Below are 57,671 nucleotides of genomic sequence, written 5' to 3' on the forward strand. Positions count from 1 at the left end.
TCGTAGACGAGGTAGAGGCAGGTGGCCAGTTCGATCCCGGCCTCCCGGGCGCAGGCGTCGAGTTCGGCGAGCAGCTCGCCGGGGTCCGCGTGGTGCCGGGCCAGTGCCTTGGCGGTGATGCGCAGCCTGCCCATGGCCGCGGCCGCCTTCACCCCGTGCCCCATCACGTCGCCGACGACGAGGGCCACCCGGTCGCCGGGCAGGCTGATCACGTCGTACCAGTCGCCGCCCACCTCGGTGACGTGGCCGGCGGGCAGGTAGCGGTGGGCGACGCGCACGTACGGGCCGGCGCCCGTGGCGCTGGGGAGCAGGGCCCGCTGGAGGGTGAGCGCGATCTCCCGGACCCGGTCGTAGAGGCGCGCGTTGTCCAGGCAGAGCGCGGCGCGGGAGGCCAGCTCCCCGGCCAGCCCGAGGTCCTCCTCGGAGAAGGCCGGGCGGTTCGCGGCCCTGCCGAACATGGTGATGCCCTGGACGGTTCCCCTGGCGATGAGCGGGGCGATCAGGATGTCCGCCAGCCCGCTGGCGAGCAGCAGCCGGGCGCGCTCCTGGTGGATGACGGTGCGGGTCGCGAACTCCTCGTTGACGGGGACGCACACGGGACGTCCCGTGCTCAGCGTGGCGTGGATGCTGGAGCCCGGCGGGTAGGTGATGTGCTCCAGCCCGCTGACCAGCTCGTCCGCGGGCGGGGGCAGGATGGTCCCGGAGGCGATGCGGCGGGTGACGAGCGGCAGCTCGGGGTCGAACACCTCGGGATCGTCGGGTGCGCGTTCGACGAGTTCCACGACGGCGCCGTCGCAGAATTCGGGGACCACGGTGTCGATCAGTTCCCGTGCGGTGACGTGCAGGTCGAGGGTGGTGCCGATGCGGGCGCCGGCCCGGTCCAGCAGGGCGAGGCGCCCGCGGGCCGCCGTCGCCTCCAGGATGGCGTGTTCCCGGTCGGTCACGTCCACCAGGAGCCCGCCCACCCCGGGGCGGGTGTCGCCGGCCTGGCTGAGCGCGAAGAGGCTCACGGACCGCACCTGGTCGCGGTCGGGACGGCCCGCCGTGCGCAGGCCCACGAGGGCGCCGACCACGGGGCGTCCTTCCGCGGCCACGGCCCGTAGCGTGCGCTCGTACTCGCCCCCGTCGGAGGTGAGCATGACCTCGGTCATGCGGCGTCCGAGGTGTTCCGCGATGGGCATGCCGTCCATGTCGGCCAGTGCCTGGTTGAGGTGGACGTACCGCAGCTCCTCGTCGAGCATGACCAGGCCGATGGGGCAGGTCTCGAAGAGGGCGTCGAGGAACGCCAGGTTCGTCTTGACCCGGTCGAGGTCCTCGCCCCTGCTGGCCAGGCCCATGACCACGGAGCTGCCGCCGGGGCCGGTGACGGGGAAGACCCGGAACCCGCAGTCGAAGACCGTCCCGTCGCGGTGCGCGGCGGGCATGCGGACCCGCCAGTAACCCAGGGTCCGGCCGCGCTCCGCCAGCTGCGCGGCCGCGCCGGGGCGGCCCGGGGGCGGGGCGGGGAACAGGACGTCGGCCGATCCGGAGAGCACTGCTTCGGCCGGGTGTCCGAAGAGGGTCTGGGCGCCCGGTCCCCAGTAGCGGATGCGGCCCTCGTCGTCGAGACCGAACACCGCCACGGCAACGTGCTCCAGCAGCGTGCCGGGCTCCGACCTCAGGAGGCCAGGGGACTGCTCGCGCGCGCCCCCCGACGGATCCGTCGGCACCAGACGCCCCCTTTCGGGCTTCCCGGCTTCCCGGCTTTCCCGTCAATTCTGCCCCTTCCCCGTCCCTCGGACCCACTTGCGCCAGTTGAGCGCTCGGGTGCGCGAGCCGACGGCCGCGCGTCCGCCATCCGCTGCCGACCGACTCGAGGAACGACATGCTCCTGCCCCTGAACCGACGGCTGGCCCTGGGCGCCGCCCTGCTGGCCGTGCTGGCCGGCGTGGCGCCGGCCACCGCCGCCCACGCCTCCGAGGCGCCCGCCGATCTCCAGGCCCTGGTGCAGGCCCTGCGCCAGACGACCGAAGCCGGGGCGCCCGGGGCGATGGCCCGGATCACCGGCCCCGACGGCGTCCGGTCCAGGGCGGTGGGCGTGCGCGACAGGACCACGGGCGCCGCCATGGACGCCCGCTCCCGCTTCCGCATCGGCAGCGTCACGAAGACGTTCTCCGCCGTGGTGCTGCTGCAGCTCGTGTCCGAGAAGAAGATCCGGCTGGACGCCCCGGTCAACCAGTACCTGCCCGGTCTGCTGCCCGACGACCGGATCACCGTGCGCCATCTGCTGAGCCACCGCAGTGGGCTGGCCGACTACACGGACGCCATGTTCGCCCGGACCGTTCCCGGTTTCGAGGCCGTGCGCACGAGGGTGTTCGGCTACCGGGAGCTCGTCGGCCTCTCGCTGAAGGAGCCGAGGACGACCGAACCGGGCGCGGCGTACGCGTACTCGAACACCAACTTCGTCGTCGTCGGCATGCTCATCGAGAAGGTCACCGGGCACCGGGTGGGCGAGGAGTACGAACGCCGCGTCATCAGGCCGCTGCACCTGCGGAACACCTCGTACGTGCACCCCGGCACCCGGATCGAGGGGCGGCACGCACGCGGCTACCTCCACCCGGACGAGGCGGGCGCGCCGCTGGTCGACTCCACCGAGCAGACCGTGTCCTGGGCGCAGTCCGCCGGGGCGGTGATCTCCGACCCGGCCGATCTGAACACCTTCACCTCCGCGCTGCTCGGCGGCAGGCTGCTGCCCGCGCCGATGCTGGACGCCATGCTGGAGATGACCCCGACCGACGCCGCCCGCACCCGCTTCTACGGGCTGGGCCTGCGCCGGTACGACCTGACGTGCGGTACGTCTGTGTACGGCCACACGGGGACCGTGCAGGGCTTCTACACCTACGCGTTCGCCACCCGTGACGGCCGCCGCAGCCTGACCGCGATGGCGAACACCTCGAACCGGGGCGCCGCGAACACGGCCCTGGGCGGGACCCTGGAAGCCGCCTTCTGCGGCAAGCGGGCCGCGTCGGCCTCCGCGCGCGGCTTCGCCGTCGCCCCGGCCGAGGTGGATCTGCCGGAGCACCACGCGCGCTGAGCGCCCTCCCCGGCGCCCCGTCCGGGGGGTAGCCCCCGGACGGGGCGCCGGGGATCATGAGGGAACGCCTGCCCACCGGGCCTCGCGCCCGGCCATCGAGCCCTGGAGATACGTGTGTCCTCCGCGTCGAGTTATGCGTCCGGTGTCTGCGACGTGCCGCTGCTGGGCGACACCATCGGCGAGAACCTGGACCGCACCGTGCGGCGGTTCCCCGGGCACGACGCCCTGATCGACCGGGCCACCGGGCGCCGTTGGACGTACGCGGAGCTGGCGGCCGATGTCGACACCCTCGCGCTCGGCCTGCTCGGCCTCGGCATCGTCAAGGGTGACCGGGTCGGTATCTGGGCACCGAACCGCGCCGAGTGGACGCTGGTGCAGTACGCCACCGCCAGGATCGGGGCGGTGCTCGTCACCGTGAACCCCGCCTACCGCTCGCACGAACTGGAGTACGTCCTGCGGCAGTCCGGGATCCGGCTGCTGGTCGCGGCGGACCGGTTCAAGGGCTCCGACTACGCGGGCATGATCGCGGAGGTCCGGCCGCGCTGTCCGGAGCTGGAGTTCACCGTCCTGCTGGAGGGGCCCCTGTGGACGGCCCTGCTGGAGCGCGGACGGCAGGGCGACCGGGCCGACCTGGCCCGGGCGCAGGCCGCGCTCAGTCCGGACGACCCCATCAACATCCAGTACACCTCGGGGACCACGGGCTTCCCCAAGGGGGCGACCCTCTCGCACCACAACATCCTCAACAACGCCTTCTTCGTCGGCGAGTTGTGTCATTACACCGAACGGGACCGGGTCTGCATCCCGGTGCCCTTCTACCACTGCTTCGGCATGGTGATGGGCAACCTGGCGTGCACCAGCCACGGTGCGGCCATGGTGATCCCCGCGCCCTCGTTCGACCCGGCGGCCACCCTGGCCGCGGTCGAGGCGGAATCGTGCACCTCGCTCTACGGGGTCCCCACCATGTTCATCGCCGAGCTGGCGGACCCCGGGTTCGAGGGCTACGACCTGTCCAGCCTGCGGACGGGAATCATGGCGGGCTCGCCCTGCCCGGTCGAGGTGATGAAGGAGGTCATCGACCGGATGGGCATGGCCGAGGTGTCCATCTGCTACGGGATGACGGAGACCTCGCCGGTGTCGACGCAGACCCGCGCGGACGATTCCGTCGAGCGCCGGGTGTCGACCGTGGGCCGGGTCGGCCCGCACCTGGAGGTGAAGGTGGTCGATCCGCAGTCCGGCCGTACGGTGCCCCGCGGAGAGCCGGGCGAGCTGTGCACCCGCGGCTACTCGGTGATGCTCGGCTACTGGGGCGAGCCGGAGCGGACCGCCGAGGCCGTCGACTCGGCGCGCTGGATGCACACGGGCGACCTGGCGGTCATGGACGACGAGGGCTATCTGAGCATCACCGGCCGCATCAAGGACATGGTGATCCGCGGCGGGGAGAACCTCTACCCGCGCGAGATCGAGGAGTTCCTCCACACCCACCCGGACGTCCTGGACGTCCAGGTCATCGGCGTACCCGACCCGAAGTACGGGGAGGAGCTGATGGCGTGGGTGCGGATGCGCGAGGGAGCCGAGTCGCTGACCGCCGCGGACGTGCGCGCGTTCTGCGACGGCCGGCTCGCCCGCTTCAAGATCCCGCGGTACGTGCACGTCGTGGAGGAGTTCCCCATGACGGTCACCGGGAAGATCCGCAAGATCGAGATGCGCGAGGCGGCGGCCCGCCTGCTGGACCTTCCGTCCGACAGGCTCTGAGGGCCGCCGCGCCCGCTCCGGTGGATCAGTTCTTGCCGAGGAGCCCGTTCATCGTGGCGATCTCGGCGGTCTGGGAGCTGATGATGGCCCCGGCCATCGTCTTGGCCTCGGGGAAGACGCCGTCGGCCTGCTCCGTCTTCGCCATGGCGACGGCGCCCTCGTGGTGCTTGATCATGAGCTCCATGAAGGCGGTGTCGAACGCCTTGCCGGAGGCCTTGCCCAGCTGGTCCATCTCGTCGGCGGTCATCATCCCGCCGCCGGCGCCGTGACCGGAGTGGCCGGCGGCGCCCGCGGCGGGCACCTGCTCGCCCCACGAGGTCAGCCACCCGGACAGGGTCTTGATCTCCGGGTCCTGGGCCTTCTTGATCGCCTCGGCGAGCTGCTTCACCTCGGCCGAGCCGGCCCGGGAGGGGGCCAGGTCCGCCATCTCCACGGCCTGGCGGTGATGCGGGATCATCCCCGTGGCGAACGCTACGTCGGCGGCGTTGTGCTGCCCCTGCGCGGCGGACGACGAGGCCGACGCCGACGGGGACTGCGCGGTGTGGCCGCCGTGCCCGGCGGCGGCGCCGTCGTCCGCCGCACCGCAAGCGGCGAGGACGAACGAGGCCGCGGCGGCGGCCGCGACGGCGGTGGTACGGCGGATCGGGGAACGGTTCTTGCTCATGGTGCTACGACTCCTTGACGCGTGAGGACATGGCGGAGCGCGGCAGCCCGGGGACGGGCGCCGTGCGGGCCGCTCTAGATGCGCAGGAGTTGCAGTTCCGCCAGGTCGGGCGAGGCGCGCCCGCTCTCGGCCGGCGCCGACGCGCGGGTGGCGAACACCGCGGCCGCGGGCGTGCCCGGGAGAGCGGCCGCGAGCGCGGGCGGCGCGTAGGCGGTGGTGATCCCGGTCGCGGCGCAGGTGGCGTCCGCGTGGTGCACGTGGCCCTGGCCGTCGGCGCTGTGCGAGCAGTCCTCACCCGTCTGGTGGTGACCGGACTCGTACCCGGCGGCGGCGACCGCGTGCGCCCGTACGGGCATTCCCCCGGTCCCGAGCCCGTGCATGGCCAGTACACCGGCCAGTACGGCGAGCACCAGCAGCAGGCGGCCGGGCCCGGCGGGGCGGCGGCGCGGCGACTGCGGGGCGGGGATCATGCGGTCATCCTACGATCCCGCTCCGCCCGCGCCTCGTCGGGAGTACCCCGTCGGCGCGTCCCCGTCGGCGCCGACGGGGCGTTCCGGCCAACGGCGGCGCCGCGCGATCGGGCCTTGCGACAATGTCCGAATCAACGCCGTCGATCACGGCAAGCGGACGCTACGATCACAACATGATCACAGCCGATCCGCGTCACACCTCGCGAGTCGGACTGTTCGCCGGGATCCTGAGCGCGCTGCTCTTCGCGGTCCTGCACTGCTCCTCCCCTCTTCCCGGCGACGGGCTCCCGCCGTCCGGCACCGCCTCCGTCGGCGCGGCTGCCGCCGAGACCGCCTCTCAGCACCCTGCGCACCCGGCCCATCCGGCCCACCACATCGACTGCCTCTCCCCCGGCCTGGCCCCCCAGGCGCAGAACGAGCCCCGCCACTCGGCGGACGCGGAGCCCGCGCTCCCCCTCACCCCCGTCGCCGATCCGCCGTCGGCGGACCCGGCCGCGCCCCCCGGCGCCGCACGGATGGCCCGGACCGGCCGCTCCACGCTGACCAGCGTGTGCCGATGGCGCATCTAGACCGCTCCCGTACCGCATGAGCGACTTCCTGACGCATCATCGAACGAGAGCGGACCAATGGATTCCTCACCCACCCACGTGACACCCCCTGCCCGCACGGCCCTGTCCGGGCTGGTCGGCAACACTCCCCTACTGCGCGTGTCCGAGCCGCTGACCCCGGCGGGAAGCGGCTTCTGGGCGAAGCTGGAGGGCTTCAACCCCGGCGGCATCAAGGACCGCCCCGGCCTGCACATGGTCGAGCGGGCCCGCGCCCGGGGCGAGCTGAAGCCGGGCGCCCGGATCATCGAGTCCACCAGCGGCACCCTCGGCCTGGGACTCGCCCTGGCCGGCATGGTCTACGGACACCCGGTCACCCTGGTCACCGACCCCGGCCTGGAAGGGTCGATGAACCGGCTGCTGACCGCCTACGGAGCACGGGTCAACGTCGTCGGCGAACCGCACCCCACCGGCGGCTGGCAGCAGGCCCGCCGGGACCGCGTCACACAGCTCATGGCGCAGCACCCCGGCTCGTGGTGCCCCGACCAGTACAACAACCCCGACAACACCACCGCGTACACCCCGCTGGCCCTGGAACTGGCCGGCGAGCTGGGCCACATCGACGTCCTGGTGTGCAGCGTCGGCACCGGTGGACACTCCGCGGGGGTCTCGCGCGTCCTGCGCCGGCTCTGCCCCGGCCTCGCCCTGGTGGGCGTGGACACCGTCGGCTCCACCATCTTCGGCCAGCCCGCCCGCACCCGGCTGATGCGCGGCCTCGGTTCGAGCATCTACCCCCGCAACGTCGCCTACGACCAGTTCTCCGAGGTCCACTGGGTCGCCCCGGCGGAGGCCGTGTGGGCCTGCCGCCAACTCGCGACCTCCCACTACGCCAGCGGCGGGTGGAGCGTCGGAGCGGTCGCCCTGGTGGCCGGGTGGCTGTCCCGCACCCTGCCCAGGGACACCCGAATCGCCGCGATCTTCCCCGACGGGCCGCAGCGCTACCTAGGCACCGTGTACGACGACGACTACTGCGCGGCGCACGGCCTGCTCGACGCACCTCCGGCCCCCGAGCCCGACGTGATCGGCCGGCTCGACGAGAAGGAGGTCACGCGCTGGACCCGCTGCGCCTCCGTCGTCGACCCGCTCACGCTCGGCGAGCCCGGCGCACGGGAGGGGACGCGGTGAAGGCGACCCTCGCGCAGGTCCGTTCGTACGAGCGCAGTGTCCAGCTGCTGATGGTGAACCAGTTCACCATCAACCTCGGCTTCTACATGCTCATGCCCTACCTGGCCACGCACCTGGCCGGGCCGCTGGGCCTCGCCGGCTGGACGGTCGGGCTGATCCTCGGCGTGCGCAACTTCAGCCAGCAGGGCATGTTCCTCATCGGCGGGACGCTGGCCGACCGCCTCGGGTACAAACCGATGATCATCGCCGGGATGGTGCTGCGCGTCATCGGCTTCGCGACGCTCGGCCTGGCCGGCTCCGTACCCGCGCTCATCGCCGCCTCCGCGGCGACCGGACTGGCCGGGGCGCTGTTCAACCCGGCCACCCGGGCCTACCTGGCCGCGGACGCGGGGGAACGCCGGATCGAGGCCTTCGCCCTGTTCAACGTCTTCTACCAAGCCGGGATCCTGCTGGGCCCGCTGGTGGGCATGGTGCTGACCGGGGTCGACTTCCGACTCACCTGCCTGGTCGCGGCCGCGATCTTCGCCGTGCTCGGCGCCGTGCAGATCCGGGCGCTGCCCGCCCGCCGGGGGAACGACGCCCCGGACCGGGAGGCGGCCCCGCGCGAGGGCGTGTTCGCCCAGTGGCGCGGCATCCTGGCCAACCGCCCGTTCCTGCTCTTCTCCGGCGCCATGGTCGGTTCGTACGTGATGACCTTCCAGGTCTATCTGGCGCTCCCGCTGGAAGTCCGGCGGCTGGTCGGCGAAGGCTCCTCCGGCACGGCCGCGGTGGCCCTGCTCTTCGCCGTGTCGGGGCTGAGCACCGTCCTCTTCCAGACCCGGGTCACCGCTTGGTGCAAGGCCCGGATGGAGCCGGGGCCCGCCCTCACCCGGGGGCTGCTGGTCATGGCCGCGGCCTTCCTGCCCCTGGCGGCCGCCGCGGCGCTGCCGGTACCGGACGGCGGCATCGGGCGGTGGCTGCTGGCCGCGGTCCCTCCCGCGCTCTCCGCGTTGCTGCTGGCCCTGGGCACGATGATCGCCTACCCGTTCGAAATGGACACCATCGTCCGCCTCTCCGGCGACCGGCTGGTGGCCACGCACTACGGGCTGTACAACACGGTCTGCGGTGTCGGCATCGCGCTCGGGAACCTGCTCACCGGTGCGGCGCTGGACGCGGCCCGGGCGGCCGGAATCTCCGCTCTCCCGTGGCTGGGGCTCGCCGTCCTCGGCGTGGGCTGCGCGGCCGCCCTGCACGCGCTGCACCTCTCCGGCCGCCTCACGTCCGCCCCGCGTGGGGCACCCGCCGAAACCACGGCCGCCTGACGGCCTGACCGTCCGTCGTTCGGTCCGAGCGGCAGCACGGTGCGGGGGCGGCCACCCACTCCCGGCCGCCCCCGCACCGTGCCCGTACCCGCGCCCGCGCCCGCGCCCTTGCCCTTGCCCTTGCCCGCATCCTGAGACCGTCCCGCTCCCATCCGGCCTGCTCCCGCGCGGATCGCGCCATTGCGTCCGACGGGCCAACTCCTTTGCCCACAAGGCGGGTTACGGTCCCGCCATGAATTCGAACACGCGGAGACCAGCCGCCCTCCAGCCCAGTCGCCGCACCCTCCTGCGTTCCGCCGTGGCGGGCACGGCGGCCGCCGGGGCGGGGCTGGCCCTCGGTCCGGCGTTCCCCGCCGCCGCCGCAACGCCGGAGGCCGAGAGCACGGACCGCCCGGTCACTCCCGCACAGGCACTGCGCCGGCTGGCGGCCGGAAACGAGCGCTGGCGCAGGCAACTGCAGGAGCACCCGCACGAGTCCACCGCCCTGCGCCGCCGACTGGTCCTGGCACAGCACCCGTTCGCGATCGTGCTGGGCTGCGTGGATTCGCGGGTGCCCCCGGAGCTCGTGTTCGACCAGGGGCTGGGCGACCTCCTGACGGTCCGCTCCGCGGGCGAGGTGCTCGACGAGGCGGTGCTGGGCAGCATCGCCTACGGTGTCCTGGAACTGCACGTACCCCTGGTCCTCGTCCTGGCCCACCAGTCGTGCGGAGCCGTCGCCGCCGCGGTCCACGCCGACGAGACCGGTGAGCCGCTCCCCGCCCACATCCAGTACCTGGCCGACCAGATACGGCCGTCCATCGACCACGGCCAGCACGGCGAAGCCCGCGTCGACGCCACGGTCAACGCACACGTACGGCGGGTACGCGGCCGCCTGGCGGCCGAACCGGACCTCGCCGGCAAGGTCGCCTCCGGCGAACTGGCCGTGGTGGCGGCCCGCTACGAACTGCGCGACCAGCGGGTGCGCACCCTGTCCTAGGCCACGGTGTCGCCGGTGAACGGAACGAGCCCCTCCCCCGGAGGGGCCCTTCGGCGGTTGAAGTAGCGTTCGGTGGATGACCACTCCGCCGCCCCAGCAGCCCCCCGGCCCGTACGGGCCCCCGCAACACCAGCAGCCGTACCCGCAGCAATACCCGCAGCCTCAGCCTCAGCAGTACCCGTATCCGTACCCGGGGCAGCCGCCCTACCCGCCGCCGCGCAAGAACCGGACCGGCATGGTGATCGGGATCATCGCGGCCTCGCTGGCCGGGCTCGGCCTCATCGCCTTCGGAGTGGGCCGGCTGGGCGAGGCCAGGTCCCAGGCCGGCGGATCCGGCTTCCCCGAGGCCGAGTACCGGCTCACCGTGCCGAAGGCCCTGCTGGACGGCGAGTACGAGCTGGTCCAGGACCTGTCGCAGACCGAGGGCAAGAAGGCGCTGGACGGCGCCTACGACCCGAAGATCCGCAACCCCGAGCCGGTGGTCGCCCAGTACACCTCCGAGTCCCGGAAGGGAGTCGGCGCCCTCGTCATCTCGGGGATGTACGGCCAGTTCAAGGACCCCGCGACGGCCCGTAGGAAGATGCTGTCCGGCGCCGCGGACGCGAAGGGCGCGACCCTGGCGGTCCCCGCCCGGGAGATCACCCCCGCCGGTTCCGGGATCACCGTGTCCTGTCAGGTGCTGACCTCGGCCCAGGACGGCACCAGGACCACCGTGCCGATGTGCGCCTGGGCGGACGAGAACACGGGCGCGTCGGTCGGTGTCATCACCCCGGAGAGCGCGCAGCAGGACCCGAAGTCCGTCGACCTGGCCAAGGTCGCCGAGAGCACGCTCAAGGTGCGCGAGGAGGCCCGGCAGCCGATCCGGTGACGCCGGGCATGCGTGTGCCGCCCCGCTGAGCTGCGGGGCGGCGTACGCATGGCGGGGCCGGTCGGGGCTACGAGGTCCGGCGCGGCGCTGCGAAGCTCGTGAACGCACTCCGTTTGGGCAGCCGGTAGGCCTCGCGGCCGGTGATCGCGTTCAGGATCGTGGCGTTGCGCACCGCCCCGATGTCCAGGTTGGGCGAGGAGACGCCGTGGCTGTGGGTCTCGGCGTTGGCCACGAACACGCGGCCGGTGATCCCTTCCACGAGTTCGACGGAGTGGTCAAGGCGCACCCGGTGACGGCCTCGGCCGTCCCGCAGCAGCAGGTCCTCGATGGGTTCGAGGAACGCGGGCGGGCGGTTGCGGTAGCCGGTCGCGGCCACCACCAGGTCGGTGGTGTGCTCGAAGGTCTGACCGGTGTCGCGGTGCCGGCAGGTCAGCACCGCCCGCCCCGCGGCGTCCGTGGCGGCGGACTCCACCGTGACGCCGAACCGCAGTTCCACCTCGGCCAGTCCGTGCTCCAGCTGGCGGCGGTAGAGCAGTTCGTGGATCTCCTCGAGGGTGTCGGTGGAGATCCCCTTGTAGAACTGCCACTGCTCGCGGGTCAGCCGGTCGCGTACCTCCTCGGGCAGGGAGTGGAAGTACTGCATGTACGCCGGAGTGGTCATCTCCAGCACCATCTTGGTGTAGTCGAGCGGGGCGAACGACGCGGTGCGGGTCAGCCAGCTCACCGCGGGCCCGAACTCGACGTTCCGGCCCAGCAGGTCCGCCGTGACCTCGGCCCCGGACTGGCCCGAACCGATCACGGTGACCTTCGCGGCCCCGTCCACGTCGGACGCCCGGTAGAGGTAGTCGGCGGTGTGCAGCAGCGTCGACGGGGGCAGTCCGGCGAGGGCGTCGGGTACGTACGGCGCCGTGCCGATGCCCAGGACGAGGTTGCGGGCGTGCATCCGCAGGGGCGTGCCGTCGCCGCGTACGGCGTGCACGGTGAAGCGATCGCGCGCGGCGTCCCAGTGGACCTCCTCGACGCGGTGCGAGAAGTGCACCGAGGGGAGTTTCGCGGCCGCCCAGCGCAGGTAGTCCTCGTACTCGCGGCGGGAGGGGAAGAAGTTCTCGCGCACGGTGAAGGTGTAGAGCCGGTCCATGTCGTGGAGGTAGGTGAGGAACGACAGGGGATGACCGGGTGCGACGAGGGTGACGAGGTCGGCGAGGAAGTTCACCTGCATCGAGGCGTCGCCGAACATCATCCCGCGGTGCCAGGTGAGTTCGGGCTGCTCCTCCAGTACGACGAGGTCGAGGCCGTCCACGGTCGAGGCGAGTGCGGCGAGTCCGAGGTTGAAGGGACCGCAGCCGACGGCCACCACGTCGTGCTCGCTCACGAGTTCGCTGACGCGTTCGCTGTCGAGTCCGCTCATCGGGGGAGGTCCTCCTCGCGGCGCGGGTGGATGAGCAGGGCGGCGGTCTTGTCCGGGAAGACGACCTCCCCGACGTGCCGGAATCCGGCGGCGGCGAACGCCGTGAGGGAGGGCGCGTTGTTCACGTCCGGCTCGGCGGCCACCCGGGTGCACGCGGGGTCGGCGGCCAGCAGGCCCTCGGCGAGCGCGCGCAGCAGGGTCCGGCCCAGGCCCTTGCCGGTGCGGCTCTCCTCGCCGATGGCGATGTGCAGGCCGAGGTCGTGGGGCAGGTGCGGGTACTGGCCGGCGAGGCGGTCGCGCAGCACCCGGTAGACCTCGATGTACGCGAACGGCCGGCCGTCGAGCCCGATCAGGACGGGCAGGATGGCGTCCCCGGCGAGGTGTCCGGAGATCTCCTCGGCCCAGCGCTCGCGCGGCCATGCCTGGTGCCAGAAGGCGTCGATGTGCGGGGACTGCATCCAGCCGTGCACAAGGTCCAGGTCGGCCCCCTCGGCCCGGGCGACACGTGCCGACCAGGGTCCGCCCAGCTGCGGGAGCGGGGGGCCGGGGACGGTGGCGGCGAGCCGGGTTCCGTCGTGGTGTAACCGCTGCACCGGGCTCATGCCGCGGCCTCCTGGAGGGGGTTGGGGGCGTCGAGGTAGACGGACTGGGCGTCGAGGGGGGCGAGGACTTCGTCGATCCCGTGCAGCCGGGTGAGCAGGTTGCCCTTGCAGGGCAGGGTGTCGGCCTCCAGCCAGCGGCGGGCGAGCCGGTCTCCGTCGGGGCCGGCGGCGGCGAGGGCGGGCAGGGCGGCGCGCAGCCGGCCGGCGAGTACGGCGAGCAGGTCGCGCTCGTCCGCGAGGCCGTCGACGGCGAGCCGGCCGATGACCGACAGGGCCTGGTTGCGCAGCAGGTAGTACGAGAGCCGGTCGTCGACGAGGGTGTCGGCGACGACGGCCAGCGTGGAGGAGCCGGCGCCGAGCCGCCCGAGCAGACCGGGGAGGTGCGAAGCGGCCAGGTAGTAGCCCTGGTTGTCGCGGAAGGTGCCGCCGGTGACCCGGCCCCGCTCGTCCAGCCGGACCAGGGTGTTCTGCTGGTGGGCCTCCAGGCCGATGCCGGTGGCGGCGTACAGGTGCAGCATCGGGACGAGCACCTTGTCGGTGTAGTCGGCCGTCCACTGCTCGGCGGCTCCGGCGCCGAGGCCCGCCACCAGGTCCCCGAGCGCACTGCGGCCGAGGCCGGGGCGCGGCGCCACCAGGCCCACCAGGCAGCGCAGATCGGCGATGCCCTGCGGGACTTCGCGTACGGCGACGTCGAGGCCGGTGACCTCCGGGCCTTCCGGGCGCCCCGGTTCGTCCACCGCGAGCCAGGCGGGGTCGCGGGTGATGGCGAAGCCGGGGTGGGCCCCGAAGGTGGAGTCCGCGTACCCGGCGTCGAGGAGCCGGTTGATCTCCAGGCCGCGGCGCAGCTCCGTACGGGTGGATTCGCGGCGGGAGTTGGTCAGCCGCAGGCCGAGCGAGAGCTTCAGCATCACGTCGGCGTCCGGCCGGTACACGGTGCGCACGCTGGAGGTCGGCCACCACTCGGGGCCCAGCTCGCCGAGCGGTTCGAGGGCGCCGGAGTCGATCAGGGCGGCGATGCGCGGGCGGTGGAGCAGGTCGCGGGCCTGCCAGGGGTGCGCGGGAACCAGGACCCGGCCGTCGTGCAGTCGGCGTCCGGCGAGTTCGGCGAGGAGGGCGACGGTGTCCTGTCCGGCGAGGGACGGGGCCTTGTCCACGGCGTCGTGCGAGACCACCGACTCGTCGGCGGCGAACCAGTGCAGCCGGAAGGAGCCGCGCAGTTCGGGTGAGAAGGCGGCCGCGTCGTTGTCCGAGATGCCGTCCCGGCTCTTGGGCGCGGGATGGTTCAAGTGGCCCAGTATCAGGGCTTGTTCGGCGTCGAGGAAGCCGTCCACCTCGGGCGGCGCCGCCGGGTGGGTGCGGCGGTCGGAGATGAAGGAGGCGACGCGGCGTACGGACTCGGCGGTGCGCTCCACCAGGTCGGCGACCTCGCCCGCCGGAACGCCGCCGGGGCGGCTGCCGCCGCGTACGGCGGCCTCGGTGGAGAGCAGCGCGACGGCGGTCACGGGGTCGGCGCTCGCGCCGAGCGGACCGCCGGGTCCCTCCAGGCGGGCGGGGGCGAACCGGTGCAGGCCGGTCGGCGAGCGGTGGGTCACCTCGGTGACGAGTGCCAGCCCGGCGGTGGGGAGTTCGATCCGCAGCGGGCCGGGCGCGACGGGCGTGCCGGTCTCGAGCAGCCAGCAGCGCAACAGCGCCTCGATGTGGGCGTGTTCGGCGGAGCCCCGGGCGTCGAGGGCGTGCAGCGGGTCGGCGCCGGCGGCCTGGTCCTGGGCAGGGGCCGGGGTGGGGGTCGGGGTGGAAGCCGCGGCGGTGGTGCTCATGCGGCGCTCTCCTCTACGAGTCGTTCACAGGTGCGGCCGGCGTCGAGGACGATGTCCACGAGGCCGTCGATGTCTTCCGGTGTGGCGGTCGGGTTGAGCAGGGTGAACTTCAGGCACACCCGGGCCGGGGAACCGGCTCCGGCGGTGCGGACCTCCGTACGTCCGATGAGGGCGGCGCCTGATTCCAGGAGCCGCCTGCGCAGGGCGCCATTGAGCTCGTCGGCGGCGCTCGGATCGGCGCCCCGGTAACGGAACACCACGGTGGTCAGGGCGGCCGGCGAGACGAGTTCGAGCTCCGGTTCGGCGAGGATGCGGCGCTCGGCGTGCCGGGCCAGGCCGTGGCAGGCATCGACCATGCGGCCCATCCCGCTGCGGCCGTACGTCAGCAGGGTGGCGGCGGCCTTCACTGCGTCGGGGCGCCGGGTGGTCTGCAGGCTGCGGCCGAGCAGGCCGTCGTAGCCGGCTTCGGAGTCGTCGGCCGGGTTGAGGTAGGCGACCTCCCGGTCGAGGGCGGTGAAGGCGGTCGTGTCGGACACCAGCAGCACACTCGTGGCGGCGGGCTGCCAGCCGATCTTGTGCAGGTCGAGGGTGACGGAGTCGGCCAGTTCCAGTCCGGCGAGCCGGCCGGCCAGCCGCTCGGAGAACAGGGCGCCGAATCCGTACGCGGCGTCCACGTGCATCCAGATGCCGTGACCGGCGGCGATCTCGGCGATCTGCGGGAGCGGGTCGATGGAGCCGAAGTCCGTGGTCCCTGCGGTGGCGACGACGGCGAGCGGGGTCCGGCCGGGGCCGAGCCCGTCCAGGGCTGCGGTCAGGGCCTCCGGCCGCATCCGCCACCGCTCGTCGGTGGGCACGAGGTGGACGGCCGACTCGCCGAGTCCGAGGGCGGCGCAGGCCCGTTGCACCGAGAAGTGGGCGAGTTCCGAGCAGAAGACGACCGGTCCGGGCAGGGCGGCCACCCCGTCCTGGCGGGCGTCGACCCCGAGGCGCAGGGCCGCGGCGTCCCTGGCCAGCAGCAGGCCGAGCAGATTGGACAGCGAGCCGCCGGGGGTGAGAACGCCGTCGGCGCGCTCCCCCAGTCCCGCCAGGCGGGTCAGTACGCCGATGAGCCAGCGTTCGACGGCGATGGCCGAGGGGCCGGAATCGTATGTGTCCAGCGAGGCGTTGGTCATGCTCGCGAGGGTGTCCGCGGCGACGGCGACCGCCAGCGGTGGCGGCTGGAGGTGGGCGGCGGCCCGGGGGTGGGACAGGTCGATGCCGTGTTCGACCAGGAGGCTGGCGAGGAGCTGGAGCGCGGCCTTGGCGCCGAGCCCCTCCGCGGGGAGCAGGGCCGGTCCCAGTGCCTGGGCGGCCGACGCGAGGACGGCGGAGGGGGCGCCGACCGGTAACGGTCCCGCCGGGCGGCGGGCGTTCAGCGCGGCGTCGATCGCCTCGCCCAGGGCGGCGTAGACCTCGGTGAGTCCCTCGCGGGAGCCCGCCAGCAGGGACGGCGGGAACAGTGGTGCCTCGGTGAGCGGTATCACGCCCTGGCCTCCTCAGGCTTCTGCCAGCGGGTTGGGGTGAGTGCCGTTCGGATACAGCGCGTGGCGCAGGGCGCGGTCGCCGTACCGGGTGACGACTATCCGGTCGCGGTTCAGGCCGTACCGGGGGATCTGGGGGGTGAGCAGGTCGTACTCGGCGAACCGTTCGGACAGTTCGGGGAAGCGCTGCTGGAAGTCGAGGATGGTCCGGCGGACCATGCGCCAGAACGTCTTCTCCGGTACGCCGAGCTGTTCGGCGCACAGCGGGGCCAGGTAGCGGAAGTGGCCGACGAAGACCTGGTCGACCACGTGCTGACGGATGATCGAGGGGTGCTTGCGGGGCAGGACGTGGTCGTGGCCGTCCGGCTCCGGGCCGCGCTCGGGCACGTCGGTGAAGGACACGCACACGTCGTCGACGAAGTCCTTCAGGTACAGGCGGGTCGGTACGTCGTTCTCGTCGTAGCCGATCAGGGTGTTCTGTCCGTGCGGGTTGAAGGTGACCCCGTAGCGGTAGAGCACGTGCATCAACGGGACGAGCAGGGTGTCGAAGAGCCGCCGCAGCCATTCCTGCGGGTCGAGGCCGGAAGCGCGAACGAGTTCGGCCACGAACGCGTCGCCGGTGTGGTCGACGTGGAGCAGCGAGGCGAAGGTGCGGACCCGCTCGCCGGGGTCCTTGCGGGCGGTGACGGAGTCCCGCCAGATGCAGCCCAGGGCCTCGAGGTGCTGGTAGGGCGCGTCCTCCAGCTTGGAGAGGTAGGGGTGGCGCACGGTGACGGAGGCGACCTCGCCGAGGAACACCGTCCGGCACTCCTCGGTCAGGAACGCGTCGCGCTCCACCAGTCCGCGCAGCCACTGGGTGACGACGGGCGCGCCCATCGTGCAGTGCGGCGGGATGCCGCGCCAGACGAGGGTGTTGAGGATCTTCAGCGGCAGTTTGACGTCGTGGCGGTCGGGGACCGTGACGTTGGCCATCGTGCGGATGGACTGCCCGGGCAGGTACGCGTCCGGGCTGTCGCCCAGCGGGATGATGCGGCGCTGCGCCACGTCGGCCGCGTGCAGGATCTGGACGGCGTGGTCCCACTGCCAGGGGTGCACGGGCATCCACACGTAGCCCTGCGGGTCGACTCCGGCCGCTTCCAGTACCTGCGTGAAGCGGTTCCGGGTCGACTCGTCCAGCTCCCGGGCCAGGATGTCCTGTTCGGACAGTTCCGAGGTGCCGCGGAATTCGGCGAGGCCGCGGTGCACGGCCACCCACTGGAGCCGGAGCGACTGGGCCGACTCGGGGGCGTAGTTGCGCACGTCGGTGGCCGAGAAGCCGATGCGGCCCTTGTTGGCGACGAGCAGGTTGTGACCCGTCATCCGGCACTCGAGCTCCGTGTGGCCGAGGGTGCGGAGCTCGGCCACCGTCTCGCCGCCGTGCGTGATGCGTGCCGCGTCGACGGCGAGCGTGGCGGACAGCTCGGTGAAGTAGGTGGCGATCGTCGACGCGTCGCTGCCGAGGGTCGAGGCCGCTTCGAGGAGGAACTGCTGGGCGTCCCAGGCGGGTTCGGCCACCGCGTTGCCGAGCATGCTGGTGGCGGTGCGGGTGATCGACCGCGGGTCGACCCGCAGCCATCCGAAGGCGCCGGGCTCCGCGTTGAAAGCGTAGGTCGTACCGCTGTCGAGATCGACGCGGTAGTTGCCTTCTCCGGTTTCCGCCGCCTTGAGCATGTCCTCGAAACACCACTCGCCCAACGCCTTGGCGAGAAGCCGGCGGTTGGCCTCCCGCCAGGCCGCGGGGGCCACTTCGGGGAGGGTGGGGACGGGATGTTCGGGGGGGATGGACATCAAACGGCTCCGTGGTCGCTGGATCGGCTCACCTGGGCAAACCGGCCCAGGCAGTGGTCAGATTAGGTAAGGCTCACCTAACCGACAAGGTCGGCTTCCAGCCATAGGGTCGACATGACACACCATCAACAATCGCCTTAGGTTAGGCTAACCAAACCATCATTCTTCCCGGATTCCCGTTCGAGGTGATCAGTGGTGCCTTCCTGCCGTCGCACTCCCCGATGGACCTTTGCCCTGGTCAGTGCGGGTGGCGTGGTGATGACCCTGGACGTGACCGTGGTCAATGTCGCCCTCTCGGACATCGCCCGAGACTTGGATGCCGGGCTCGGCCGGGTGCAGTGGACCGTGTCCGCGTACTCGCTGGCCTTCGGCGCGCTGCTGCTCACCGCGGGGGCGCTCTCCGACCGCATCGGGAGGCGAGCGGTGTTCACCGCCGGGATGGCGCTGTTCACCCTCGCCTCCGCCGGATGCGGACTGGCCCCCGACGCCGGCACCCTCATCGCCGCCCGGGCGGCCCAGGGCATCGGCGGCGCCATGGTGTTCGCGCCCACGCTCGCCCTGCTGGCCGCCGCGTACGAGGGCGCCCGCCGCCAGGCGGCGATAGCGGCCTTCGCGGCCATCGCCTCCGCCGCGGGAGCACTGGGGCCGGTGGTCGGCGGCCTGTTCGTCCAGGGGCTCGGCTGGCGGTGGATCTTCCTCGTCAACGTGCCGATCGGTGTCCTGGTCGTGGCCGGTGCGCTGGCCCGCATGCCGGAATCCGCCGCCCCGGCCGAAACGCACCGGCGCATCGATCTCCTGGGCGCGGCACTCGGCGTGGGCACCCTTCTGGCCCTGCACTATCCGCTGGTCACCGGCCCGGAGGCCGGCTGGACGGCGCCGGAGGTACTCGGCTCCGCGGTCCTGGGCGTCCTGCTCGGCGTGGCCCTGGTGGCCGGCCAGCGGCGGGGCGGCGGCCTGATCGACATGGCGCTCCTGCGGGTGCGCGCCTTCTCCGGCGCCGCCGTCCTGGGGTTCCTCGCCCGGATGTCGAGCCTGGGCGTCCTCGCCTTCACCACGCTCTGGCTGCAGAGCGCTCACGCGTTCTCGGCGCTCGAAGTCGGCCTGTACCTGCTGCCGCTGACGGGCAGTCTGCTCGTGGTGGGCCTGTTCGTCTCGCGGCTGCAGAGGGTCTTCACTCCTGACGTCCTGGTCGCCGCCGGTTTCGCCCTCCAGGGGCTGGGCCTCCTCGCACTCGCCGCCGCCGCGGGGGTGCACGCCGGGCAGGCCGCCACCGTCGGCGGACTCGTGCTCCTCGGCGCGGGGGGCGCCGTGATCTTCCCGCCGTTGATGGGTGTGGCGGTGAGCGCGGTGCCCGCCGAGCGGGCCGGGATGGCCTCCGGGCTGACCAACGCCTGCTTCCCGCTCGGCACCGCGGCCGGTGTGGCCGTGTTCGGGGCGCTGTTCTCCGGCCGGGTGGAGGCCGGGCTGGAGGCGAGTCTGCACGCGGGGCCGAATCCCGGGCCGGACGGCCTCGTACCGGCCCGGACGGCTGTGGAGACCGGGCGGTTCGAGCTCCTCGAACCCGCCCTGCGGCCCCTGGCCCGGTCGGCCTTCTCTGATGGCTTCACCGCCGTCTGCCTGGCCTCGGCCCTCGTCTGCCTGCTGGGCGTGTTCGCCGCCCGCACGCTCAGGGCCGAGGCGCGGACCGTCGGCGGCGGCGCCGCGAAGCGCCGCCGGTCCTCGGTCGCTCAGACCTCCTGAGTCCGGCGCAGCAGCCACACCAGGTACGGGGCCCCGACCAGGGCCGTGACGATGCCCACCGGAATCTCGGTCGGGGCGAGCAGCCAGCGGCCCAGGGCGTCCGAGGAGACCACCAGGACCGCGCCCAGCACCGCGGCCATGGGCACCATCCGCGCCGTGCTGTTGCCGACGATGCGCCGGGCCAGGTGCGGGGCGACCAGTCCGACGAAGCCGACCGCGCCCACCGCCGCGGCCGTACCGGACGCCAGCACGGCGCCCGCGCCCAGTACGAGCAGCCGGGCCCGGCCCAGGTCCAGGCCCAGGGCGCGCGGCAGTTCGTCGCCCAGGGCCATCAGGTTCACCGGCCTCGCCGCGATCACCAGCACCATCGCGATGAGCGCCGGCAGGGTGAGCCAGCCGAGCGCGGTGAAGTCGCGGGCGTACGTACTTCCGGCGAGCCAGCTCAGCGCCGCCGAGATGTTCATCTGCGCGCCGACCACCATGATGTTGACCAGGGCCATGGACGTGGCGGCGGCGCCGAGGCCGACCAGCACCACCCGGGTCGGATCCAGGCCCGCGCGGCCGCTCTCCTTGCTCCCCCGGGCCACGAAGACCACGAGGGCGAGCATCAGCACGCCCCCGATGCCCGCGGCGGCCGGGAGGGCGGCGAGCGGCGCCGCGGGCACGACGAGGATGACCAGGACGGCGCCGAGGGACGCACCGCCGGTCACCCCGACCAGCCCCGGTTCCGCGAGGGGGTTGCGGACGACCGCCTGCACGGCGGCGCCCGCCACGGCCAGGCAGGCACCGGCCAGGGCGGCCACCAGGATCCGCGGCAGCCGGTACGACACCACCGCCTCGGTGATCTGCTCGGCGGAGCCGAAGAGCGCCGCGCCGAGCTGGCTCCAGCCGATGTGCACGTCGCCGACCCGCAGGGACAGCACCATGGCGACGGCCAGTGCGAGGAGCCCGCCCCCGATCGCCAGCGCGTACGCGGGAGTCCGGCGGCCGTCCGAGACCGTGACCGCCGCGCCCGTGTCGGCGTCGCCCGTGCTCACCCGGCGGGCGAGCAGCATGAAGACCGGGCCGCCGATCAGCGCGGTCACCACGCCGACCGGGATCTCCGAGGTGTAGACGGCGGACGGCGGCACGGCCAGCTGGGCGGCGGCGTCCGCCGCCAGCAGCACCGTGGCGGCCAGCACCGCCGACATCGGGATGAGCAGCGCGTGCTTGCGGATCCCCAACTGCCGCACCATGACGGGTGCGATGAGACCGACGAAGCCGATCGGGCCGGCCAGCGACACCGCCGAGGCGGACAGCAGGACGGCGATCAGGAAGGCGGCGGGACGGATCCGCTCCACGCGGACACCCATCGCCTCGGCCGTCTCGTCGCCCAGTGCCAGCAGATCCAGCGGGCGCGCCAGCAGCGGCGCGGCCAGCGCGCCCAGGGCGACGACCCCGCCGAGCGTCAGGGGGCGTTCCAGCCCGGACTGCATCAGGGTGCCGTTGCCCCAGAAGAACAGCCCGCGGGTGGCCTGGAGGTCGAGCATCTGCAGGAACTCGGCGGCCGCCGTGCCGGCGAGGGCGACGGTCGCCCCGGCGAGCAGGACCCGGCCGGGTGTGAGTACGCCCCTGCTGCTGAGCAGGTAGACCAGGGCGATGGCGAGGATGCCGCCGACGAAGGCCGCGCCCCCGGCGGGCAGCGGGCCCAGGCTCACGCCGGTGAACGCCACCAGCACCACGGCGAAGTAGGCACCGGCGTTGACACCCAGGGTGTCGGGAGCGGCCAGCGGGTTGCGGGTCGCGCCCTGTACGAGGACTCCGGAGACGCCGAGCGCGACGCCGACGACCAGACCGGTCAGCGTGCGCGGCAGTCGGCTGCCGACCAGGATGTCGCGGGTGTGCGGGTCGCCGTGGCCGGCGAGCAGCGCCGCGAAGTCGCCGATGTCCACGCCGGAGGCCCCGAGGCCGAGGTGGACCACGGTGACCAGGCACAGGACGAGGGAGAGGGCGCCGCCCACGAGCAGGGCTCGCGGGCGGCGGCCGGACAGCCGGCCGGGGCCGGACAGTCGGCCGGATAAACGGCCGGACAGGCGGGCGGGCAGACGGGCGGACAGGCGGGCGGGCAGACGGGCGGAGAGCGTCATCAGACCTTCAGGGCCTTGCCGGTCTCGTCGAGGATGTGCAGCGCCGAGAGCGGGCCGCCGAAGAGCCAGGTGCCGGGGTCGAGCGGGATGACGCGGTCGTTCTTCACGAACTCCAGCCCCTTCCACACCGCGTTGGAGGCGAGGTCGCCGGTGAACGGGTTGTCCTTCACGCTGGCGACGTAGAGGAAGGTCGCGTCCTGCTCGGTCTTGGTCAGGCCCTCGACGCCGACCGTGGTCATGCCCCAGGCGTCGGGTTCGCCCTTCCAGCCGTTCTTCAGCCCCGCGAGGTTCAGCACCTGGGGGGCGATGGCGTCATCGGTGAGCATCCGGATCGACGCGGTGCCGTTGGCGGTGAAGCCCTGTGCGACGGCGTACTTCAGCCCGCCCTTGCCCGCCTTGTCCAGCCGCCCCTTGAGGTCGGCGGCCTTGGTCTCGATCTGCCGGTTGACCTCGGCCGCCTTGTCCTGCTTGCCCACCGCCTTCGCGAGCTCGGTGAAGTTCTTCTTCATCGTCTCGAGTTGGGGCTTGGTGGTGTACTTGAACGACACGACCGGGGCGATGCCCTGGAGTGCCTTGAGGTTGGCCTTCGACCGGTCGTCGTCGATCACGATGAGGTCCGGCTGCAGGGCCCGGATCTTCTCCAGGCTCGGCTCGTTGCGGCTGCCGACGTCCGTGGTGCCTTCCGCGAGGCCCGCACCCTTCGCCGTGATCCAGGTGCCGTAGCCCTTGTTGTCGGCGTTGCCCACCGGGGTGATGCCGAGGGCCACCAGTTCCTCGGTGTACGTCCACTCCAGCGTCACCACCTTCGCGGCGGGCTTGTCCAGGGTGACCTGGCCCTGCGCGGTGTCCACGGTGATCTTGCCGGTCGCGCCCTTGTCCGCGGCCGGCTTGTCGGCGGCGGGCTTGCCGCCCGCCGCGTCCCCGGCCGTTCCGGAACCGCAGCCGACGGCGGACAGCGCGAGTGCCGCGGCGGTTCCGGTCGTAGCGAGGGCGCGCAGAATCCTCTGCATGGCGAACTCTCCTTGTGTGCGGGGTGGTTCTGGTTCAGGAAGTGGCGGCGGACTCTGCGGCCGCGTCGGAGCGCCGGGGGAAGCAGGCGAGGTATCCGCTGTGCGGATCGCGGACGACGGTGACCTGCAGGCCGAACGCGTCGTGGATGACGTCCGGGGTCAGTACCTCGTCCGGTGCCCCGGAGGCCGCGACGGCGCCGTCGGCGACGACGACCACCTCGTCGGCGTACGCCGCCGCCTGCATCAGGTCGTGCAGCACCACGCCGCAGGCGATGCCGTGCTCGCCGGCCAGCCGGCGCACGACGTCGAGCACCTCGAACTGGTGGCGCATGTCGAGGTAGGTGGTGGGCTCGTCCAGCAGCAGGACACCCGCCCGCTGCGCCAGCACCATGGCCAGCCACGCCCGTTGGCGCTCGCCGCCGGACAGTTCGTCGAGCCGGCGGTCCACGAGCGGAGCCGCGTCGGTGACCTCGAGCGCCCACTCGATGGATTCGGTGTCCTCGCCGGTGTGCCGGGCGAGCGCGCCCCGATGGGCGTACCGGCCGTGGCGTACGAGCTCACGTACGGTCACCCCGGCCGGGGCGTGGGAGGTCTGGGGAAGGAACGCCAGACGCTGGGACAGCGCGCGACGGGCCAGCTGACGAAGCGGTACGCCGTCGATGCGCACCTCGCCGCCAATGGGCGGGAGGAGGCCGGCCACGGTCCGCAACAGGGTGGATTTGCCACAGCCGTTGGGACCGACCAATACGGTGATCGCGCCGGCCCGCAGCGACAGATCCACCTGTTTGAGCACCGGGCGACCCGCGTGCCCGACGTCGAGAGCGTCCGCCACCAGACGGACGTCACCTAAGGACACCACATGCCTCCCCATCACCGACCTGTCGGCGTCACCCTACAACTTAGGTAAGGCACACCTAAAGGAACGGCCAGGGTTCGCGCGGCTTGTGATCAGGTCGAGATCATTTGCACCACCGCGCGCCCCCTGTTCACGCTCACTCCCCCTTGCGGAGATCAGATCTGATCATCCGTCACATACCGGGGTGACGCCGGTGATCAGGCGAAGAGTCCGGTGATGCGCTGGAGCGGGACGAACTTGAAGTTCTGGTTCCCGCTGCTGCCCGGGGCTCCGTTGGAGCCGTCCTGGCAGATGAACACGCCCTGCGGGAAGGCCGGGCCGAGGTTGGCCGCCGTGGCGTCGATGCCGTCGGTGTCCTCGCAGTCGTCGGCCGCGGTGCCGTTCGCGACGGAGAAGCGGCCGAGGTAGGCGCGGGTGGTGCGGTCGTAGACGGTGAAGTCGTTGCTGCCCTGGGAGGAGACGTAGATCCGGTTGCCGGCGGCGGTGATGCCCTCGGCGTCGGCGGTGATGTGGCCGCCGGAGCCGGTCGAGTCGAGCTTGGTGCGCGCGGTGCCGGCGGTGGGTTCGGCCCCGTACACCCAGACGCCGACGTCCTCCTCGCCGAGGTACAGCTTGCCGGTGGTCTCGTCCGCGTAGCAGCCCTCGACGGCGGAGCCCGCGTCCCACAGGCGCACGGAGGTCGCGGTCACGGAGTCGCCGCTGACGGCCAGCTCCCACTGCTCGACGCGGCCCGAGGTGGAGTTGGGGAAGGCGTACAGCTTCCCGGAGGCCGGGGAGGTGTAGAGGCAGATGCCGTGGGCGGTGACCTCGGTGGGCACGTCCTTCAGCCACTTGAGCTGCCGGGTCACGGGGTCGATGCGGTAGATGTGCATCGCGCCGTTGCCGCCGGCGGCCTCGTCGTCCGCGGAGACGACGATGTTGCCGCGCAGGTCGACGTTGTTGCCGTAGTCGCCGCTGATCCGCTGGATCCGGGTGCCGGACAGATCGTAGACCTCCAGTGCGCCCTTCTTGTCCGTGGCGACGACCACGGATTTGGCGGGGTCCGTCGGGTGGACCCAGATCGCCGGATCGTCGGCGGCGTCCCCGCTGTGCGAGACCGGCGCGGTCTCCACGCTCGCGGTGACGGAGACGGAGGCCGCCTGCGCGGGCGCGGCCGGTATGGCCAGGGCGGCCAACGCGGCGGCGGGCAGGACGGCCGTACGGACAGAAACGGTGAAGGACACCGGGTTTCCCTTCCACTCTGCGTGCAGGACACAGGGAGGTTAGGGAGGCCCGGCAAGCGGGGCGTGAACGCCAGTTGAACCGGCGTCAGATCGCCGTGTCAGGTCACCGGCTGCTGTCGTGGGCCTGCGCGCATCACGGCGCAGTGGGCCGGGGGCGTCTTGTCCCGGTGATCGGGGATCGCTAGCCTCGCGCCCCAGACGTCGCCTAGGCAGGGAAAGCGGGACGCATGCCCTCCGGAGTCACTCTTGCCGTCGTCGGTGCCGGGGACCGCGGAACCGGTCACGCGGGCTGGGCCCTCGCCCATCCGGAGCGGGCCACGGTCGTCGCGGTGGCCGAGCCGCGCACGCTGCGCCGGGACCGGTTCGCGGCCGCTCACGGTCTGGATGCCGGGGCGGCGGTGGACGACTGGCGGGTGCTGGCCGCCCGTGGCCGCGTCGCGGACGCGGTGCTGATCTGCACGCTGGACCGTGAACACCTGGAGCCGGTGCTGGCGTTCGCCGCGCTCGGCTACCACATCATGCTCGAGAAGCCGATGGCGCTGACCGAGGAGGAGTGCCGGCGCATCGTGGCCGCGGTGGAGGAGGCCGGGGTGATCCTCTCCGTCGGCCACGTCCTGCGGTACACCCCCTACACGCAGGCGCTCAAACGCGTCCTCGACTCCGGCCGGATCGGAGACGTCGTCAGCGTCCAGCACCTGGAACCGGTCGGGTTCTGGCACCAGGCCCACTCCTTCGTGCGCGGCAACTGGCGCCGCGAGGACGAGGCCACCTCCATGCTGATGGCGAAGTCCTGCCACGACCTGGACTGGCTGCAGTACGTGCTCGGCCGGCCGCCCGTACGCGTCTCCAGCTTCGGCCGCCTCTCCCACTTCCGGCCCGAGGGCAGGCCCGCTGGCGCCGCCGACCGGTGTCTGGACTGCGCGGTGGAGAGCACCTGCCCGTACTCCGCCACGCGCGACTACGGCGACCGGCTCGCCGCGGGCCGTCACGGCTGGCCGCTGAGCGTGGTGATCGACGAGTTCACCCCGCACGCCCTGGAGACCGCGCTGCGTGAAGGCCCGTACGGGCGCTGCGTGTACGCCTGCGACAACGACGTGGTCGACCACCAGGTGGTCGCCATGGAGTTCGCCTCCGGGGCCACGGCCACCTTCACCATGACCGCCTTCACCGAGCACGCGGACCGCCAGACCCGGATCTTCGGCACGCGCGGGGAACTGCGGGGCGACGGCAGGCAGTTGCGGGTCTACGACTTCCTGTCCCGCACCGAGGAGGCCATCGGGCTCGGCTCCGAAGGGGCGATGGACGCCGCCGGTGGTCACGGAGGCGGCGACGCGGGCCTGATGGACGCTTTCGTCTCCGCCGTCGCCACCGGGGATCCCGGCCTGGTGAAATCCGGCCCGTACGAGTCCCTCATCAGTCACCTGACCGTGCTGGCCGCCGAACGCGCCCGGCGCAACAACACCGTCGTGGACATCCGAGTGTGAGCGTCTGGAGCGATCGATCCGAAGTGATCTGAATTGATCTGATCGTTTGAACGATCGATCTTTACGCACCTCTTGAACGTTATTTCGCGCACGTGCTACAAACCGGTCAGCGGGCGCCCCCTCCCACCCCGCTTCCACGCGTGTCACCGCCTCACCGCCGAGCGGTCGTCTCCTGCTGCGCGCACACGCGCGCACGGCGCGCCCCGCCGTCCGGCGAGCCGGCCGCGCCCCAGTTCTGGAGGCTCCATGTCCAGCCCATGGTCCCGCCGTTCCTTCCTCCACCTCTCCGGCAACGCCGCCCTGCTGGCCGGGATGTCCTCGGTCGGCGCCCTGGCCCCGACCGGCACCGCATCCGCCGCGGGCGACGAGTACGACACCCTGCGTCTCAGGTGGCGCGGGATGGTGCTGGGCAGCGGATTCGACCCGGCGGCCGAGCCGTTCGCGGGGAAGCTGGCACTGCTGGGCACGCAGGCCGCCGAACACCGCTCGACCATGGCGGCCGTCAGCGGGTCGCTCTGGCCGGACCTGCCCCTGACCATCTCCAGCTCGATCACCGGCAGTTACGCCCGGCTGGCCACCATGGCCCAGGCCTACGCCCAGCCCGGCACGGGTCTGACCGGCGGCGCCGCGCTCGCCGCCGAGATCAAGACCGGTCTCGACCACCTCTACCAGCAGGTCTACAACCCGGCGAAGAGCCAGTTCGGCAACTGGTGGGACTTCCAGATCGGTTCCCCGCAGATCCTGCTGGACATCAGCGTGATCCTCCACGACCAGCTCTCCGCCGCCCAGCTCGCCAACCACCTCGCTGCCGTCGACCGCTTCGTCCCGGACTCCTCGGTGGCCCAGTACACCGGCACCAGCACGGGCGCGAACCGGGTGGACCTGTGCCGCTCGCTGGCCCTGCGCGGCATCCTCGGCAAGAACGCCGCCAAGGTGGCGCTGGCCCGCGACGCCCTCTCCCCCGTGTTCCCCCTCGTCACCAGCGGGGACGGCTTCTACCCCGACGGCTCCTTCGTCCAGCACACCTACCTCTCCTACACCGGCTCCTACGGTGCGGTGCTGCTCGGCGGCCTGGCCGGTCTCTTCTCCTTGCTCAGCGGCTCGACCTGGGCGGTCACCGAGCCCAAGCGGCAGCTCGTCCTCGACTCGGTGGAGAAGTCCTACGCGCCGTTCCTGTACAACGGCCTGATGATGGACGCGGTGTCCGGGCGCGCCACCAGCCGGGGCAACCCGCGGATCACTTCCTACGGTTTTCAGGGCGGCGACCACGGCCGTGGCCACGGCGTCCTCGCCTCCATCGCCCTGCTGGGCGGTGCCGCGAGCAGCGCGGAGAACCAGCGCTGGCGCGGGCTGGTGAAGGGCTGGATGCAGCGGGACTACTACAGCCCCGTGCTCGCCGACACCGACCTGAGCGTCGCGGCGCTGGCCAGGCTCAAGGCCGTACAGGACGACAACGCTGTCACCGCCCTCGGCGAGCCCACGGGACACCGGCTCTTCCCCAGCATGGACCGGGCCGTCCACCGCCGGCCCGGCTGGGCCGCTTCGATCAGCATGGCCTCGAAGCGGATGGGCTTCTACGAGACGGGCAACGGGGAGAACCTCCGCGGCTGGCACGCCGGGGCCGGCATGCTCCAGTGGTGGGGGGACACGTACGCCAACGGCCAGTACACCGACGCCTTCTGGCCGACCGTGGACCCGTACCGGCTGCCGGGGATCACCGTCTCCCGCAAGGTGCTCGCCGATGCCGAGGGCGGTGCCTGGGGGCTGCCGAGGCCGGACGTCAACTGGGTCGGCGGCGCCACGGACGGGGAGTACGCCGCGATAGGCCAGTTCGTCCGCGGGCTGGCCGGCACGCTGTACGCCAAGAAGTCCTGGTTCTGTCTGGCCGACTCGGTCGTCTGTCTGGCGGGCGCCGTCCGGAGCGCCGACGGAACCACGGTCGAGACCGTGGTCGACAACCGCAACCTCGGGGCCACCGGCACCCAGGGCCTCACGGTGAACGGAGCCGCGCAGTCCACCGCCCTTGGCTGGTCGGCGTCCCTCACCGGTGCCGGCTGGGCACAGATCGCGGGGCACGGCGGGTACGTGTTCCCCGGCGGGGCCACGGTCAAGGCGCGGCGCGAGGCCCGGACCGGTTCCTGGCACGACATCAACACCGGCGGCACCACGGACCCGATCACCCGCCGGTACCTGACGCTCTGGTTCGACCACGGCGTCGACCCCGTGGATGCCGCCTGCTCCTACATCCTGATGCCGGGCGCCGGGACGGCCGCCACCGCCGCCCGGGCCGCCGACACCGGCTGGCTGACGGTCCTGGCCAACGACAACGACCAGCAGGGCGTCAGGGTCGCCTCGCTCGGCGTCACCGCCGTCAACTTCTGGTTCGCCGGGACCGTCGGCACGCTCAGCGCCGACAAGCCCGCCTGCGTGCTCGTACGGGAGCACGGCGACGGCACGGCCACCCTCTGCGTCAGCGACCCGATGCGGATGCAGACCGGCCTCACCGTGACATGGAACCGCCCGGTGGCGTCCGTGCTCTCCAAGCCGGCCACGGTCGCCTCGGCCACCACCGGCTCCGCGCTCACCCTCACCTTCACGGACCTCACGGGGCAGGCCGGAGCCACCCAGACGATCACCGTCCGGCTCGGCTGAACCGCGGACCGGTAAGAGGCGGCGCGGGGGTACTACCAGGACGACTTGGTGACTCCGGGGAGGAATCCGGCGTGCGCCTGCTCGCGCATCCGGACCCGGGAGAGCCCGAACTTCCGCAGGTGGCCGCGCGGGCGGCCGTCCACGCCGTCACGGTTGCGCACCCGGGTCGCGCTGGCATCGCGGGGCTGCCCGCGCAGCTCGGTCAGCGCGGCGCGGCGCTCGGCCTCCGTCGAGGAGGGCCGGCGTACGAGCGCTTTCAGCTCGGCTCGCCGGGCGGCATGGCGCTCGACGATCGCCTTGCGCTTCTCGTTCTGCGCGATCTTGCTCTTCTTCGCCATCAGACCTTCACCCCTCGGGCCCGGATCCGGGCCACGGCCGCCTCGACGCCGATCACGTCGACGGTCTTGATCGCCTTCGCGCTGAGGGTGAGACGGACGTACCGGCCTTCGCTCGGCAGCCAGTAGCGCTTGCGCTGGATGTTGGGGTCGAAGCGGCGCGATGTGCGCCGGTGCGAGTGGGAGATGGTGTTGCCGAAGCCCGGCTGGGCGCCGGTCAGCTGGCAGTGGGCGGACACGGTGTTACCTGCCTCTCTCTGGAGCGGAAGAGTCATCGAAGGTTATTGGAAATGATTTCCATTCCCGTATAGTAGCGGCATGGCACGCAACGAAGTACGCCCGATCGTCAAGCTCCGCACCACCGCGGGCACCGGCTACACCTACGTCACGCGCAAGAACCGGCGGAACGACCCGGACCGCATGGTGCTGCGCAAGTTCGACCCGGTGGTCCGCCGGCACGTCGACTTCCGCGAAGAGCGCTGAACCCACCCCACCCCGCAGAAGGACACCGCCATGAAGCCCGGAATCCACCCCGCCCACGGCCGGGAGCACGGCGTGCGCCTGCCCGTCGTCATCGTCGGCGGGCTGCACTCCGACGCCCGCCGCACCACCGTGGAACGGCTGCTCGCCACCGTCCCCGGCAGCGTGGCCCTGCACCACGACCTCTCCACGGCGGCCGGCGGAACCGTCCGGCGCACCGTGCGCGACGCCTCCGGAACACTCGGGTCCGGTGAGGCGCCGCTCGTCAACGACTGCGCCTGCTGCGCCTTGCGCGAGGACCTGGTCCCCGAACTGTGGCGGCTCGCCGACGGCGGGCTGACCCGGCTCGCGGTCGTCGAGTTGTGGGACTCCGTCGAGCCCCGGGCGATGGCCGAGGTCGTCGAAGCGCACGGCGGCGAGCGCTTGGAACTCGCCAATGTGATCACCGCCGTCGACCCGGCCCTCGTCCTGCCGTACCTGTCCAACGGGGACGACCTCGCGGAGGCGGGGCTCGCGGCGGCGGCCTCCGACCGGCGGACGGTCGGCGACACCTGGGCCCGGCAGCTCGAGTACGCACCCGTGCTCGCCCTCCTGGACAGCCCCGAAGCGGACGAGGAGGACCGGGCCCTGCTGGAGCAGCTCCACCCGACCGCTCGCCGGGTGGAGACCGGTTCCCCTGATCTGGCGCGGCTCGCCTTCGCCGGATTCGACACCGAGGCCGCTGCCGCCGCGCAGCACCCGGCCTGTGCGCTGCTTCCGCAGGAGGCCGACGAAGCCGGGGTCGCCACCCTCGTCTGGCACCGCCACCGGCCGTTCCACCCGGAGCGGTTGTACGAGGCGCTGGAGGACCTGGCCTGCGCGGCCGCCCGCAGCCGCGGCCGGTTCTGGCTCGCCGACCGCCCCGACACCCTGCTCGCCTGGGACGCCGCGGGCGGCGCGCTCTGCGTGGAGAACGGCGGCCCCTGGCTGGCCTCGCTCCCGGACGCCGCCTGGGAGATGGTGCCGCCGGTGCGCCGGGCGGCCGCCGCGCTGGGCTGGCACCCCGAACACGGCGACTGCTGCCAGCACCTGGTGTTCACCTCGCCCGGCCTCGACCGCGACGGGCTGGAGCGGCTGCTCGACTCCTGCCTGCTGACCGACGCCGAGTTCACCGCCGGGCGCGAGGGGTGGAAACGCCTCCCCGCCGCCTTCGACGCCCTGCTCGACCCCGTCTCGTAAGACCCGTACGACACCTCACTCCAAGGACTCCCCATGGCCCGACGCGTCACCCCGCGCAAGCCCGTCTCCTCCCGCCCCAACCCGCTGGACGCGGCGAAGATCACCTACATCGACTACAAGGACACCGATCTGCTGCGGAAGTTCATCTCCGACCGTGGCAAGATCCGCAGCCGCCGCGTCACCCGCGTCACGGCTCAGCAGCAGCGACGGCTCGCCGCCGCGATCAAGAACGCCCGCGAGATGGCCCTGCTCCCCTACGTCGGCAAGTAGGGCCCGGGCAGCACGACGACGTCGCTCCCGTGGCCGGCCCTCCCCCAGATTCCGTCCGGGGGGACCCCCAGCGTCCACGGGCCCGGCGTCCGTCCCGGCTCCCGGCCGCCCCGACCGTCCCGATTCGGCCGTCGGGCGTCACGAAGCAGTCCCTCCCCCGCCGGGCCGGACCCAAAGAGGCCCGATCGGGTTACGGTCGTATGACCGTTTGCCGAAACCGGTACGTATTCCTCGTCGGGGAGGAACAGCTGGGATGAGCAACGCACCTCTGTACCTGGAACCGCGGCTGGCACCGCGGCTGACGTCCTTGCTGGATGCGGCCTCCTTCCTGCATGCACTCGTGGACGGGCTCGGATCACCCCTGAACCTCGTACTTCCGCAGCAGTTCGCGGAGAACGTGGCGCGATTCCGCACCGTCCTGCGCCGGCACCACCTCGGCGGCCGGGTCTGCTTCGCGCACAAGGCCAACCGCTCCAGCGCCCTGGTCCGGCACCTCAGCACGACCGACGCCGCCCTCGACGCCGCCTCGCTCGGCGAGTTGAGGCACGCGCTCGCCTCGGGATTCACCGGGGACCGGATCGTGGTGACCGGCCCCAAGGACCCCGAGGCGCTCTGGCTCGCCGCGCGCTGCGGGGCCGTCGTCAACGCGGACGGGGCGGCCGAGCTGGAGGACGCGGCCCGGATCGTCGGCGCGTTCGGCCTGCCCCGCCTGCGCGTGATCCTGCGGCTGTCCGAGTTCGAGACCTCCGGCACCAGAGTCCTGTCCCGCCGCAGCCGCTTCGGCACCGCGGTGAAGTCGCTGAACGACCTGCTCGACGTACTCGAACGCCACCAGGACGCGCTGGAGCCGATCGGGGTGGGCTACCACCTCGACACCACGAGCCTGGACGAGAAGGCGACGGCGCTCGAAGGGTGTCTGCGGGCGATGGAGGAGCTCCAGATACGGGGGTTCCGGCCGGGCGTCATCGACGTGGGCGGCGGCTTCGGCGTCAACTACCTGGCGCACGCCGCGCAGTGGGACCGCTACACCACCGAGCTCACGCACGCCGTGATGGGCCGGCGCCCGCCGCTCACCTGGGGCGGCCACGGCTACGGCCTGCGCGCCGAGAACGGCACCCTCAGGGGATCCCTGGGCCTCTATCCGGCCCATCGCCCCGTCGCCGGCGCCGCCTACCTCGACGAGCTGCTGTCCCGTCCCGCGCCGGGCCTCGGCCGCCCGTTCGGCACGCTGCTGCTGGAGAGCATGTACGACCTGTACGCCGAACCCGGCCGGGCCTTGGCGGACCAGTGCGGGCTCACGCTCGGGAGGGTGCAGGAGGTCCGGGCCGGCGGGGCCGGGGAGCACCTCGTACGGCTCGCCCTGAACGCGGGCGACGTGGGCCTGGAGGACCACGGCGTCCTCATGGACCCCGTCCTCCTCCCCCGCGACGACCACGACGACCGCGACGGCACCCCTGGGCACGCCACCGGACCGGTGGGCGTGTACCTCATGGGCAACCTCTGCCTGGAGGCGGACCTGATCACCCGCCGGATGGTGTTCCTGCCCCGGCTGCCGCGACCGGGTGATCTCCTCGCCTTCGCCAACACCGCGGGCTACTGCATGGACTTCACCGCGACCCGGGCCCAGCAGCAGCCCGTGGCCCGCAAGGTCGCCGTCCGGGAGGAGAGCGCCAACGAGGGGAGCGGGAGCTGGAGTTGGTGCCTCGACGAGCAGTACTGGCCGGTCACAGCCACGGGGGGACGGCGGACATGAGGTACGACAGCATCACCGAGGCCATCGGCAACACGCCGCTGGTCCGCATCGACCCGGCGGTACACGGTCTGCTCCACATCGACCTGTACGCGAAGCTGGAGATGCTCAACCCCTTCGGCTCGCTGAAGGACCGGGCTGCCTGGCACATGGCCCGCTCCGCGCTGGCCGACGCGAAGGCCGGCGCGGCGACGGTCGTCGAGCTGTCCAGCGGGAACACCGCCAAGGCCCTGGCCCTCATCGCGGGTCTGCACGGACTGCCGTTCAAGAGCGTCACCAACCGCATGCGCATACCGGAGATCAAGGAACTGCTCCTGCTGCTGGGCGCCGAGATCGAGGAACTGCCCGGGCAGAGCGAATGCCTCGACCCGACCGACACCGAGGACCCGCTGACGCGCTTCCACCAGCGGCTGAGCCGCCCGGACGGCGCCCTTCTCCACACCGACCAGTACTTCAACCCCCTGAACGCCGAGGCGCACGCGCAGGGCACCGGCCCGGAGATCATCGCCGATCTGGACGGCCGGGCTCCGGACTGGTTCGTGGCGTGCGTGGGCACGGCCGGTTCGTCCACCGGGGTCGCCCGCGCCCTGCGCGCCCACGACCCGGACGTGCGGGTCGTCGGTCTGGTCGGGGAGAAGTCCGACTTCATCCCCGGCATCCGCACCATCGACGAGGTGCAGGAGGTCGGCCTCTTCGATCCCGCCGCCTACGACACGATCGAGGCGGTGAGCTCGGACGAGGCCATCGACGGGATGCTGACGCTGATGCGCCACTGCGGGCTGCTCGCCGGTCCGACCGGCGGGGCCGCGTACCTGGGGGCCGTGCGCCATCTCCGGCCGCTGGACACCCCGTCGGGCGGCGAGCGCAGGACCGCCGTGTTCATCGTCTGCGACCGGGCGGAGAGCTACCTCGGCTACGTGCGGCAGCGCCGTCCGGAGCTGCTCGGCAGGCCTCCGGCCAAGAACTCGGTGACCACGCTGACCGAGGCCGAGGTGCGTTCGGCCACCGTCATCGAGGTCGCCGAGGCGCAGAAGTGGATGGAGGACCGGCGTCCGCTGGTGGTCGACCTGCGCGGCCCGTTCGCGTACGCCGCGCTGCACATCGACGGCGCGATCAACATCGTCGACGAGCTCTTCGACGAACTCGTCCGTGGCGGCCTGCCCTTCGGCACACGGCAGCCGGTGCTGCTGACCTGCCCGGTCGGCGAGAAGTCCGCCCGGTACGCGGCCCTGCTGACGCGCATGGGCCACCCGGACGTACGCAGTCTCGCGGGCGGCATCGTGGCCTGGCGGGACGCCGGAGCGCCTCTGGTGCGTGACTGACGTGGCAGCGGACCCCGCCGGGGAGATCGAGGAGCTGGCCTCGTGGCAGCGCGGGCTGCGCGCCCAGTTCCCGATCATCGTCGGACATCCCCACCTGACCTACCTGGACAGCGCGGCCACCTCACAGAAGCCGCGGGCCGTCCTGGACGCCGTGCACACCTACCTGACCACCTCGAACGCCAACGCGGGCCGGGGCTCGTACCCCTGGGCGAACACCACGACGGCCTTGGTGGAGGGCGCACGCGACCGGGTCAGGGAGTTCCTCGGCGATCCGTGGCCGGACCGGTCCTCGGTGCACTTCACCACCGGGGCCACGGACGGGTTGCGCACCGTCGCACGGGAGTGGCTGCCCGAACTGCTGGCGGACGGCGACGAGATCGTCGTCCCGTTCGCCGACCACGAGGCGAACCTGTCGCCGTGGCTGGAGGCGCGGGAGCTGCTGGCCCGCCAGGGGGTCCGGATCCGGGTGCGGGAACTGCCCTGCCAGGCGGGCTCCGGGGACTACGATCCGGCGGCCCTCGCCGGGATGGTCGGCCCGCGCACCCGTTTCGTGGCCGCCACGCACGTGCACCACGTGTACGGGGCCGACATGAACGTGCACCGCGTCCGGCGGGTGGTCGGGCCCGGCGTCCCCATCTGTCTGGACGCCGCCCAGAGCATCGGCCACCTCCCGGTCTCCGTGGCCGAGCTCGACGTGGACTTCGTGGTCTTCTCCGGGCACAAGGCCCTCGCCCTGCCCGGAACCGGCGCGGTCTGGGCGCGGGGACGGCGGGGGCCCGCCTTCCGGCCCGGCGGCTGGAGCGGCACGCCGAACACGGTGGGCATCGCCTCCCTGGTGGCGGCCCTGGACTGGCTGGACGCCGCCGGGACCGACCGGATCGAGCGCTGGACCGTGGCCCTGACCTCCCTGCTGACGGACGGGCTCGAGCGACTGCCCGCGTACGAGGTCCTCGGCTGCCGCTCGAGTCTGACCACCGCCTCCGAGGTGCAGCGGCGCCGGAGCATCGTCACCTTCCGGCATCGTGAGATCAGCGCGCAGGACCTCGGGTTCATCCTGTTCAGCCACGGCATCATGGTCCGCTCCGACGGCCACTGCCAGGCGGGCGGCGGCGACCGGGACTCCTCGGTACGGGTGAGTCTGCACGTGCACAACACACCTGAAGAGGTGGAAGGGTTGCTCACCACACTCGCCAATCTGCAATGATTTCCATTATGGAGATGAGCACGATGACGGCCCTGACGGCAGCGCGCTGGGTGGAGCGCTGGGAGAGTCAGCAGCAGCGGTACGCCGTCGACCGCGAGGAGAGGTTCACGGTCATCGCCGACGTCGTGGAGCAGGTGACGGCCGGCCGGGCCGCTCCCCTGGTCCTCGACCTGGGCAGCGGCCCGGGAGCCCTGGCCTCCCGGCTGGCCGCCCGCCTCCCGGACGCCGAGGTGCTGGCCGTCGACGCCGACCCCCTGCTCCTCGAGCTCGGGAGCTCCCACTACGGACCGGCGCTGCGCTACGCCGAGGCCGTGATCGGGAAACCCGGCTGGCTGGACGCACTCGCCCTGGACCGTCCGGTGGACGCGGTGGTCTCGGCGACCGCCCTGCACTACCTCGGGGAGTCCACACTGCGGCAGGTCTACCGGGAACTCGCCGAACGGCTGCGCCCCGGCGGGGTCCTCGTCAACGGCGACCACATCCGTCCCGCCGGCCCGGACGCGCCGCGCATCGCCGAACTGGCCCTCCACGTCGGAGAGCGCCACTCCGAGCGGCACCTGGACACGACCGAGGACTGGGAGTCGTGGTGGTCTGAGGCGGCCGCCGACCCCGAGCTGGCACCTCGGCTCGCGGGGTGCGGGCCGGACCGGCATCCGCACTGCGAGGGCAACGACCTGACGCTTTCCGGCCACATCACCCTGCTGCGCGAGGCCGGATTCACTCAGATCGGCACGGTATGGCAGTTCGGCCACAGCCATGTGGTCGTCGCCGTCCGCTAAGGCTGTCCGACGACCACCCTCGCCCCGGGGCTGAAGTACGCGCATCGGCCTGCGGGGCGGGGGCGCTCCCCCGAACGGGAGGCAGCGGCTACCCCTTGACGAGGCGGTCGCCGCGTCGACCCGTCAGAGGCGGCACTGTCCTGAGCGGGGTCCCTGCACGACGGTGTCCGTCTGCAGCGATGCCGGGCTGTTGGCTTCGCAGCGCAGGGGTCCGGTGACCCGGTTGGCCCGGAACGCCGGGACCGGCTCGCCGGACAGCGGTCCGTCGGCGCTGTTGCCGTCGATCCTCACCGGTCCGGTGACCGTGTCGGCCGATGCCTGGAGACCACCGGTGTTGCCTTCGAGGGTGAGCGGGCCGTTGATCGTGTTGCCGGGGCAGGCCGTCGAGTCGTGGTCCGAGCCGATCAGCACGTAGCCGGTGCTTCCCTTGACGCCGACCGGTCCGGTGAGGCTCGACCGGCAGACGGTGAGGGCCAGAGCGCCTTCGGCGGACAGCGGCCCGGAGATCCGGGCGTCCGACACGGCCAGGGACCCGCCGGGCCGTACCGTGACCGGTCCCGTCTGGCTGCCGCCGGAGGCGATGCAGAGCGCCTGACCGGCGGACACGGTGAGGGCTCCCTGGCGCGCAGTGGTGAGGCACGGCTCGCTGAATCCGACGGTGACGGCGGCCGGTTGGGCCGTTGCGTCCGGCGTGTGGCCCGGGTCTCCGCCGTATCTCGCGGTGATCGGATGGGAGCCGGGCTGGAGCGTGCCGGTACGGAATCGGGCCCGGCCGCTGCCGTCGAGCGGCACGGTCGCCAGCTCGGTCGCCCCGTCGGAGAACGTGACCGTCCCGCCCGGGGTGCCCGCGGAGGGGTTCGCCGAGCCGACGGTGGCGGTGAGGGTCACCGGGTGCCCGAACAGCGGTGCGGCCGTGTCCGCGGCCACCGTGACCGAGGCCCCGTACCGGAACGAGACGATCGCCTTCCCGTTGCCCTGGTTGACCGCCGGGAGGAGCGAGACGTCGGTGGCCGTCGGTGCGGCGAAGCTGCTTCCGCCTCCGCCGCCCGCTCCGTAGAGGTTGCCGGGGTTCCCGCCGCCGGAGCCGCCTCCGCCGCCGAAGTAGCCGCCGCCTCCGCCGCCTCCGCCGTTTCCGCCGCGGGCGCCGTTGCCGCCGGGGCCTCCGCTGCCCGGGTTGGGCAGACCGGTCTGGGGGTCGATGTCGCTGCCGGCGATCCCGGGGCCGCCGAGCGCCGAGTTGGGGCTTCCGGTGCCGTGTGCGGTCTGGCTCGCTCCGCCGCCGGCGACACCGGATCCCTCGGGGCCGCCGCCCTGTCCGCCGGGCTCCGCGACGGGACCGCCGGCGCCGCCGCGCAGCAGGGGTCCGCCGTTGCCCGCGCCTCCGCCGCCACCGGCGACCAGGACCCGGTCGGACGGGCCGAAGGCACCGGCCCGTACGTCGGACGCGCCGCCGCCGGAGCCGCCCCCGCCGTGCGACCCGCCGCCGCCGGATCCGTGGCCGAAGCCGCCGGGGCGGGCGTACTCACCGCGCCGGGAGCTGCCGGGGACTCCGGCGGCTCCCACCGTGATACGTCACGTCGGTGCCGACCACGCCGGTGGAGCCGGTGTACTCGGTGCTGCCGTCGGGGCTCGGCGAAGTGCCGTTCACCTTGTTCCCGTTGGACGAGGTGCCGGTGCCGATGGCCTGGTTGATCCCGCCGCCGGAGATGAGACCGCTGCTACAGGCCGCGTTGGTCGAAATCTCGGAGAAGGGGGATCCGGGCCCCATGGTGGCGCCCGGGGTCTTCACGGTCACACCGACCGTGTTGGCGTACGCCGACCCCGGTATCGCCAGGCCCAGCAGGGCGCCCAGGACCAGCGCCTCCCCGCCGAGGGACCGCGCAGAAGCATCTTCCTCATCGAATTCTCTCCTTCAGAGGTGGATTCCGTCCTGTGCGCATGCGGAATGTATCAGTCAGATAAGCCAGCAGGTAAGGCAGATTCAGCAGATTTACCTAGCAAATGCGTACTCATCGGCAGTAGAGTCGCGAGCCCGTACACGCATCGCGAGGGCGAGCGCGATGACGATCAGGACCGCCGCGACGGCGAAGGTGACCCGCATGCCGGTGGCGACGGCCTCGGGGCGCGCCGTGGTCACGTCGGTCGTCGCCGATGCGAGAGCGAACACGGCGCCCATGACCGATGCCCCCGTGATGAGGCCGAGGTTGCGCGACAGGTTGAGCAGGCCGGAGACGACGCCCCGCCGGTCCGGGAGGACATCGGCCATGACCGCGGTGTTGTTGGCCGTCTGGAACACCGCGTAGCCGGCCGTGACGACGACCATAGGTGCCACGTAACCGGCGACGCCGAGCCGCGCCGGTATCGCGGACAGGACGGCGGATCCGGCCGCCATGGCGGCGAGCCCGGCGATGGTCATGCGTGGCGCGCCGAAGCGGTCCGCGATACGACCGGCCGGAACACCGGCCAGGGCGGCGACGAGCGGACCGACCGACAGGACGAGTCCGACGAGGGCCTCTTGGAGCCCGAGGGTACGAGAGAGGTAGAACGGCCCGACCACCAGCGTCGACATCATCACCGTCGAGACGAGGGCGCTCGTGGCGAGGCCCCCGCTCAGCCTCGGATCGCGGAGCGTCCGCAACCGGATCAGGGGGGACGCCGCTCTCGCCTGGGCGCGCACGAAGAGGCCGGCCCCGCAGGCGGCGGCCACCAGCAGTGCCCCGTTGAGCGCACCGAACGCGCCGCGCCCCAGGGTCACGGCGAGCGCGTACGCCGCGAGCGTCAACGCGAGCAGCAGCGTGCCGACATGGTCGAAGCCGGCCCGGCCGGCCGTGGGCCCGCGCCGGTCGACCGGCAGGTGCCGGTGGGCGAGGAGAAGGGTCAGGATTCCCAGCGGGGCGTTGACGAGGAAGATCGCCCGCCAGCCGAACCCGGAGATCAGGACACCGCCGAGCGAGGGACCGAGCGCGGTGCCGACGGCGGACATCGTGCCGAGCAGCCCCATGGCGCTGCCGGTCTTCGCCTTCGGGACGGTCTCACCGACGAAAGCCATGGTGAGGGCCATCATGACGGCCGCTCCGAGGCCCTGCGCCGCCCGGGCGGCGATCAGCAGCCAGAGCGTGGGCGCGGCGCCGCACAGCACGGAGGCCACCGTGAACAGGAGGATCCCGGCCAGGAGCAGCCGTCGGCGGCCGAGGATGTCGCCGAGCCGTCCGGCGCCGACGATCAGGGTGGTGATGGCGAGGAGGTAGGCGAGGACGATCCACTGGACCTCCTGGAAGGAGGCGCCGAAGGCCTGGGCCAGCGTCGGCAGGCCGACATTGGCGATGCTGGTGCCGAGCGAGGACAGCAGCACGGAGAGCGAAAGGGCGGCGAGCGCCCGGCGAACCGCGGGTCTGGAGTCACTGTGTGGGTGCATGCGCAGGAGCGTGCGCGCGCCGTGCGGTATCGGCAAATTTTGTTGCCGTTTCCGGGAAATGCCGCCGTGCGGTGCGGTCCCCCGGATCCGCACCGCACGGCGTCTCTTGCCTTCAGGCCGGCCGCTCTACGGGAGCGGCGCCCCCGATCAGTACGTGTCGAGCCGGAACCGCTGGTAATTGGCGTAGGGCCCGTTCTGGTCCTGGCAACCGAAGTGCCGCAGGCCGATGTTGCTGTCGTCCACGCACAGACCGGTGGCCACGCTCCTGAGACGCCGGGTGGAGACGGCCTGGACACCCACGGCCTGCCCGGAGGCGGACCGGGCGACCAGGTCGGTGGTGGGTGCCGCCGAGGACGCCGGAATCGACGAAGACACGGACGCGGACACCGCCGCCGACGCGGCCGCAGACCCAGCCGGCGAGGTGTCGGCCGTCGAGGAGCCCGCTCCCGCGAGCGTCAGGGCGGATGCCGCGAAGACCGCGGCGGCGATCCGGAACACCCGTCCCGCCAACTTGCTCGTGCTGTTCAACGTACCTCCTGTGGTGAGTTGGGTCGTACTCGCGCCGCTTGCCCGGTGGATTCGAGACAAGGGCGCGCCTTGTGGTGGACGGCACCGTCGAACCGGTCGCGGAGCAGGAGTGGTACCTCACCCGGGAGACGACCGACCCGTCGGGCACCGTCTACTCGGTCCGCAACCGGTTCAGCGGAATGTGCCTGTCCGTCGACGCGGCCCGGACCACCAACGACGCCGCCGTCACCCACTACGTGTGCGGCGACCGGGAGGGACTGTTCCCCGACCAGTTCTGGAAAGTGCGCTACGCCGGCGGGCACCGTGCCTGGCAGCTGGTCAACGTCCACAGCGGCAAGTGCGCCGGGGCACGACCGGGTGACGGGGCGAACGCGCCGGTACTCCAGCGGGACTGCCGCGACGACCCCTGGCTCATGTGGGCGCAGTGACCGGGACCGCGGTCCGACCGGGCCGGCTGCCCGGGCCACGGCCTGCCGCGTGACGAGGGGCGGGTACCGGGCGGGCGGAGGAGAATGGGAGACAGCTCACGGAGGGTCATGTCTGCCGTTGTCCGATGGTCCGGCCGATCGCTGACCGCGGTGCTTCTGAGCACGGCGGTCGCGTGGGGATCACCCGTCGCCGCACCGCCCGCCCAGGCCCGGGCGGCCGCCTCGATCGTCCTCACGCCGGACCAGGGCTCCCCCGGAACCCCGGTCGTCGTCAGCGGGTCCTGTGGCAGCGGCCCGACGGCCGACACCGCCGTGGGGGCGCGCGACAACGTCCGCGTCCGCTGGGACGACAGCCAAGTCGGCGCCACCGACAGCAACGCCGACGGCGCGTTCGAGCTCTCCTTCTCCGTTCCGGAGGATGCCTCGGCCGGACCCCACCCCGTGACCGTCGACTGCGTCTACTCGGTACGGTCCACCGCGACCGCCACCTTCACCGTGGCGCCCCTCGCCGTCCCCGCCCTGACCCTGAGCCCGGCCGAGGGCCCGGCGGGGACGCCCGTCCGGGTCGACGGCTCCGGTTTCGCGTCCTGTCCCGGGAAGCTTCCCGGTACGGTCTCGCTCCTCTGGGACGGGAGCGCGATCGGATCCGCCGAAGTCGCCACCGGTGCGGACGGGTTCACCGCGGACATCACCGTCCCGGCCGATGCCGCCCCCGAGGCGCACGACGTGAGGGCCGTCTGCGACCGGGACGACAGGATCGTCGCCACGGCGCCCTTCACGGTGGACGGCGGCGGGTCCCTACCGCCCGATCAGGATCCGGTGGTGACGCTCGTTCCCGACGAGGGACAGGCCGGTACGGCGCAACCCCTCCTCTCCGGTTCCGGATTCAACTGTTCGAGTGTGGACCTGCTCTGGGACGGGGGCACGCTGGGCTCCTCCGAGGTATCGGAGGCGGGCACGTTCGAGACCAGGGTCCAGGTCGCAGCCGATGAGCCGGCGGGCGACCACGCGATGCTCGTCCAGTGCGCCTCGGACCCGGGCCAGGCCGCCGAGACCGCGTTCACCGTGACGGCCCCGGGACCGTCCCCGGAACCGGAGACCACCGGCCCGGGCCCCACCCCGAGTCCGGTCCCCAGTCCGGTCCCGCCGACGCCCGTCCCACCGACCCTCACCCCAGGGGACCAGAGCTCGACCCCCGTCGGCTGGGTGGTCGGCTCGAGCCTGCTCGGAGTGGGCCTGCTGGCCGCCGCCGGGGCAGCGATGCTGTCCCACCGCCAGCGGGGGCCGCGCTGGGTGCACGAGCACGTCAGCACCCGGCTGCGCCCCTCCCCGGGGACGACCGACGTCATAGGCCCGCCCGGGCACTCCGTACGGCTGGAGCCGCGTACGGACCCCGGCGAGCAGACCGTGCAGGAGGAAGACCGATGACCACTGCTCCTGTCGCCGAGCCCCTCACCGTCCGGTCCTTCCTGCTCGGCACCGAGGAGGACCAAGCCGCACCCGGGCTCACCGAGGCGTTGCACGACCAGCACGCGGGCACGGGCCTCCTCCCCGGCCTGCGCGGTCTGACGAACGCGGCGGACCGGGCGGTCGAGGCGGAACTGGCCTCCGTCATCGGCGGGTTCCTCGACCTCGACCTCGTCTCCCTGGTCGCGGGCGGCTGGTCCAAGCACACCGCCCTCAAGGCCGCCGCCCGCCGGACCCGCCAGTACCCCGGCAGCGAGGAGATCGTCGCCCTGGCCACCCACGCCATCACGTCCACCCACCACCCCTCGGTGGACGTGCTGGTGGACGGCGCCCCGGCCGCGACCGTCGACGTGGGTCTCACCGTCGTCTTCCGGATCAGCGGACTGGTCGGCGTGGTCCGCGACGCCCGGCTGGTCACCGTGCGCGCCGCGGAATGCGAGGTCGAGGCGAAACTCGCCGTCCGGCAGATCGTCGTCGCGTCCCGGCAGGGCCGCCTGGACCTCCCCGCGGAACTTCGCCTGCGCTCCCCCGTCGAGCTGCTGCCTCCCGCGGACCAGGGGCCGGCGTAGACCTGGAGACCTACTGGCGGACCGGCGGATCCGGATAGGAGCATCCCGGGTAGGTGTCGCCCTCGTATTCGATGCCGCCCGCCATCGTCTGGTCGCAGTCGGGACAGGTGACGACGAAGTGCGGGTTGACACGGAGGAAGGCCGCGTTCTTCAGCTCGAAGATCGCCTTCACCGCATCCACCCCGTGTTCGCGGATCCCTTCCTTCAGGAAGTCGTACGCACTGAACGTATGGCCGTTCTTGCACGCGAAGTCGGCGAACCGGAAGTAGCCGATGTCTCCGAGTCCCAGCTCGGACTCGATCCGCGACTTCTCCTCACTCGATACCGGTTCGAGCCGTGACGCTTTGACGCGCTCGGGCGTCCAGTGCAAGCTCCTGAGGATGCGGGCCTGCTCGCGGGACAGGAAGAAGGAAGCGGTTCTGCCGCTTCTGATCGCCTCCTGCACGAAGGCCACTACGGCTTCGTCGTCCGCCGAGAAGACGGCCTTCCCCTCGCCGACGACGGCTTCGACATGGGCCAGCAAAGATGTGTCCACGACGCGTCCTTCCAGGTCTGCAGCCTGAATCCGATCCTGTGGTCGCGGACAACTATTCTGTTCGATCGCCCCGTTCGGCGGGTGCCACACGGCAGCCGCACCCGCCCGGCCTAATGGAGGACAGCCTCACGCGCCGACGGGACCCATCGAGGACGGTCACGTCTGATACGGGTCGAAGGGGATGCCCGCCGGCTTGGCTTTGGCCAGGTGGGATGCGAAGGCGCTGTCCTTCAGGCCGAAGTGGGCGCTGCCGAAATCGGCCTGGCTGAGCTTGTCCCGCAGCGTCGCAGGGTAGCCCGACCACCCGACGAGCGCGGGGAACTGCCAGGCACGGCGGTGGTTCTCGGGCGGTTCGTCGTTGGTGTTCGCCGCGCGGAAGCAGTGGGTGCCGGCGCCGTCCTTGTGGTAGACGATCTTGGGGTGGGTGCCGTCCCAGCGGATCTGGTCGCGCGCGTGGATGTTGAAGTCGCCGTGGGCGGAGGTCGCGACGTACTTGGCCTCGTTGCCCTGGATCCACACCACCACGTGTTCCCAGTCGTGGCGGTGGCCGCCGAGCTCGATGCCGGGGATGGCCTGGTCCTTCTCGAAGTACAGCGCGTACATCACGGCGCACCAGCCGTTGTTGCAGCTCCAGCGGGAGTATCCGTTGGTGTTGTCGAGGTCCGAGGCGTCGCGGCAGTTGCCGTTGAGGGCGCCGGTGGGCTTGAGTCCGCTGTTCAGAACTCCGGTCGGGCCTATGGCGGGTGTCGGGTAGCAGCCGTCGGTGTCGTAGTCATAAGCAGGCTGGAAGGTCTGCTCGATCGCTTCGGCCTGGGCGGGCAGGGCCGGGGGTGGCGCCGCGAAGGCCGCCTGGGAAAGCCCGACGACCAGCGCGAGGGCGGCGCCGACGACCACGGCTGATCTCTGGATGTGACGGTTCGTCCGCACAACAGGCCTCCTGGCCGGTCGGGTTCGAGGATGGCGGGCGAATCACGACCACCGTCGTCCGACACGCCCGGAGCATCATTCGCGAACCGGGGCGACACGGCAAGGGTCCGGGACGTCTCTCTTCCTCACACGGCGACACTTCCGGACTGCCGCTCGGGCGAGAGGAGTTGACCAGCCGTCAGCAATGGAGGGCGCCTTGGGCTGGAATGCGGCAGGGGCACCGGTGGGCGTTGAGCGGCCCGAACCGGGCGAGGGTACTCACGGGAGGCACGGGGCCAGGGCGGGAGTGGTCCTGTCAGCTACGAGGAACCGTCGCCGCGCGGCGCGGGAGTCGGCGCGGCGCAGGAGCCCGCGCGGCACAGCAGGCCGCGCGGGATGGGAGTCCGAGCAGGATGGGAGCCCGCGCGGCACAGGAGGCCGCGGGATGGGAGCCGAAGGCCGTCAGACGGTCATCGTCCGAGGGTGTTCATCAGGACGAGGGCCAAGAGGTCCAAGAGGATGACGGCGACGACGCCGCCGATCATGATCCAGGCTCTGCGTGATTCGTCCATGCGTACGAGTCGCCTCCCGAGTCGGACATGCCGCCGTGCGCGGGTCCGGCGGCCGCCCGAAGGCCCCGCCGGCCTCTGGCCATCATGACCCGGTTCCACACGGAGCACAGGTCGGACGTCCGCCGGGGTCAGCCGGAGTGGCCGTCGGGGGTGAGGGTGGCGGCCGCCGCGAACAGGCGGGCGCAGCGCTGCGTCATGGCCGCCGGGGTCTGCTCCGGGTGCTTGACCCACCAGCGAACGAGGGTGGCGACCAGGTCCCGCCATACGTACTTGAGCGCGTCGGCGTCCAGCGGGTCGGTGGATCCGGCCGCGCGCAGCAGTTCGGCGGTGCCGCCGGCGGCGAGCCGGTCGATGGCCGACCAGTACTCCGAGGCCCGGCGTGCCGCCTCGCCGCCGGGCGGCAGGGAGGTGTCGTACAGCACGAACCACGCCTCCCGCCGACCCTCCAGGGCGGTGAAGACGCCGTGCAGTACGCGCAGCGGCGTGTGCGGAGCGGTCCCGTCCGGGCCCATCGCCGTATGGATGGCATTCAGGAGCCGATCCCCGACGGGGACCAGGCAAGCGACGTACAGGTCCTCCTTGGTGCCGAAGTACTGGTGCAGCAGCGTCTTGGTGACGCCCACGCGGGCGGCGATCGCGGGCAGCGACGCGGCCGCGTAGCCGCGGGTGCCGAACTCCTCCGTGGCCGCCTCGAGCATCTGCTGCCGGCGGTGCTCCCGCGGGACTCCCTTGGTACCGGCTTTCGAAGGTGGGGTTGCCATGAGCGGATATTATCAGTAGGTAATTTACCGCTAGGTAAATTACCTCGACCTCTGGAGCGCCTCCATGGCCGGCACCACCACGCAGCCGACGTCCCGCACCCGCTCCTGGTGGGGCTGGGGCTGGACGGACGCGCATCCCGACGACGCGGAATGCGCCGCGATGGGCGCCCTCCTGCCCGGCACCCTCAGCCGCCCGCTCCCGGTGCCCCGCGTCCGGGACCTGGGCATCGGGAGCCCCGCCGTCGAACCCCCGCCGAGCCTCGCCCACCTGGTCACCGCGGACCCGGGGGACCGCGCCGCCCACGCCATGGGAAAGGCGTACCGCGACGTGGTGCGTGCCCTTCGCGGGCGCCCCGGCCGCATCCCCGATCTCGTCGCCCGCCCGACGGACGAGCAGGGCGTGGCGGACCTGCTGGACTGGGCGGGTGACCGGCAGGTCGCCGTCGTCCCGTACGGCGGGGGTTCCTCGGTCACCGGGGGCGTGGAGTACCGCGGCGACGCCCACCGGGCGGTGCTGTCCCTCGACCTGACCGCCATGGGCCGCGTCCTGGAGGTCGACACCGAGGGCCGGGCCGCGCGCATCCAGGCGGGCACCCTCGGGCCGAGCCTGGAGGACCAGCTGCGGCCCCACGGCCTCACCCTGCGGCACTTCCCGCAGAGCTTCGAGTTCTCCACCCTGGGGGGCTGGCTCGCCACCCGGGCCGGCGGCCACTACGCCACCGGCCGCACGCACATCGACGACTTCGTGCAAGCGATGCGCGTGGTCACCCCGGCCGGCACGAGCAGCTCCTGGCGGCTGCCCGCCTCCGGGGCGGGTCCCTCCCCCGACCGCCTGTTCCTGGGCTCCGAAGGGGCCCTCGGCATCATCACCGAGGCATGGGTCCGCCTGCAGGAACGCCCCCGCCACAAGGCGTCCGCCGCGGTCACCTTCACCGACTTCCACGACGCGCTCCGGGCGGTGCGCACCCTCGCGCAGTCCGACCTCTCCCCCGCCAACTGCCGTCTGCTGGACTCCGGTGAGGCCGCGCTGTCGGGCGCGGCGCAGGACGGTTCCGCCGTGCTGGTGCTCGGCTTCGAGTCGGCGGACGAACCGGTGACAGCCCGGCTCGAGCGGGCCGTCGGCCTGGCCCGCTCGTACGGCGGCCGGTACGGCGGGACCGCAGGCCCGGACCAGGCCCCGGGCGAGGCCGCGGCCGGTGACACGGGCGGTGACGCGGCCGTGGGCGCCTGGCGTTCGGCCTTCCTGCGGATGCCCTACCTGCGCGACGGTCTGGCCAGGATGGGCGCCGTCGCGGAGACCTTCGAGACGGCGGCCACCTGGGACCGGATCCCCGGCCTGATCGAGGCGGTGCGCACCGAGGTCGGCGCGGCGGCGCTCAAGGCCACCGGACACCCGGCAACCGTCAACTGCCGTCTGACTCATGTGTATCCGGACGGGGCGGCTCCGTACTTCACCGTCCTCGCCGCAGGCCGTGCCGGTGACGAGGTCGCCCTCTGGGACGACCTCAAGGCCGTGGCGGGCGAGGTCCTGCACCGCCACCGGGCCACCATCACCCACCACCATGCCGTCGGCCGGGACCACCGTCCGGGCTACGACCGCCAGCGCCCCGAGCCGTTCGCCCTCGCGCTGCGGGCCGCGAAGGGGGCCCTCGATCCGCGGGGCATCCTCAACCCCGGCGTGCTCGTGGACTGAACGGGGCCGCGGGCGGCCGGCGGACACGGCGGCCCGGCGGGTGGACAGCCGGGCGAAGTGCGCGCCGGATGGGGCCGTGCCACGCTGGTCAGAGGCCTGGGGGCACGCTGACCGGGCGGCGCGGCCCATGTCCGTCGAGCCGAACGGGGCGTGCCATGGTGCGAGTAAAGAACACCCGATCGCGGGGGCGCCGCACGGTCGCCGGATGCGCGGCCCTGTTGCTCGTGGCCCTGATGTCGGGGACAGCGGCCGGAGCAACGCCGACGCCCACCCCGACGCCGACGCCCACGCCCACCCCGACCCCGACACCGTCCGGCGACGGCGGTTCCGGCCCGCTGGACCCACGCATCACGGAGATCATGCGGAAGCCGGAGTACCGCTACGCCCAGTGGGGCCTCCTCCAGAAGGACCCGGCCTCCGGGCGGGTGGTCCACAGCCTGTTCCCCGGACAGTTCTTCATCCCCGGGTCCACGGCCAAGCTGTTCAGCGTGTCCGGGGCGTGGAACACCCTCGGTGCCGACCACCGCTTCGAGACACCGGTCTACGCGGTCGGCGAGCGGCGCGGCGCCACCCTGACCGGTGACCTCGCCCTGGTCGCCCAGGGCGACCTCACCATGGGCGGCAGAACCAGCCCCGACGGCTCGGTCTCGTTCACCAACCTCGACCACACCTATGCCAATGACGTCCCCGGCGCCACCCTCACCCCGGAGAACCCCCTCGCCGGGATGGACCTCATGGCCCAGCAGGTACGGCGCTCCGGCATCACCCGTGTGGACGGGAACGTGATCGTGGACGACCGGCTCTTCGCCCCTGCCCCGGTCCTCGACCCGACTCCCACCCCGCTGATCATCAACGACAACCTCATCGACCTGACGACCACGCCCGGGGACCGCGCCGACGCGCCCGCGCGCCTGGACTGGCGGCCGAAGGTGGCCCCGTACGTCGTCACCTCAACGGTGAAGACCGTGGCGGCGGGCAAGCCGGCCGCCGTCACGGTGACGACCTCCGCGAACGGCACCCGGATCCGGCTGTCCGGCACGATCGCGGCGGGCTCCGAACCGGTGCTGCGGGTGGCCCCCGTCACCGACCCGGCGGCCTTCGGACGCACCGCGCTGATCGAGGCGCTCGAACGGGCCGGGGTGGATGTCACCGCCGGCCCGACGGGCCCCAACCCGGTCGGCGAGCTGCCCCGCACCTACGAGGGCCGGCCGCGCGTGGCGGTGTACACCTCGCCTCCCTTCGCCGAGTACGCCAAGCTCATCCTCAAGGTCAGCCACAACCTGGGCGCCAACCTGGGCATGTGCCTGATGGCCGTCACGACCGGCAGCCACGACTGCATGGACGGGTTCCCGGTGCTGGCCGGGTTCCTGGACGAGGCGGGCGTCGACCGCAAGCAGGTGCAGCTCCTCGACGGCCGCGGCGGCAACCCCGTCGACCGGTCCACGCCGCAGGCGGAGGCGCAGATGCTGACGTACTGGCAGCGCAACCCCGAGGCGAAGCTCTTCCGGGAGGCGCTGCCCATCCTCGGCGTCGACGGCCTGCTGGCCGAGAACTGCCGCGACTGCCCGGCGCGTGGAAAGGTGTTCGCCAAGACCGGCGCCGCCGTGGGGCTGGACGCCCTCAACGACCGCCTGGGCGTCGGAGCGATCACGATCGCCGGGTACCTGGACAAGGGCGGCGGCCGCTACGACGTCTTCTACGCCGGCGTCACCGGTGCCTCCACGCCGACGACCGACCCGAGCGGCATCCTGAGCATCGCCAACGACCTCGCCATGGTCGCCGCGTACCTCCAGGAGGAGTGAGCAGCGCGGCCGACGCCGTCGGGAACCCGTGAACCGGCTCCCGGTGCGGGGCGGTTCACGGGTTCCCGACGGGGAGCGGCGCCGGGCTGAGCACCGCGAGGTCCGGGCCGTAGGCGACCACGAGCCGCCCGTCCGGGGCCGTGGTGAGCGCGCCCACGGGGAGCGGGAGCAGGTGGTCGTCGGCGGCCTCGCACCCCGTGGCCAGGTCCCAGAAGCGCACGGACTCTTCGTGGCCGATCGCCACGACCGGCCGGCCGTCCGTGACGGTGACGGCAAGGGTTGCGTGTGAGTCCTTGTGACCGGTCTGCGCTCCGCCGATCTGCTGCAGGGTGGCGAGGTCCCACAGCCGTACGGTCCCGTCCCGGCTCTTGCTGATCGCGGCGACCCGCCCGTCCAGCAACGTGGTCGCCACGGCCGTCACCCAGTCGGTGTGGCCGGTGAGGGGTTCGCCGATCTGCCGGCCCGTGCCGAGGTCCCACAGCCGTACGGTCTTGTCCCAGCTTCCCGTGACGGCGACGGGGCGTCCCTCCAGCACGGCCGTCGCGAGGGCGGTGACCCGGCTGGAGTGGCCCGCGAGGGGCTCGCCGACCCGCTGACGGGTGGTGAGGTCCCAGACGGCCAGGGTGCGGTCGCTGCCCGCCGTGACGGCGACGGGACGGCCGTCCAGGGTCGCGGTGGCCATGGCCAGCACCCGGTCGTGGTGGGTGAGGAAGCGGCCGTCGAGGTCTCCCGCGGCGGCCGGATCCAGGATCTGCACTGCGGCGCCCGGACCGGCGGTGACGATGACGACCCGCCCGTCCACCACCGCCGTGGCGAGGGCGGCGGGCTCACCCTCCGGGCCGGTCACGGGGGCAGTGGCCGGCCGGCCGGTGGCCAGGTCCCAAGTGCGCAGGGTGTGGTCGGCGCCTGCAGTGACGGCAACGGGACGCCCGTCGAGAACGGCCGTCGCGATCGCCAGGACCGGTCCGCTGTGCCCTTGTCCTTGCTCCGCGTCGCCGTGCCCCGTCGTGTGCGAGTCGCCGAGGTCCCAGACGCGGAGTGTGTGGTCGGCGCCCGCGGTCACGGCGACCGGCCGCCCGTCCAGGACCGTCGTCGCCACGTCCCAGACCCGGCCGGTGTGGCCGGTGTGACCGGTCAGCAGTTGGCCGTTCCTGCGGTCGGAGAGCAGGTGCCACAGCGGTGTCTGCCGAGGCGTGCCGGTGGACTGGGAAGGCAGCTGTCCGATCGCGCCGATGCTTCGGATCACCCGCGTGCCGTCCGTGTGGTGGCCGTCGGCCGTCAGGTCCCAGATGCGCAGGGACCCGTCCGCCGCGGTGGCGAGGGCAACCGTCCGCCCTCCCGACACCGTGGTCTCCCGAGCCCGTACGTAGGCGCCGCGTTGACGGACACCGCTCAGGGAGCCGATGAACTCGGGGTCCTCGTCGTCGAGCCCGAGGGCGACCGCTCTCCCCTGCACCACGGTAAGGGCGGACACACCGGGCACCTCCGCGGCGCGGGACAGGTCCGGGGAGGCAGGGGAGGCCGGGGAGGCCGGGGAGGTCTCCGCCGGGTGGCCGGTGGTCAGGTCCCACACGCCCGGCACCGCGCCATCCTCCGGGGCGGTGAGGGCGAGCATGCGCCCGTCGAGGTCGACGGTCCTCACCACCCGCAGGGACTCCCCCAGTTGGCGGCCGCGGGCCAGGTCCCACAGCTCCACGGTCCGGTCCACGTCCGTGCGGTCGAGGGTGACGACGACACGGCGCCCGTCGTCCAGCGTCGCGACGTCGATCGCCGACGGGAACGCGTTGACCTGCCTGCCGCTGAGCGGGTCCCAGACGCGCAGCGTCCCTTCCGCCCCCAGGGTGAGGACGGCGCGGCACCCGTCCAGGACGGTGTCCTCCACCACCCTGACGAATTCCCCGGCCTCGCGGCCGGTGGCCAGGTCCCAGACGAGGACCGCATCGTCGGCGTGCAGCGTGAGCGCGACGGCCTTCCCGTCGGCCACCGCCGTGGCCACGGACAGCACTTCGGCCGTCACCGACGACACCGGATCGGTGTGGCCGGTGACGGGGTCATGGAGCTGTACGCCCGTCGCCACGTCCCATATCCGCACGGTGTTGTCCCGGCTGCCGGAGACGGCGACCGGCCTTCCGCCGACGATCGCGGTGCCGACCGCCGTCACCGGACCGTCATGGCCGGTGAAGGTGCCCAGCAGCCGACGGTCCGGCAGGGAAGACCCGCTCGCCCAGTCCGCCGTCCACGCGGCGGTGGGTTCTCCCGGCAGATCCGCGACGGGCTCACTCTCGGAGTTCTCAGACATGCCCAGAGGCTAGGCGCCGCCTCTGACATTCGGGGTCAGCGGGCCCCGGAGCCGAGCTCCTGCAGGACGGCCTGTCCCGCCGCACGGTGTTCGGCGGCCGCGGCCCGGTCCGTCCCGTCGAGCACGATCGCGATCCCCTCGTGGGCCAGTGCTTCCTCATGCCGGTATCCCAGCCTCGGGGCCAGCTCCAGCGCCTGCCGGTACAGCCGCAGGGCCTCCTCGGGCAGGGCCGCGAGCCGGCAGGTCTCGGCGTAGCCGTTGAGGAAACGGATCTTCCAGTGTTCCTCGAACAGCTCGTCCAACAGCGCGAAGGCCTCCCGATGACTGGCCAGTGCATCCTCGTACCGGCCCATCCGCCGCAGGGCGACACCCAGGCAGTTGAGGGCCCACGCCTCGTTGTTCATGTGCCCGTCCTCGCGGGCCAGTGCCAGCGCCCGGTGCAGGTGCTCCGCCGCCTCTTCGGGTGCCTCGCCGGCGATGGCCACGCCGAGGGTGATCCGTGCCGTCAGCGTCGGCGGCCATGCCGGGTCCGCGTGCGGAATGCCCAGCACCTCCCGGGCCCGCCGCGCCGCCTGCTCACGGTCTCCCAGTTGCAGCATCGCCCAGGCCTCGGAGGCGGCCGCGTGGGCCGCGCCCGCCGGGAGACCGGCTTGCTCGTACAACTTCCCTGCCAGCCCGAAGAGTTCGAGTGGCTCCTCGACACTCCCCTGCTCCCACCTCAGATAGCCGCGGCGCATGGCCAGTTCGGCCTCCGAGCGCACGTCCCCCGCCCGGGACACCTCTACCCCGGCCGCCTCGTACGCGGCTCCGGCCTCCGCCATCCGGCCCGCGTTGTAACGGGCGAAGCCCAGGTCGCTGTACGCCTCCGCCAGTTGCAGCGGATCGCCCAGGCGCTCGGCGGCGGCGAGCGACCGCTCGAAGAGGTGGTTGAGGTGCGTCGTACCGCACCGCCGCGCGAAGTACGCCCGCAGGAAGCGCGGCAGCTCGCACACATGCACATCGGCCCCGACGGCGACCGCCGTCTCGAAGGCGGCGATCATCGCTTCGTACTCCGCGACGAGCCAGGCCAAGGCAGTGTTCTTGTCCGTGAACCGCGGCAGCGCGGCCGGGGGACGGCCCGCGGAGGGCGACCGGCCGGGCGACAGGACCGGCATCGCGGCGTCCGCCGCGGCCGCCGCGTGCACGTAGTAGTCGAGGAAGCGGCCCAGCGCCCGCTCCCGCTCGGCCTGCGAGTCCTGCTCCGCACAGGCCGCGCGCGCGTGCTGGTGCACCAGGTCGTGCAGCCGGTAGCGGCCGGCCGTCGGCTGCTGGACCAGGTGCGCGTCGACCAGGTCCTCCAGCATCTCCCGGGCACTGTGGAGGGGCACGTCCGCCAGCGACGCCGCCAGGTACTCGTCGAAGGAGCCCCCGGGCAGCAGCCCCAGCATCCGGAACAGCCGGGCGTGCGCCCGGTCCAGCTGCCTCACGGACATGGCGAACGCGGTGTCGAACTCGTTCGCGCCCTGCGCCAGCCGCTCTACGAGGATGCCCACGGTCCACCCCGGCCGGTGCCGCAGCCGGGCCGCGGCCAGCCGCAGGGCCAGCGGCAGATGCCCGCACAGCCGCAGTACCTCGGCGGCGGACTCCGGTTCGCGGGCCAGCCGCCCTTCGGGGCCGCTGGGGTCGCCGCTGGCACGGGCCAGCAGCTCCGCGCTCTCCTGGGGGCTCAGCACGTCCAGCGACACCGGGGGCACCTCGTCCAGGCCCAGCAGCCGCTTGCGGCTCGTGATCACGACGACGGAGGGGCCTGCGCCGGGCAGCAGCGGGCGGACCTGGTCGGCGTCGGCGGCGTTGTCGAGGACCACGACGGCCCGCCGGCGGGCCAGTTCCGACCGCCAGCAGGCGGCCAGCTGTTCGATGCCCTCCTGCGGGACCCTCTCGGACGGGACGTCGAGCGCCGAGAGCAGCATGCGCAGCGCGGAGTCGGGATCGAGCGGTTCGCGGCCCTCGGTGAAGCCGTGCAGGTCCACATAGAGCTGGGCGTCCGGGTAGGGGGCGGCGAGCCGGTGCGCGGCGTGCACCGCCAGGCAGGTCTTGCCGACGCCTGCCATGCCGTCGAGGGCGACCACCTGGTGGCTTTCCAGCGCGGCGAGCACGGCGGCGAGTTGGGCCTCCCGTCCGGTGAAGTCGGGTACGTCGCGCGGCAGATCGTTGCGGGGCCTCGGCTGGACCTGGCGGCTGGACTTCGGGGGCGCTGGCAGCGGGTTCGAGGACCGTTCCCACAGGGGGCGCAGGGGGCGGGGGTCGCGCTTGACGAGGCGGCAGAGGGCGATCACCGCGGGCCAGGGCGGCACGGTTTGACCGCTGAGGTAACGCGACAGCGAGGAGGAGCTGAGTCCGGTGTCCCTCGCGAGGGCGCGTACGCCGAGCCCGGACAGCTCCTGGATCAGGCGCAGCCGGGCGGCCAGCTCGTCCTGCGGCCCGGTCTTCGCCGTCCGCTGTTCCACATCCATGGTTCCCCCGCTTCGCTGTCCCGCCCCGGCCGAAGTATTGCGGGCCAAGTCTGCGCAGATCAAGGCCATTTGAACTGTCCCAGGGCGTCCCATCGCCGTCGTCACGGCACGCCGGAGCGGCTGTCATGGAGTCACACCCCGAGGGAACGGGGAACCAACCGGTAAGAGGAGCGAACCACCATGCAGTCTCGTATGCAGAACCCCGCCGTCGTACTGTCCGGCGCGATGCAGCCCATCCAGGAGATCTTCAAGGCCGTGCACTCCGGTGGGGTGGACGGGCAGACGCTGGAGCTGGTGCATCTGCGGGTCAGCCAGATCAACGGCTGCAGCGCCTGCGTCGACGGCGGCGCCAAGTCGGCCCGCAAGGCCGGGGTGAGCGACGAGCGGCTGGCCACGGTCGCCGCCTGGCGGGAGGCCCCGTACTTCACCGAGGAGGAGCGGGCGGCCCTCACGCTGGCCGAGGCCGCGACGCGGCTGGCCGACCGTCCCGACCCGGTGAGCGACGAGGTCTGGGACACGGCCGCCACCTACTTCGACGAGAAGCAGCTGGCCGCGATCGTCCTGATGATCGGCGTCACCAACATGTTCAACCGGCTCAACGCCACGACCCGCCAGATCGCCGGCGCCTGGGGATGACGGGCCCCGGCCGGGGCCGGCGGGCAAACCCGCCGGCCCCGGCGGCCCGAAGGCATGACGATGACGTCCATCAAGCCCTGTACCAGGAGGAAACCCGCAATGAACGACACGCAGAAGCCCGCCGAGAACACCACCGCGACCGACAGCTCCTCGAAGAGGTTCACGGACGAGGAGCGCGGCGCGATGAAGGAGCGGGCCCAGGAGCTGAGGGCGTCCGCGCGCCGCGGATCGCGCGCCGACAAGGCACGGGAGGAGGAAGCCGCCGTGCTCGCGAAGATCGCCGAGATGTCGGACTCGGACCGGGTCATGGCCGAACGGTTCCACGCGGTCGTCAAGGCGAGCGCGCCGGAACTCGCACCGAAGCTCTGGTACGGGATGCCCTCGTACGCCAGGGACGGCAAGGTCGTCTGCTTCTTCCAGAGCGCGCAGAAGTTCAACACGAGGTACGCGACGCTCGGTTTCAGCGACAAGGCGAACCTCGACGAAGGCGCCATGTGGCCGACCTCGTACGCCCTGAAGGAGCTGACCGCCACCGACGAGGCGAGGATCGGCGCCCTCGTGAAGCAAGCGGCGAACTGAGGCCCGGGCCAGGTCCGCGCACCGGAAGCGATCCGGCGTCACACCTTCCTCAGGAGACGCCGGACATGCCGGAGATTCCCCTCTCCCCCATTCTTCTCATGGAGAGGCCGCCACAGCCGACGGGCGCCGTTCCCGGAAGGAGGCGTCACCGTGCCCGGACCCCGTGCCTGGCCGCGTCGCTTCACCATGCCGGGCTGGATGCGCAAGTACACGCCGTTCCTGGGCCGGATCCTCGAGCAGCTCACCAGCATCTACGTACTGGACTGCGCCACTCGGCTGGCGGCGCAGGCGTTCCTCGGCGCGATCCCCGCCGTCTTCGTCATCGCGGCCGTCTCCCCCGACTGGATGCGCGAGCAGCTGATCTCGACGATCAGCTCGACCCTGGGCCTGACGGGCCCCGCGCTGGACCAGGTGCGCGCCGTGTACGCGGCCGGTGACGCCGCGGCCGTCGCGAGCACCGGAGCCGTGGGCATCCTGGTGACCTTGCTGTCCGCCACCGCCTGCAGCCGCGCCCTGCAGACGACCTGCGAACGGTCCTGGCACCTCCCGAAAGCCGCCGCCCGGCTCGCCGCCTGGCGCTGGCTCGCCTGGATCGGCGTGTGGCTGGCCGCCCTGATCTTCCAGGGACCGATCCAGAACGCGTTCGGCACCGGCCGGGCGCTCGGCGCGGTCCTCGCGCTGGTCAGCGGCACCCTGCTGTGGTGGTGGACCCAGCACCTGCTGCTCGGCGCCAGGGTCCCGTGGCTGCCGTTGCTGCCCGGCGCGATCCTGGTCGCGGTCGGGGAACAGGTGGTCACCTGGGGGTCCAGGTTCTACATGCCCCGCGCGATAAACCGCAGCCTGGAGCAGTTCGGGGGCCTCGGGCTGGTCTTCGTCATGCTGTCGTGGCTGATCATGTTGTTCTTCGTCGTCACGGTGGGCATCGCCGTGGGATACGTAGTGGCCCACGAACCCCTGCCGGCACGCCACCTGGGCACTCCCGCCGACGCCCCGGAGGAGACGGCCACCCGGGGGTGAGTCAGACCCCGCCAGGGTGACACGACTGGTGATCACCACCGATCACGGCTTGAGTGGAGGGCGTGGGCCGATCACAGTGCGTACCCGGTGAACCTTCGGTGGCTTCATGCGGAACCCGAACCCCGTACCCGTAGGGCCCGAGGTCCCGGGACGTCCGGAGCTCCCGAGCCTGGCGCCGTCCGGTGACCCGATGCTCACGGTCAGATTCGCCGTTCCGGCCGTGCCGAAGCTCCTGGTGTCCCGGCCCGAGCTGCTGAAGCGCCTGACGGCGGGGATGGGGGGCCCGCTCACCCTCGTCAGCGGTCCGGCCGGCGCCGGCAAGACGGTGCTCGCCGCCCACTGGGCGGCCAAGGGACTCGCGCCGCGGCCCCCCGTATGGCTGACCGTCGAGCCCGGTGATGCTCCGGGCGCCTTCTGGGCGTACGTCCTGGAAGCCCTCCACCGGGGCGGGGTGGTACTGCCGGCCGAGGTGGGCAGGCCCACCCGCGCCGAAGGGGTGAGCCAGTCACTGCTGGTGCGGCTGGCGGAAGGGCTGTCCGGGCAGCCGGAGCCCGTGGTGCTGGTGCTCGACCGGTTCGACGCGGCCCGCGCCCCCGCGATCACGGACGGACTGGACTTCGTGATCCGGAACGCCGCCGAGGGTCTGCGCACCGTGCTCACCAGCCGAACGGACGCGCTGCTTCCACTGCACCGCTACCGGGCGGCCGACGAGATCACCGAGATCCGCCAAGCAGACCTGCAGTTCAGCCGGGCGGACGCCGAAACTCTCCTCGGCAAGCACCGGCTGGAGATCTCGCCGGAGGGCATCCGGCTTCTCGTGGACAGAACCGAGGGATGGGCGGCGGGGGTGCGCCTGTGCGCCCTGGCGATGCAGCGCAGCACCGACCCCGAGGAGTTCTTGCGCCAGTTCGCCGCCGACCGCACCACGATCGCCGACTACCTGCTCAACGAGGTGCTCGACGCCCAGCCGCCGGCCACTCAGGATCTGCTGCTGCGCGCCTGCGTCACCGACCGGATCCACCCGGACCTCGCGGACGCGCTGACCGGCCGCGATGACGCCGCTCAGACACTCGCCGGGCTCGCCCACTCCAACACGTTCCTCGAACAGGTCGACGCAACGGCCTGGTACCGGCTGCACCCGCTGTTCGCCGAAGTCCTGCGCGCGCACCTGCGGCAACGCTGCCCCGGCCTCGAGCCCCGGTTGCACGGGCGGGCCGCGCGCTGGCTCGCCCGGGCCGGGCAGCTGACGGAGGCCGTGACGCAGGCCGCCGCCGCCGGTGACTGGGAGTTCGCGGCGGGACAGCTGATCGACAACGTGGCGATCGGCCGGCTCTTCACGGGCCTGGAAACGGACCAGCTGGGCGGTGCGTTCGCCGACATGCCGGCCGACACGAAGGGCGCCGCACCGGCCCTGGTCGGCGCGGCCCGCAGACTGACCGATCAGGACCTGCCCGGATGTCAGGCCGGGCTGCGGCGGGCGGACCTGTACCTGACCGACGCCTCGGGTCCGCAGGC

Annotated in this window: 48 protein-coding genes and 1 pseudogene (2 of these 49 only partly in view); 26 read left to right on the forward strand and 23 right to left on the reverse strand. The window is 72.5% G+C overall.

The annotated features are described in order from the left end of the window. On the reverse strand, positions 1-1,709 hold the 5' portion of the coding sequence (locus tag OHA89_RS05050; RefSeq protein ID WP_406365406.1) for a SpoIIE family protein phosphatase. 370 nt of this gene lie to the left of the window's left edge; 1,709 of the gene's 2,079 nt are visible here — the first part of the coding sequence; the start codon lies at positions 1,707-1,709; the stop codon falls past the left edge of the window. Positions 1,710-1,864: 155 nt separating this feature from the next. Here OHA89_RS05050 and OHA89_RS05055 point away from each other — a divergent pair, with 155 nt between their 5' ends. Beyond that, positions 1,865-3,073, forward strand: coding sequence for a serine hydrolase (locus OHA89_RS05055; RefSeq protein WP_266613149.1), 1,209 nt, complete (start codon positions 1,865-1,867; stop codon positions 3,071-3,073). A 102-nt stretch (positions 3,074-3,175) separates the two neighbouring features. Next, positions 3,176-4,825, forward strand: a complete 1,650-nt coding sequence (locus OHA89_RS05060; protein ID WP_406368393.1) for an AMP-binding protein — start codon at positions 3,176-3,178, stop codon at positions 4,823-4,825. Positions 4,826-4,850: 25 nt separating this feature from the next. On the opposite strand, the gene OHA89_RS05065 is transcribed toward OHA89_RS05060, so the two are convergent. Both OHA89_RS05065 and OHA89_RS05070 read right to left on the reverse strand, forming a co-directional pair. Continuing rightward, positions 4,851-5,489, reverse strand: a complete 639-nt coding sequence (locus OHA89_RS05065; RefSeq protein ID WP_266613150.1) for a DUF305 domain-containing protein — start codon at positions 5,487-5,489, stop codon at positions 4,851-4,853. A 74-nt stretch (positions 5,490-5,563) separates the two neighbouring features. Further along, complete coding sequence (locus tag OHA89_RS05070; RefSeq protein ID WP_406365407.1) at positions 5,564-5,959, reverse strand: DUF6153 family protein; 396 nt, start codon at positions 5,957-5,959, stop codon at positions 5,564-5,566. Positions 5,960-6,132: 173 nt separating this feature from the next. On the opposite strand from OHA89_RS05070, the gene OHA89_RS05075 reads away from it, so the two are divergent. The 5 genes from OHA89_RS05075 to OHA89_RS05095 all read left to right on the forward strand — a co-directional run bounded on the left by OHA89_RS05075 (position 6,133) and on the right by OHA89_RS05095 (position 10,834). Beyond that, a complete protein-coding gene (locus tag OHA89_RS05075; protein ID WP_266613151.1) occupies positions 6,133-6,528 on the forward strand; it encodes a hypothetical protein in 396 nt (131 codons plus the stop codon). A gap of 57 nt (positions 6,529-6,585) precedes the next feature. Next, positions 6,586-7,689, forward strand: coding sequence for a PLP-dependent cysteine synthase family protein (locus OHA89_RS05080; RefSeq protein WP_266613152.1), 1,104 nt, complete (start codon positions 6,586-6,588; stop codon positions 7,687-7,689). Further along, positions 7,686-8,990, forward strand: coding sequence for an MFS transporter (locus tag OHA89_RS05085; RefSeq protein ID WP_266613154.1), 1,305 nt, complete (start codon positions 7,686-7,688; stop codon positions 8,988-8,990). Before OHA89_RS05080 ends, OHA89_RS05085 begins: the two co-directional genes overlap by 4 nt. Before the next feature lie 232 nt (positions 8,991-9,222). Further along, entirely contained in the window at positions 9,223-9,966 is a 744-nt protein-coding gene (locus OHA89_RS05090; RefSeq protein ID WP_406365408.1) for a carbonic anhydrase, read from the forward strand. A gap of 76 nt (positions 9,967-10,042) precedes the next feature. Further along, positions 10,043-10,834, forward strand: a complete 792-nt coding sequence (locus tag OHA89_RS05095) for a hypothetical protein (protein ID WP_266942133.1) — start codon at positions 10,043-10,045, stop codon at positions 10,832-10,834. Between the two features lie 67 nt (positions 10,835-10,901). Here OHA89_RS05095 and OHA89_RS05100 read toward each other — a convergent pair whose 3' ends face one another. From OHA89_RS05100 to OHA89_RS05120, 5 genes are read right to left on the reverse strand one after another with little or no spacing between them, the layout of a single operon-like run. Beyond that, a complete protein-coding gene (locus OHA89_RS05100) occupies positions 10,902-12,242 on the reverse strand; it encodes a lysine N(6)-hydroxylase/L-ornithine N(5)-oxygenase family protein (RefSeq protein WP_266613157.1) in 1,341 nt (446 codons plus the stop codon). Then, a complete protein-coding gene (locus OHA89_RS05105; RefSeq protein ID WP_266613159.1) occupies positions 12,239-12,844 on the reverse strand; it encodes a GNAT family N-acetyltransferase in 606 nt (201 codons plus the stop codon). The genes OHA89_RS05100 and OHA89_RS05105 overlap by 4 nt, the downstream gene beginning before the upstream one ends. Next, positions 12,841-14,661: an IucA/IucC family protein gene (locus OHA89_RS05110; RefSeq protein ID WP_406365409.1), complete on the reverse strand. Its 1,821-nt coding sequence runs from the start codon at positions 14,659-14,661 to the stop codon at positions 12,841-12,843. The genes OHA89_RS05105 and OHA89_RS05110 overlap by 4 nt, the downstream gene beginning before the upstream one ends. Continuing rightward, a complete protein-coding gene (locus OHA89_RS05115; RefSeq protein ID WP_406365410.1) occupies positions 14,658-16,184 on the reverse strand; it encodes a pyridoxal phosphate-dependent decarboxylase family protein in 1,527 nt (508 codons plus the stop codon). The genes OHA89_RS05110 and OHA89_RS05115 overlap by 4 nt, the downstream gene beginning before the upstream one ends. 12 nt (positions 16,185-16,196) lie before the next feature. Then, positions 16,197-18,008 (reverse strand): IucA/IucC family protein, encoded by a 1,812-nt coding sequence (locus OHA89_RS05120; protein ID WP_406365412.1) that lies wholly within the window; start codon positions 18,006-18,008, stop codon positions 16,197-16,199. A gap of 255 nt (positions 18,009-18,263) precedes the next feature. Between OHA89_RS05120 and OHA89_RS05125 the strand changes: the two genes are divergently transcribed. Beyond that, a complete protein-coding gene (locus OHA89_RS05125) occupies positions 18,264-19,748 on the forward strand; it encodes an MFS transporter (protein ID WP_406368395.1) in 1,485 nt (494 codons plus the stop codon). Here OHA89_RS05125 and OHA89_RS05130 read toward each other — a convergent pair. The 4 genes from OHA89_RS05130 to OHA89_RS05145 form a co-directional block, all read right to left on the reverse strand. Continuing rightward, the gene (locus OHA89_RS05130; RefSeq protein WP_266613167.1) at positions 19,736-21,874 is read right to left on the reverse strand and encodes an iron ABC transporter permease; all 2,139 of its coding nucleotides are present in this window, start codon (positions 21,872-21,874) and stop codon (positions 19,736-19,738) included. The two genes, OHA89_RS05125 and OHA89_RS05130, sit on opposite strands and share 13 nt — an antisense overlap. Further along, positions 21,874-22,884: an ABC transporter substrate-binding protein gene (locus OHA89_RS05135; protein WP_266613169.1), complete on the reverse strand. Its 1,011-nt coding sequence runs from the start codon at positions 22,882-22,884 to the stop codon at positions 21,874-21,876. The genes OHA89_RS05130 and OHA89_RS05135 overlap by 1 nt, the downstream gene beginning before the upstream one ends. Before the next feature lie 34 nt (positions 22,885-22,918). Continuing rightward, complete coding sequence (locus OHA89_RS05140; RefSeq protein WP_266613171.1) at positions 22,919-23,740, reverse strand: ABC transporter ATP-binding protein; 822 nt, start codon at positions 23,738-23,740, stop codon at positions 22,919-22,921. Positions 23,741-23,937: 197 nt separating this feature from the next. After that, a complete protein-coding gene (locus OHA89_RS05145) occupies positions 23,938-24,963 on the reverse strand; it encodes a phytase (protein WP_266613173.1) in 1,026 nt (341 codons plus the stop codon). A gap of 227 nt (positions 24,964-25,190) precedes the next feature. Between OHA89_RS05145 and OHA89_RS05150 the strand changes: the two genes are divergently transcribed. Beyond that, positions 25,191-26,447, forward strand: a complete 1,257-nt coding sequence (locus tag OHA89_RS05150) for a Gfo/Idh/MocA family protein (protein ID WP_406365414.1) — start codon at positions 25,191-25,193, stop codon at positions 26,445-26,447. 246 nt (positions 26,448-26,693) lie between these two features. After that, complete coding sequence (locus OHA89_RS05155; protein WP_266613175.1) at positions 26,694-29,099, forward strand: polysaccharide lyase 8 family protein; 2,406 nt, start codon at positions 26,694-26,696, stop codon at positions 29,097-29,099. 32 nt (positions 29,100-29,131) lie between these two features. Here the strand turns inward: OHA89_RS05155 and rpsN are convergent, their stop codons facing one another. Further along, positions 29,132-29,437 (reverse strand): 30S ribosomal protein S14, encoded by a 306-nt coding sequence (gene rpsN, locus OHA89_RS05160; RefSeq protein WP_215148926.1) that lies wholly within the window; start codon positions 29,435-29,437, stop codon positions 29,132-29,134. Further along, positions 29,437-29,673 carry a 50S ribosomal protein L28 gene (gene rpmB / locus OHA89_RS05165; protein ID WP_266613176.1) on the reverse strand — a complete coding sequence of 79 codons (237 nt, stop codon included), beginning with the start codon at positions 29,671-29,673 and terminating at the stop codon, positions 29,437-29,439. The genes rpsN and rpmB overlap by 1 nt, the downstream gene beginning before the upstream one ends. Before the next feature lie 79 nt (positions 29,674-29,752). Between rpmB and rpmG the strand changes: the two genes are divergently transcribed. From rpmG to OHA89_RS05200, 7 genes are all read left to right on the forward strand, one after another. Next, positions 29,753-29,917 carry a 50S ribosomal protein L33 gene (gene rpmG, locus OHA89_RS05170; RefSeq protein ID WP_266613177.1) on the forward strand — a complete coding sequence of 55 codons (165 nt, stop codon included), beginning with the start codon at positions 29,753-29,755 and terminating at the stop codon, positions 29,915-29,917. 30 nt (positions 29,918-29,947) lie between these two features. Continuing rightward, positions 29,948-31,132: a GTP-binding protein gene (locus tag OHA89_RS05175; protein WP_266613178.1), complete on the forward strand. Its 1,185-nt coding sequence runs from the start codon at positions 29,948-29,950 to the stop codon at positions 31,130-31,132. A 33-nt stretch (positions 31,133-31,165) separates the two neighbouring features. Continuing rightward, positions 31,166-31,402, forward strand: a complete 237-nt coding sequence (rpsR, locus tag OHA89_RS05180) for a 30S ribosomal protein S18 (RefSeq protein ID WP_215148932.1) — start codon at positions 31,166-31,168, stop codon at positions 31,400-31,402. A gap of 253 nt (positions 31,403-31,655) precedes the next feature. Further along, positions 31,656-33,155 carry a Y4yA family PLP-dependent enzyme gene (locus OHA89_RS05185; RefSeq protein WP_266613181.1) on the forward strand — a complete coding sequence of 500 codons (1,500 nt, stop codon included), beginning with the start codon at positions 31,656-31,658 and terminating at the stop codon, positions 33,153-33,155. Continuing rightward, on the forward strand, positions 33,152-34,474 hold the full coding sequence (locus OHA89_RS05190) for a pyridoxal-phosphate dependent enzyme (protein ID WP_406365415.1): 1,323 nt from the start codon (positions 33,152-33,154) through the stop codon (positions 34,472-34,474). Before OHA89_RS05185 ends, OHA89_RS05190 begins: the two co-directional genes overlap by 4 nt. Before the next feature lies 1 nt (position 34,475). After that, positions 34,476-35,678 carry an aminotransferase class V-fold PLP-dependent enzyme gene (locus tag OHA89_RS05195; protein ID WP_266615281.1) on the forward strand — a complete coding sequence of 401 codons (1,203 nt, stop codon included), beginning with the start codon at positions 34,476-34,478 and terminating at the stop codon, positions 35,676-35,678. A gap of 14 nt (positions 35,679-35,692) precedes the next feature. After that, a complete protein-coding gene (locus tag OHA89_RS05200; RefSeq protein ID WP_406365416.1) occupies positions 35,693-36,457 on the forward strand; it encodes a class I SAM-dependent methyltransferase in 765 nt (254 codons plus the stop codon). A 123-nt stretch (positions 36,458-36,580) separates the two neighbouring features. Here OHA89_RS05200 and OHA89_RS05205 read toward each other — a convergent pair whose 3' ends face one another. The 4 genes from OHA89_RS05205 to OHA89_RS05220 all read right to left on the reverse strand — a co-directional run bounded on the left by OHA89_RS05205 (position 36,581) and on the right by OHA89_RS05220 (position 40,400). Further along, entirely contained in the window at positions 36,581-38,020 is a 1,440-nt protein-coding gene (locus OHA89_RS05205) for an Ig-like domain-containing protein (RefSeq protein WP_406365417.1), read from the reverse strand. Beyond that, positions 37,980-38,252, reverse strand: a complete 273-nt coding sequence (locus tag OHA89_RS05210; RefSeq protein ID WP_266613189.1) for a hypothetical protein — start codon at positions 38,250-38,252, stop codon at positions 37,980-37,982. Before OHA89_RS05210 ends, OHA89_RS05205 begins: the two co-directional genes overlap by 41 nt. Positions 38,253-38,447: 195 nt before the next feature. Next, positions 38,448-39,872 (reverse strand): MFS transporter, encoded by a 1,425-nt coding sequence (locus OHA89_RS05215; protein ID WP_406365418.1) that lies wholly within the window; start codon positions 39,870-39,872, stop codon positions 38,448-38,450. A gap of 147 nt (positions 39,873-40,019) precedes the next feature. Then, positions 40,020-40,400 (reverse strand): hypothetical protein, encoded by a 381-nt coding sequence (locus OHA89_RS05220; protein WP_406365419.1) that lies wholly within the window; start codon positions 40,398-40,400, stop codon positions 40,020-40,022. Between the two features lie 74 nt (positions 40,401-40,474). Here OHA89_RS05220 and OHA89_RS05225 point away from each other — a divergent pair, with 74 nt between their 5' ends. The 3 genes from OHA89_RS05225 to OHA89_RS05235 all read left to right on the forward strand — a co-directional run bounded on the left by OHA89_RS05225 (position 40,475) and on the right by OHA89_RS05235 (position 42,864). Continuing rightward, positions 40,475-40,828, forward strand: a complete 354-nt coding sequence (locus tag OHA89_RS05225; RefSeq protein ID WP_406365420.1) for an RICIN domain-containing protein — start codon at positions 40,475-40,477, stop codon at positions 40,826-40,828. 108 nt (positions 40,829-40,936) lie between these two features. Then, entirely contained in the window at positions 40,937-42,256 is a 1,320-nt protein-coding gene (locus tag OHA89_RS05230) for a hypothetical protein (protein ID WP_266613196.1), read from the forward strand. Continuing rightward, positions 42,253-42,864 (forward strand): hypothetical protein, encoded by a 612-nt coding sequence (locus OHA89_RS05235; RefSeq protein WP_215148945.1) that lies wholly within the window; start codon positions 42,253-42,255, stop codon positions 42,862-42,864. The genes OHA89_RS05230 and OHA89_RS05235 overlap by 4 nt, the downstream gene beginning before the upstream one ends. Positions 42,865-42,874: 10 nt before the next feature. Here OHA89_RS05235 and OHA89_RS05240 read toward each other — a convergent pair whose 3' ends face one another. The 3 genes from OHA89_RS05240 to OHA89_RS05250 all read right to left on the reverse strand — a co-directional run bounded on the left by OHA89_RS05240 (position 42,875) and on the right by OHA89_RS05250 (position 45,638). Further along, a complete protein-coding gene (locus tag OHA89_RS05240) occupies positions 42,875-43,399 on the reverse strand; it encodes a hypothetical protein (protein WP_266613198.1) in 525 nt (174 codons plus the stop codon). A 156-nt stretch (positions 43,400-43,555) separates the two neighbouring features. Further along, positions 43,556-44,326, reverse strand: coding sequence for an NPP1 family protein (locus tag OHA89_RS05245; RefSeq protein ID WP_266613200.1), 771 nt, complete (start codon positions 44,324-44,326; stop codon positions 43,556-43,558). A gap of 679 nt (positions 44,327-45,005) precedes the next feature. Next, positions 45,006-45,638, reverse strand: a complete 633-nt coding sequence (locus tag OHA89_RS05250) for a TetR/AcrR family transcriptional regulator (RefSeq protein ID WP_406365423.1) — start codon at positions 45,636-45,638, stop codon at positions 45,006-45,008. A gap of 64 nt (positions 45,639-45,702) precedes the next feature. On the opposite strand from OHA89_RS05250, the gene OHA89_RS05255 reads away from it, so the two are divergent. Then, positions 45,703-47,331: an FAD-binding oxidoreductase gene (locus OHA89_RS05255; RefSeq protein WP_266613202.1), complete on the forward strand. Its 1,629-nt coding sequence runs from the start codon at positions 45,703-45,705 to the stop codon at positions 47,329-47,331. 155 nt (positions 47,332-47,486) lie between these two features. Next, positions 47,487-49,133, forward strand: coding sequence for a D-alanyl-D-alanine carboxypeptidase/D-alanyl-D-alanine-endopeptidase (gene dacB / locus OHA89_RS05260; protein ID WP_406365425.1), 1,647 nt, complete (start codon positions 47,487-47,489; stop codon positions 49,131-49,133). A gap of 55 nt (positions 49,134-49,188) precedes the next feature. Here the strand turns inward: dacB and OHA89_RS05265 are convergent, their stop codons facing one another. Further along, on the reverse strand, positions 49,189-51,432 hold the full coding sequence (locus tag OHA89_RS05265; RefSeq protein ID WP_406365426.1) for a WD40 repeat domain-containing protein: 2,244 nt from the start codon (positions 51,430-51,432) through the stop codon (positions 49,189-49,191). 35 nt (positions 51,433-51,467) lie between these two features. Next, on the reverse strand, positions 51,468-53,924 hold the full coding sequence (locus OHA89_RS05270) for a tetratricopeptide repeat protein (RefSeq protein WP_406365427.1): 2,457 nt from the start codon (positions 53,922-53,924) through the stop codon (positions 51,468-51,470). Between the two features lie 180 nt (positions 53,925-54,104). On the opposite strand from OHA89_RS05270, the gene OHA89_RS05275 reads away from it, so the two are divergent. From OHA89_RS05275 to OHA89_RS05290, 4 genes and pseudogenes are all read left to right on the forward strand, one after another. Continuing rightward, positions 54,105-54,560: a carboxymuconolactone decarboxylase family protein gene (locus OHA89_RS05275; RefSeq protein WP_215148957.1), complete on the forward strand. Its 456-nt coding sequence runs from the start codon at positions 54,105-54,107 to the stop codon at positions 54,558-54,560. 99 nt (positions 54,561-54,659) lie between these two features. Further along, complete coding sequence (locus OHA89_RS05280) at positions 54,660-55,139, forward strand: iron chaperone (RefSeq protein WP_257553008.1); 480 nt, start codon at positions 54,660-54,662, stop codon at positions 55,137-55,139. 150 nt (positions 55,140-55,289) lie between these two features. Further along, entirely contained in the window at positions 55,290-56,156 is an 867-nt protein-coding gene (locus tag OHA89_RS05285; RefSeq protein ID WP_266613209.1) for a YhjD/YihY/BrkB family envelope integrity protein, read from the forward strand. A gap of 1,378 nt (positions 56,157-57,534) precedes the next feature. After that, positions 57,535-57,671, forward strand: a pseudogene (locus OHA89_RS05290) (helix-turn-helix transcriptional regulator); its annotated part runs 544 nt beyond the window's last position; the annotation flags it as partial.

The sequence above is a fragment of the Streptomyces sp. NBC_01546 genome (assembly GCF_045208355.1).
Classification (GTDB): Bacteria; Actinomycetota; Actinomycetes; order Streptomycetales; family Streptomycetaceae; genus Streptomyces.

Excerpts from the sequence above, each read along its gene's own strand:
- OHA89_RS05190 (WP_406365415.1), top strand. The coding sequence starts at position 33,152 with ATGAGGTACGACAGCATCACCGAGGCCATCGGCAACACGCCGCTGGTC.
- dacB (WP_406365425.1), top strand. The coding sequence starts at position 47,487 with ATGGTGCGAGTAAAGAACACCCGATCGCGGGGGCGCCGCACGGTCGCC.
- OHA89_RS05100 (WP_266613157.1), bottom strand. The coding sequence starts at position 12,242 with ATGAGCGGACTCGACAGCGAACGCGTCAGCGAACTCGTGAGCGAGCAC.
- OHA89_RS05235 (WP_215148945.1), top strand. The coding sequence starts at position 42,253 with ATGACCACTGCTCCTGTCGCCGAGCCCCTCACCGTCCGGTCCTTCCTG.
- OHA89_RS05070 (WP_406365407.1), bottom strand. The coding sequence starts at position 5,959 with ATGATCCCCGCCCCGCAGTCGCCGCGCCGCCGCCCCGCCGGGCCCGGC.
- OHA89_RS05215 (WP_406365418.1), bottom strand. The coding sequence starts at position 39,872 with ATGCACCCACACAGTGACTCCAGACCCGCGGTTCGCCGGGCGCTCGCC.
- OHA89_RS05130 (WP_266613167.1), bottom strand. The coding sequence starts at position 21,874 with ATGACGCTCTCCGCCCGTCTGCCCGCCCGCCTGTCCGCCCGTCTGCCC.
- OHA89_RS05200 (WP_406365416.1), top strand. The coding sequence starts at position 35,693 with ATGAGCACGATGACGGCCCTGACGGCAGCGCGCTGGGTGGAGCGCTGG.
- OHA89_RS05065 (WP_266613150.1), bottom strand. The coding sequence starts at position 5,489 with ATGAGCAAGAACCGTTCCCCGATCCGCCGTACCACCGCCGTCGCGGCC.
- OHA89_RS05265 (WP_406365426.1), bottom strand. The coding sequence starts at position 51,432 with ATGTCTGAGAACTCCGAGAGTGAGCCCGTCGCGGATCTGCCGGGAGAA.
- OHA89_RS05270 (WP_406365427.1), bottom strand. The coding sequence starts at position 53,924 with ATGGATGTGGAACAGCGGACGGCGAAGACCGGGCCGCAGGACGAGCTG.
- OHA89_RS05120 (WP_406365412.1), bottom strand. The coding sequence starts at position 18,008 with ATGTCCATCCCCCCCGAACATCCCGTCCCCACCCTCCCCGAAGTGGCC.
- OHA89_RS05175 (WP_266613178.1), top strand. The coding sequence starts at position 29,948 with ATGAAGCCCGGAATCCACCCCGCCCACGGCCGGGAGCACGGCGTGCGC.
- OHA89_RS05110 (WP_406365409.1), bottom strand. The coding sequence starts at position 14,661 with ATGAGCACCACCGCCGCGGCTTCCACCCCGACCCCCACCCCGGCCCCT.
- OHA89_RS05075 (WP_266613151.1), top strand. The coding sequence starts at position 6,133 with ATGATCACAGCCGATCCGCGTCACACCTCGCGAGTCGGACTGTTCGCC.
- OHA89_RS05105 (WP_266613159.1), bottom strand. The coding sequence starts at position 12,844 with ATGAGCCCGGTGCAGCGGTTACACCACGACGGAACCCGGCTCGCCGCC.
- OHA89_RS05090 (WP_406365408.1), top strand. The coding sequence starts at position 9,223 with ATGAATTCGAACACGCGGAGACCAGCCGCCCTCCAGCCCAGTCGCCGC.
- rpmG (WP_266613177.1), top strand. The coding sequence starts at position 29,753 with ATGGCACGCAACGAAGTACGCCCGATCGTCAAGCTCCGCACCACCGCG.
- rpsN (WP_215148926.1), bottom strand. The coding sequence starts at position 29,437 with ATGGCGAAGAAGAGCAAGATCGCGCAGAACGAGAAGCGCAAGGCGATC.
- OHA89_RS05230 (WP_266613196.1), top strand. The coding sequence starts at position 40,937 with ATGTCTGCCGTTGTCCGATGGTCCGGCCGATCGCTGACCGCGGTGCTT.
- OHA89_RS05250 (WP_406365423.1), bottom strand. The coding sequence starts at position 45,638 with ATGGCAACCCCACCTTCGAAAGCCGGTACCAAGGGAGTCCCGCGGGAG.
- OHA89_RS05150 (WP_406365414.1), top strand. The coding sequence starts at position 25,191 with ATGCCCTCCGGAGTCACTCTTGCCGTCGTCGGTGCCGGGGACCGCGGA.
- OHA89_RS05080 (WP_266613152.1), top strand. The coding sequence starts at position 6,586 with ATGGATTCCTCACCCACCCACGTGACACCCCCTGCCCGCACGGCCCTG.
- OHA89_RS05185 (WP_266613181.1), top strand. The coding sequence starts at position 31,656 with ATGAGCAACGCACCTCTGTACCTGGAACCGCGGCTGGCACCGCGGCTG.
- OHA89_RS05155 (WP_266613175.1), top strand. The coding sequence starts at position 26,694 with ATGTCCAGCCCATGGTCCCGCCGTTCCTTCCTCCACCTCTCCGGCAAC.
- OHA89_RS05055 (WP_266613149.1), top strand. The coding sequence starts at position 1,865 with ATGCTCCTGCCCCTGAACCGACGGCTGGCCCTGGGCGCCGCCCTGCTG.
- OHA89_RS05280 (WP_257553008.1), top strand. The coding sequence starts at position 54,660 with ATGAACGACACGCAGAAGCCCGCCGAGAACACCACCGCGACCGACAGC.
- rpsR (WP_215148932.1), top strand. The coding sequence starts at position 31,166 with ATGGCCCGACGCGTCACCCCGCGCAAGCCCGTCTCCTCCCGCCCCAAC.
- OHA89_RS05135 (WP_266613169.1), bottom strand. The coding sequence starts at position 22,884 with ATGCAGAGGATTCTGCGCGCCCTCGCTACGACCGGAACCGCCGCGGCA.
- OHA89_RS05275 (WP_215148957.1), top strand. The coding sequence starts at position 54,105 with ATGCAGTCTCGTATGCAGAACCCCGCCGTCGTACTGTCCGGCGCGATG.
- OHA89_RS05255 (WP_266613202.1), top strand. The coding sequence starts at position 45,703 with ATGGCCGGCACCACCACGCAGCCGACGTCCCGCACCCGCTCCTGGTGG.
- OHA89_RS05095 (WP_266942133.1), top strand. The coding sequence starts at position 10,043 with ATGACCACTCCGCCGCCCCAGCAGCCCCCCGGCCCGTACGGGCCCCCG.